The following is a 57,671-nucleotide window of genomic DNA, read 5'->3' on the forward strand; positions in this document are numbered from 1 at the left end:
CCGTAGACCTGACTAGTCAGGTCTACGGGCCCCTCCAGTGCACGGTTTCCGTATCGTGTGATTGCCAATGCTATGCCCTTTCGGATCACTACTTATAGATTGATACCTACGAACCACAGCGAAGAACATACCTAGCCCCTTGGGGCATGTCTCCGAGCAAGTTGATCTGAGGCAACTTTAATGGCTACACATACACGGTGGAGCAGGTTCTACAACCATAGAACAAGGTCTATAGGCAGACGGGGGTTCTATACAGATTTGCTATCTTTTTTATCTATACAAAAATTATTAAAAGTGGCCTACAAGCCTTTAAACAAGGTTTTATAGGATGTTTATTTAAAATTTATTTATTTTTTGGCACGAGTGCATAGCGCCTGTTCTTGTTGGCCCCGCTAGGTTGAAGTATTCCATCTTTCACCATAGCGTAGACTTCACGCCTTATTTCTTCTACTGATAGTTCATCCAAACGCCTTTGCATTTCTGATATAAGGCTACCAGGGTATGCCTTTAGATCCTCTTCGAGCAGTGCCCTAAGTCTGTGGGGCTCGAGAGTTTTCAAGCTAGGTTTGATGTTTAGCTTGGCAGCAGCGTAGACCTTAGGGTTAATAATGTACTCAGTGCCTTTCTTCACACCGCGCATCAGCACTATGTCCCAATCAACTAGACGGCCAACCCAACTACGGGCGCGGTCTTCCTCGCGTAACTGTAGGGCTAAAGCGAGAGCCGTTGCTGAGATATTACGGTGCTGAGCAATGATACCTAATGATATTATCTCTTTCTGAGTAAAGTTATAAAAAGAAGCTAAATAATCTAAAAGCAGCAGCGTATTTGTATCTAACACCTTAGATTGTACCGTTACACGCAAAGTGTTAAACGAACTTTCTATCTCAGGTAGTGGCTTAGCATCTCTACTCAGCTTTTCATATATAAGATCGTAGCCAGACCCTTCACCTTCCATAAGACCAACAGCCTGAAAAGTGAGCATCAAGTGAGGGTTCCGTCGGACTCGCTCATGGAGAATAGTATCCTTGGTAACTCCCATTGGAAGCCCCCCAGGACTCGCTAACTCCATTCTATCAGGATAGACACTTATAGTAATATCATTTGCTGATGTATATAGTCTATGAGCAAGTGCGTTGGCAAGCAATTCACGTATGACTTCAGCAGGATAGTGACGAACCTGCTTACGATAGAGCCCCATAGGCAACTCGTGATAATAGTGCAGTTCTGTTGCCTTAGCAGTAATATCCTCGAGTAAGCGCAAAGGGTTTAGTTGATAATCTAGCCACGTTTCCTTCCTAACCTTCTGCTCGCGCTCGTCATAGACAATGTATTGCACGGCTAACGGATAACGCAAACGTGCGCGCTGAGCTGGTGTTCCAAGCCAGAGTATACCTAAGTTAGTAGCTATGCCATCAGGCTGAATTAAGTTAAAGTATTCTAACAGCTCATTAGCCGTTTTCGTCTTAACAAATTGACTAACACGATCTGACTGACGTGCCCGGACAATGAAGAAGTTGATTTCTTCAGTTGAAAGTTGCTCTAATGTTATACGCTGAGAAGACTGCAGTTCCCATTGAAATGCTCCTTTCTCTGCTGCCATTCGCATTAGGTCTTCACTCCGAATCGGCTGACACTCCTCCCCTAAGCGCATATATATACGCCCATCTGAGGTAGTGGCAATCGAATTCACTGAAGGATGAACTTTGAAATGGAGATACTGTCCCCCATTAGGGCTCGATTCAATTACTGGATCAGCTAAACCTACATTGATTGATCTACTACTCAATGCCCGCAGCAACAAGTTTGCTTCCTCTTGACTTATCACCTGCCCCGCAGGAGCAGACACTTCACCATCTTCAATACCAATAATCAAGGTGCCTCCTTGCGCGTTTGCTAAGCATACACAGGTCTTAGAAAGGTCAGATATGTCAGCCTTGGGACCTATTGCCTTCCGCAAGCTCTTGTATTCTACAACGTGGCTTTCTGTCATGATTGACTAATGTAGCAAAAAGGGCATGAGATAAATTCCAAAATCATATAATAGAATAGATGGCTCAAATACATCAATTCTATTGGCAGAAGTATTGGCAACAAACAAAAAAAGCCCTTCCCGATACCGGGAAGGGCTTTTCAGTGGAGCTGCAGGGAGTCGAACCCTGGTCCAGACAAGGAAACCGTCGAGCTTTCTACGTGTGTATCTACGCTTAGATTTTCGTGAGACTCCGGGCGCGCATCAGGCCCGTAGAGTCTCCTTAGATGCGATTGTTTTTCGCTAGAAAGTCACACCTCCTTCCTAACTATCTTCTACTTACGACGCCCCGAACTCACCCGTGTAAAAGAAAACGGATGCGGGACGATGGCATTACCTAATACCTAGACTAGGCAGCCATGGCGTAGCTATACTCGCCAGTTATTGTTCGGACGAATTGTTAACAAGTGGTTCGCCCAACACTCGACACGCTTACTCGCGACCTGCACATGCTGTCAATTCCGGTCAGCCCCAAATGGTAAAGAACGTTTCCCGCCACACTGTGCGGGGTGCGAATGTACGCATTCAAGGGTAATAACGTTCGGTTATCTGCGTTTTGTTCCCTTCCAAAGACCGTCTTTTCGGGGTATCTTTGCCGACAGGAGTATGGAAAATTTCGTCGTTTCGGCCCGTAAATACCGCCCTGCCACGTTTCTGAGCGTGGTGGGCCAGCAGCACGTGACTACCACGCTGCAGAATGCCATTACCAGCAAGCACCTGGCCCAGGCCTTCCTGTTTTGCGGCCCGCGGGGCGTAGGCAAAACTACCTGCGCCCGGATTCTGGCCAAAACCATCAACTGCGAGTTTGTGGAGGAGCACGTGCGCCAGGGCCGCCCCGTCTCGGAGTTGCTGCGCACTCAGCCCGACATCGTGCCCGCCGCTTTGCGGAAGGCTGCCGACCCCGACAATACGCCGTTCGAGCTCGAAGCCTGCGGGCAGTGTGCCTCCTGCCGGGCCTTCCAGGAAAACGCCTCCTTTAACGTGCACGAGCTGGATGCAGCTTCCAACAACTCGGTGGAAGACATTCGCAGCCTGGTGGAGCAGGTGCGCTACGCCCCGCAGCAGGGCCGCTTCAAGGTGTACATCATCGACGAGGTGCACATGCTCTCGAATGCGGCTTTCAACGCCTTTCTCAAGACGCTGGAGGAACCGCCGAGCTACGCCATCTTCATTCTGGCTACTACCGAGCGGCACAAGATTATTCCCACGATCCTGTCGCGCTGCCAGATTTTCGACTTCAACCGGATTCGGGTCGATGATATCCGCGGGCATTTGCGCCACGTGGCCACCCAGGAGAAAATCCAGGCTGAGGACGACGCCCTGCACCTGCTGGCCCAGAAAGCCGACGGCGGCCTGCGCGACGCCCTGAGCATGTTCGACCAGATGGTGACCTTTTCGGGCCACAATCTGACGTACAAGGATGTGGTGCAGAACCTGCACATCCTGGACTATGAGTACTACTTCCGCCTGATTGATGCCCTGCTGCGGGAGGATCTGTCCCAGACCCTGCTGCTACTGGACGAGGTGATGCAGAACGGCTTTGACCTGCACAACTTCGTGGTGGGCGCCGCCGAGCATCTGCGAGGTTTGCTGGTGTGCAAAGACCCCATAACGGTGCAGCTATTGGAGGTATCGGAAGGCATCCGGGCGCGCTACGTGGAGCAGGCCAAAGCCGCTCCCCTGGCCTTTTTGCTCTCGGCCCTGAACCTGGTCAGCCAATGTGACCGGGAATTCAAGCAGGCCAAAAACCAGCGCCTGCACGTGGAGCTGATGCTGATGAAGCTGGCTTACCTAAACGGGGCGGTGCAATTTGCCCGCGACCTGGGTTCTTCGTCCAACGGCGAGGCTAAAAAAAAAACTAGTGTAGCTCCCGGCACGGCGGGCTCGAATGGCTCGGCAGCTTCGGCTCCGGCCGCAAATGGCGCGGTACCTGCGGCTCCGCCCGCCCACGGCGCGCCCCAGCCCGTGGCCGCGGCCATTACCCAAACCACTCCCCCGCCGCCGGTTTCGGCCACGGTAGCGCCACCCGCACCCATCATGTCGGCCCCGGCCGACCCGGAGCCCATTGTGCCGGTGGAAAGCGGCATCGAAGAGTTGCACGAAACACCCAGCATCGAGGACGAAGCCGCCGATGCGGTAGAGCCCACGCGCCAGTTCCGTGACACGAGCCCGCACGTAGAAATCGGGGCGCCCAGCTTCGAGGGCCACGAGCCGGAAAGTCCGCGCCGCATCGCGCCCATGCTCAAGCCCCTGAACCCGGCCGCCAAGCTCATTCCGAGCATGAAGGACCTTAAGGCCCAGGTGGCCCAGCAGGTTTCGGCCAGCCAAGCCGGGCCGGTAGTGGAAGTGGAGGAGCACACCGGGCCGGTAACGGGCCTGCCGGCAATTGATGAGGAAAAGCTGCTGCGCGTCTGGAACGAAATAAAGGAGGAGAAGCGGCAGGATAAGATGAGCGAGTACATTCTGCTCAACCGCCCGATTCTGGCCGACGAGCAGCACGTGATTCACCTCACGGTGGATAATCCTATCCAGATTGACCAGTTCAACGATTTCCGGGCCGAGCTGCTGACCGAGCTGCGCCGTCGCACCGGCTACCCGCGCCTGAACGTGCAGGTGGTGCTGGCCGAAAAAGCCCCCACCGGCCGCATGCTCTACACCTCGGCCGACAAGTTCGAGTACCTCTCCGAGAAGTTCCCCGCCTTGCTCGCCATGAAGCAGCGCCTGGGCTTGGATACCGACTAATACAGTAAGGGCCGCCCGCAGTAGCGCGAACTGTGTAGTTCGCGTGCCCCACGCCGTTTCAACGGTTGTCGTTCGGGCACGCGAACTACACAGTTCGCGCTACTAGTCTCTTACCCCTTCCCGATCCAGCCCGTCGGCTTCGGCACCGCCGCGTCGGCCGGGCTCCGCACATGTCTAGTCCCTGACTTGCTATCCGCTACCCCAAACCAAGTGTCCTTTCATACTAATTATTCCGGACTTTACGCTCAACTTAAAATCAGCTCATAATCAATCCAATAGCGCATTGTGTTTTTAATTGCAATACTAGCCGCCTATCTTTGAAATCTTGTTCTTACGCTCCGCTTTCTGCCCTGGGAATTTCGTGAAAAAACCCTTTCTGCTTCTATTTCCGGCCATTGCGGCGCTTGGCCTCACTACCCAGTGCCAGACGAGCAAGCCAGCCGCTTCCACTGCGGCGGTTACCAGCGCGGCCCCGGCCACCACAGCTCAGCAGAAAGAATACAAGTACGAAACCGTAGAGGGCGACCCGCTCAAGGCCCGCATCTACACCCTGGACAACGGCCTGACCGTTTACCTATCGGACTACGACGACGCCCCGCGCATCCAGACCTACCTGGCTGTGCGCGCCGGCTCCAAGAACGACCCCAGCACCGCCACCGGCCTGGCCCACTACCTGGAGCACATGGTGTTCAAGGGCACCTCGAAGCTGGGTACTCAGAACTGGGCCGCCGAAAAAGTGGAGCTGGACAAGATTGAGGCGCTCTACGAAGTATACCGCTCCAAAACCGATGCGGCCGAGCGCAAAAAGCTCTACCACCAGATTGACTCGATTTCGAGCGTGGCGGCCAAGTACGCCGTAGCCAACGAGTACGATAAGGTGATGGGCGCCATCGGCTCGAAAGGCTCCAACGCCTATACGTCGGTCGAGCAGACGGTGTACCAGGAGGATATTCCCTCGAACCAGCTAGAGAAGTGGGCCGCCATTCAGAGTGAGCGGCTGGGCGAGTTGGTGCCCCGCCTGTTCCACACCGAGCTGGAAGCCGTGTACGAGGAGAAAAACCGGGGCCTCGACAACGACTTCAGCAAGGAATACGAGGCGCTGAATGCCAGCCTGTACCGCCAGCACCAGTACGGCACCCAGACTACCATCGGGACCATTCAGCACCTGCAAAACCCCTCAATTACCGAAATCAAGCGGTATTTCGACCAGTACTACGTGCCCAACAACGTGGCCCTGTGCCTCTCCGGCGACCTGGACTACGACCAGACCATCCGCATCATCGACCAATACTTCGGCAAGCTGCAAAGCAAGCCGGTGCAGGCCTTTGTTGCCGCCCAGGAAGAGCCTATTGCAGCTTCCATAGTAAAAGAAGTGGTGGGCCCCGATGCCGAAAACGTGATGCTCGGCTTCCGCTTCCCCGGCGCGGCCACTCCCGATGCGCTGGTGCTGCGCATGATCGACAAAATCCTGACCAACGGGCAGGCTGGTTTGATTGATTTGAACCTGAACCAGCAGCAGCGAGTGCTGCAGGCCGCCTCGTTCACGGATATCAACAACGACTACTCTTCCCACATTCTCTACGCCACCCCGCGCCAGGGCCAGACGCTGCCCCAGGTGCGCGACCTGCTGCTGGGCCAGCTCGACAAGGTGAAGAAGGGCGACTTCCCCGACTGGCTGATTCCGGCCATCATCAACAACGAGAAGCTGCAGCGCACCAAAAGCTACGAAAGCAACGAGGCCCGCGCTGGTGCCTTTGTGGCCGCCTTTGTGTCGCGCCAGAGCTGGAAGGACGTGCTGCAGCAGTACGAGAGCTTCGGCAAAATCACGAAAGCCGAGGTGCTGCGCGTGGCCAACCAGTATTACGGCCAGAACTACGCGCTGATTTACAAGAAGACCGGCAAGGACGCCAGCACGCCCAAAGTGGTGAAGCCCGCCATAACGCCGGTGCCCGTGAACCGGGAAGTGGCCTCCAGCTTCTATAAGGAAGTGGTGAGCAAGCCCACGCCCGAGCTGCAGCCGGTGTTCGTCGACTACAAAAAGGATATTCAGGAGCTTAAGCTCGCCTCGGGCGTGCCGGTGTACTACACCCAGAACACCGAAAACGAGCTGTTCAACCTGTACTACATCCTGGACCTGGGCACCAACAACGACCCCAAGCTGGGCCTAGCCGCCGACTACCTCCAGTACCTGGGCACCGACAAGCTCAGCGCGGCTCAGCTCCAGCAGGAGTTCTACAAGCTGGGCTGCTCCTTCGGCGTATCCAGCGGGCAGGACCGCGTCTACGTCAGCCTCAGCGGCCTCGACAGCAACTTCGAGCCGGCCCTGCAGCTGTTTGAAAGCCTGCTGGCCAACCCCAAGCCCGACCCAAAAGCTCTCAAGGATATGGTGGATGGCGTGCTCAAGGCCCGCAAGGATGCCAAGCTGAATAAGCAGGTTATCCTGACCCAGGCTATGCTGAACTTTGCCAAGTACGGCTCGAAAAACCCCTTCACCAGCCAGCTGAGCGAGAAAGAGCTTAAAGCCCTAAAGCCCGCTGACCTTACCGCCCTGACCAGGAAGCTGACCAGCTACCAGCACCGCGTGCTGTATTATGGCCCACGGGAAGCTGCTGGTTTGACGGCAGCGCTGACCACCAACCACCGCACGCCCGCCAAGCTCACGCCCGTACCGGCCAACAAGGACTTTGCCGAGCAACCGCTCAAAGACCGCAAGGTGTACTGGGTCGACTACAACATGGTGCAGGCTGAAATCCTGTTTCTGACCAAGGGCGACGTTTACGACAAGTCTATTGTGCCCACCGTGAGCCTCTACAACGAGTATTTCGGCGGTGGCATGGGCAGCATCGTATTTCAGGAGCTGCGCGAATCCAAAGCCCTGGCCTACTCCGCCTCCTCCCGCTACGCCAACGCCGACAAGCTGGGCCGCTCCAACTACAACCTGAGCTACATCGGCACCCAGAGCGACAAACTCGGTGAGGCCATGGCCGGCATGGAAACCCTACTCAACGACCTGCCCGTGGCCGAAGCCAACCTGCAAATCGCCAAGCAAAGCATCCGCAACAGCATTGCTACCGAGCGCATCACCAAGTCCGACATCCTCTTCAGCTATGAGCGCGCCAAGCGCCTGGGCCTGGACTACGACCTGCGCCGCGACGTGTACGAGCAAACCCAGAACATGAGCTTCGACGACCTGAAGAAGTTTCAGCAAGCCAAGGTCAAGGGCCAAAGCCAGACCATCCTGGTAATCGGCTCTAAGGACCGCCTCAACTTCAAGGAGCTGGCCAAGTACGGCCAGGTCCAGCAACTCACGCTGAAAGAGATTTTCGGCTATTAAAGCATTCGTTATGCCTTTTCGTTTGTCATGCTGAGCTTGCCGAAGCATCTCTACCGCCACAGTAAAATCTGTTTACTACTACGGTAGAGATGCTTCGGCAAGCTCAGCATGACGGGCAAAGAAGCTAAAGCAGGCGGATTTATTACCACTAACACAACTTAAACACCCCAAATAACTGTCAATTCGCAACTGACAACTTTTAACAATGGCAGAGAACAAAATCACCATCAAAGGCGGCAAGCTGAGCGTACCCGACCAACCCGTAATTCCTTTCATTGAGGGCGATGGTACCGGTCCGGACATCTGGGCCGCTTCCGTGCGCGTATTCGACGCGGCGGTAGAAAAGGCCTACGGCGGCTCGCGCAAGCTGATGTGGAAAGAGGTGCTGGCGGGTGAGAAGTCGTTCAAGCAAACCGGCAACTGGCTGCCCAACGAAACCCTCGACGCTTTCCGCGAATACCTGGTGGGCATCAAAGGCCCCCTGACCACGCCCGTGGGCGGCGGTATCCGGAGCCTGAACGTGGCCCTGCGCCAGGAGCTGGACCTCTACGCCTGCCTGCGCCCCGTGCGCTGGTTTGAAGGCGTGCCTTCCCCCGTGAAGCGCCCCGAGCTGACCGACATGGTTATCTTCCGCGAAAACACCGAAGACATCTACGCCGGCATCGAGTACATGAACGGCACGCCCCAGGCGCAGAAAATGCTGGAATTCCTGCAGGACGAGATGGGCGTGAAGAAAATTCGCTTCCCCGAGTCGTCCTCGTTCGGCATCAAGCCCGTGTCGAAGGAAGGCACCGAGCGTCTCGTGCGCGCCGCCATCGAGTACGCTCTGCTGCACAAGAAGCCTTCGGTGACCATCGTGCACAAAGGCAACATCATGAAGTTCACCGAGGGTGCCTTCAAAACCTGGGGCTACGAGCTGGCCGAGCGTGAGTTTGGTGACCGGGTATTCACCTGGGCCCAGTACGACAAAATCGTGGCCAAGCAGGGCCAGGACGTAGCCGACGCCCAGCAGAAAGCAGCCCTGGAAAGCGGCAAGCTGCTCATCAAGGACAGCATCGCCGATGCCTTCCTGCAGCAGATCCTGCTCCGTCCCTCCGAGTACTCGGTAATTGCGACCCTGAACCTGAACGGCGACTATATCTCCGACGCCCTGGCGGCCATCGTGGGTGGTATCGGCATTGCGCCCGGTGCCAATATCAACTACATGACCGGCCACGCCATCTTCGAAGCTACCCACGGCACCGCGCCCAAGTACGCTGGCCTCGATAAGGTGAACCCCGGCTCGGTGATTCTCTCCGGCGCCATGATGCTTGAGCACCTGGGCTGGCAGGAAGCCGCCGACCTGATCTACAAAGGCCTCGAAGCTTCCATCGCCGCCAAGCGCGTAACCTACGACTTCGAACGCCTCATGGAAGGCGCGACCCTGCTGAAATGCTCGGAGTTCGGCGACGAGATTATCGCCCGGATGTAGTAGCTTGGCACTAGCCTAATAAGTAATAACCCCGCGTTGGCTTCGGTCGGCGCGGGGTTATTACTTATTTACTAATTGACAACTTAATTTTTAAGCTTGCATTTTTGTTTTTAATACATGTATTTGCTTTGCATAGATGTTACAACGTTAAATTCAACCTGCTTTTTACATTAAATGAAATACTCTGACGTAGAAATTTCTTCTGTTAGTGACCTAATCACTCAGCTTAAGGATCATATTTCCGATTTTGAGGGGCCAATTTGGTTTAGAGGTCAATCTATATCTGAATGGTCTCTCCAGCCAAGGCTTATGCGAATCAGTTCTAGACCCCCTGAAACACACTATTTCAATCGGTTCAAACAGGATGCTTCACTAATCCTCCAAAGTAGGCCTGGCAGTGAATTTGAATGGTTATTCTTGATGCAACACTATGGCGTACCTACAAGATTGCTTGATTGGTCAGAAAGCGCTTTGGTTGCTCTTTATTTTGCTATAAATAAAGAGCCTGAGCATGAAGGGGCGCTATGGGTACTACAACCAACTGTTTTGAATCAAAAAAATAGGTATAAGCCTGAATTCGAGTTCGAGATACCTTCTTTTGAGGACGAGATACTAATCAATTATCTTCCTTCAACAATAGCGAGAGAAAGCAAATCAAGTTTATTGCCAATGGCCGCTATTGCACCAAGAAATAGCGCCAGAATGCAAGCCCAGCAAGGTGTATTCACAATATCCCACAGAGAGAATATTTTAATTGAAAATGCTGGGGATACTGTTGATCATATTTGGAAGTATAGAATACCTAGCACTCGTAAAGGCGACTTGTTAAAAGAGTTAAAACTCCTAGGAACAAACAAATTTCAACTTTTTCCAGAACTTGACAGTCTTTCAGAAATATTTTCATAGCCATGGCGACAATCAAGACATACCAGCTTCCCAATAGTTCTGTTCTACGGATTTATTCTGATAAGAACATAATAAAAGAGGACCCCGAGTATCAAAGAAAAGGAGATATATGGACTTTAGAAAAGAAGCAACTGCTTATAGACTCAATCCTAAATGAATACGATATACCTAAACTATATTTTCATTTCTTAAATAAAATCCAGCGCGAAGAAACCAATAACAAATATGAATACGCAATTATAGATGGGCGACAGAGACTTCAAGCAATTTACGAGTTTATAGACGGCAAGTTTGCTTTAGCTGATGACTTTGAATACTTAGCTGATGAAAAAATAAAAGCCTCAAACTTAAATTACACTGATTTAGCTGTCCTATACCCAAGATTGAAGATTCGATTTGATTCATTTACGTTACCTATAATAGCAGTTGAAACGGAGGATATTGACTTGATTGAAGACATGTTTTCAAGGCTAAATGAAGCAGTACCATTGAATGCATCGGAAAAAAGAAATGCACTTGGCGGGACAATGTCTAAGCTGATAAGGGATTTAGCAAAGAACGATTTCTTCACAAAAAAAGTAAAGTTTAAAAACAACAGACTACAACACAATGAAGTAGCAACAAAATTGCTTTTCATTGAAAACAGCTTACAATTACAGTCAAAGATTATAGATACCAAGAAGCCATACCTCGATAAAATGGTAATAGATTACAGAGACAACACAAATCATGACCCTTATCCTATATATACAAGTTGTGAATCTGTAATAAACAACATGAACAGTTGTTTCACAGATTCTGACATTCTACTTAGAACACAATCACCAATTACTATTTACTATTTATTATTCAGAGACGCTTTTAATAACAGCAAAACAAACCTACTTACTCGAAATAAAATCAAAAGCTTTTACGATGAATTAGAGAGAAACAGAAAGAGAGCTGAACTAGATATAACAACGGCTAATTATGAATATCTTGAATTTGACCGAATGTCACAACAAGGCACTAATGACGCATCGTCTATTAGAGAAAGAACAAGAATAATGTCTGAATATATTGGTCTATAAAATTTTGTTTCCACATTACTAAGTTTGTAAAACCATTCAGCACAACTTATGAAGTATTCTTAAAAACAAAAAAGGGCACCCCTCTCGGGGTGCCCTTTTTTGTTCTCACGTCCTCCCCTCCTACAGCTTCTCCTCCCGCTCGGTCCGCACGCGCTTCAGCAGCTGTCGAACCGTGTAGTTCGTCCGCGCCTTGACTTTATCGGTGCGGGCGTAGAGGCTTTTGCCGTCGGCCATTACCTCCTGCATCAGCGCGTAGAGGTGATTCAGGGTGTTGATGTTGTCGGCGGTGGCGCTTTGCTGGCTGGTTTGGTGCAGGTCCTGGAGCGTCGTGTCCTGGGTCAGGTCGGTGTAGAGCGTGCGCAGGGCCTGGGTGTCGGCAATGGGGTGGCCCTTGGCTTGCAGGGCCGCCTGGTTGGCGTCCAGGTTCTGGAGTAGGGTGTTGAGTTTGGCTTCCAGGCGCTCCATGTCGCCGGACGTGCGGGCCTGTCGCACCTCCTTGATGCCAAACGAGGCGGCCGGCACCGTGAGCGGCGCGGCCCGGCGCACCCGTGCTTCGAGGTGGTCGAGCAGGCCCGGCAGCTGCGCCTAGGTACTCTTGATGCGCTTCGTAATCAGCTCCCCCTGGGCGCGGGTAGTAGCCGAGCTGACGAGCTTCTCGGCCGCGGCCAGGCGGGCAGCGTAGTCGGGCAGGAAATTCGCGCCATACTCCTCGGGCAGCAGGGCCTTGAAGTCGGCCAGGTCGCGCGCCACGTGGCCTTGCAGCAGGCGGGCCAGGGGCAGCAGTTCTTCCTGGCGAAAACTAAAATCAACGGTAGGTTTACGCATACAACAATAAAGAAATTAAGGGTTTAACATAGCCGTAAGCTACTAGCATTTCTTGCCCGGCCGCTACCTACGGCTCAGTTTATTTTAGCCTGTCCCACGCCGTTTCGAGGCCGCCCGAAAGGACTTCAGGGCTGTCCGAAACTGCTTCGGGATTGTCCGAAATAGCTTCGGGATAGTCGCAAGCCCTGTCACTACCGTCCGAAACCCTTTCAAGAGCGCCCGAAACCAATTTGGGGCGTCCGAAATGCTTTCAGGGCCGTCCGAAACCGGTTCGGGAGCGTCCGAAATGGTTTCGGGACCGACTGATACACTGTTCCTTCGCTGGCATTTCCAGTCACCGACTCGCGCCAGGCTTCAACCAGGCTCTTCGCCCCCGGTGTTCTTCCGTAACGCTACCGCAATAGAACAAACGGAAGCCAGCCTGAAACTATTCTAATGAATTTGCCATAAAATTATCAAAGTCATACTTATATAGTAGGTTTATTGAAATCAACTCCTCTTATTTACCAAACCACTCATCAATCTCCCATTCCTTACCCGTATGAAATTGACCCGTCTCCCCATTCTGGCGCTCTGCGCGACCGTAGGAATGACTGCCTTTTCCAGCTGCTCCAAAGAACAGGATACCGCCGTGCCCACCGGCTCGGCTGCCAATCAGGATGCCAAAGTAGAAGAAGCCTACCCCAACCAGCTGGGCACGCTCCAGAAGGGCAAATTCGGCAGTGAGTCCATCGTTTATCAGCAAATCAACGGCGAGAACATTCTCGAAGGTGACATCATCCTCACCGCCGACCAGGTGAACCCCATCGGCCCGCAGACGGAAAGCGCCGGCCGCAACACCGGCAAGTGGCCCAGCGCCGTGGTGTACTACACCATCGACGCGGCCCTGCCCAGCCAGACCCGCGTTACGTCGGCCATTACCCACTGGCAGACCTACACCCCCATCCGCTTTGTGAAGCGCACCACCCAGGCCAACTACGTGACCTTCCGCGTGGGCTCGGGCTGCTCCTCCAACATCGGCATGATCGGGGGTCGGCAGTACATCAACCTGGCCGCGGGCTGCAGCACGGGTAACACGATTCACGAAATCGGCCACGCCCTGGGCCTGTTCCACGAGCAGACCCGCAACGACCGGGACACGTTCGTGAACATCCTGACCCAGAACATTCAGGCTGGCTACGAGAACAACTTCACCAAATACGGCACCTCGGGCTACAGCGGCACCGACTTCGGCGCCCTCGACTTCGGCTCCATCATGATGTACGGCTCGTTCTCCTTCTCGTCGAACGGCCAGCCGACCATCACCAAGAAAGATGGTTCCACCTTCGACATCCAGCGCAACGGCCTCTCCGCCGGCGACCGGGCTGGTATCGACACGATGTACTAAGCCAAGCATCTTCTCAAACAAAAACAGGGCACCCGGAATCGGGTGCCCTGTTTTTGTTTAGTGCTGCTCGGTCCTGCGCCGCCAGCTTATTCCTGCTTGCCCTGCAGGCGCTGCAGCTCTTTGTAGGTGTTCTGGGAGTGCTGATACTGACGCTCTACGGCTTGGCGCAGCGTACCCGTCAGCGTATTGTCGCTTAGGGCATCTTCGTAGGCTTTCAGGGCCCACTCCTCGCCGTACACGTTGGAACCCAGAATGGCTTTTTCGTCGGCGCCGGTAAGGGCGGCTTTGGCGTCCATCCAGGCACGGTAGAACTTGCCTTTGATGGTGGTGCTTTCCTGACGGCCGCCACCCTGCTGGCGCAGGTAGCCATTCAGCTCGTTGGCAAACTGCTGGCTCTGGCTCACCAACTGCTTGTAGTAGCCGCTCAGCTGCGGATCCTGGCTTTCGTCTACGGCCTTCTGGTAGCCCTCAATCCGGTCGTTTACGAAGTAGAGCAGCTCGTTGAGCGTGTCGGCCTGGGCGGTGTTGGTGCTTGTCTTGCCCGCTTTGCCCGATTTGCTGCCGCGCAGCAATGCGCTGACGCCCACTGCCAGCAAGGCGCCGCCCACCACTTTTTGGGTCGTGGTCATGCGGCCGAGCAAGTCGCCCACGCTGCCTTTGTTGAGCCACTTGCCGGCCTGTCTCAGCAGGGAGCCGTCGGCGTTGGAAGAGCCCAGGGAAGCGGAAGTATAGGAAGAGGAGCCGCCACTGCGGGTTGGTTGTTGGGAGGTGCTCATGGGTACGGAATAGTTTAGTGAATGCCCCAAAGCTTACGGCGCGCTTTATCAATGAGTTAGGTTGAGCTTCCCAATTAGCCGCCGGCAGTCCGGGCCCGGCCCCCGCGCACCGGGCCTGGCAGGCCCACAATTATGCCCCCTGCACACGCACACCGCCGTCGGCGCCGTACCTTGCGGGTCCATTTTATTGCTTCGGTATGCTTTCATCTTTGTTGCGAACGTCATTGGGCCGCCTGCGCGCCGTTGGTTTTCTGGAAGGAGTATCTTTTCTGGTGCTGTTGGGTATTGCCATGCCGCTGAAGTATTTGGCCGGGCAGCCCGAGGCGGTGCGCATGGTGGGCATGGCGCACGGGGTGCTGTTTGTGCTGTACGTACTGCTGGTGCTGCAGGTCAGCATTGCCCAGAGCTGGTCGTGGCGCAAGGCCCTGCTGGCCCTGGCAGTATCAGTGGTACCGTTCGGCACGTTCTGGGCCGATAAAAAGCTGTTTCAGGAGTAGGAGCGGCGGAAGCACTTGGGCTTCGTTTGTCCTGGTTTCCTTATTCTTGCGGCTATGATGACTGCCCCGCCCGTTTCCTTGTCGTTGCCGCTGGCCTCCGTGCGCGTGGGCCAGCCCGAAACCCTCAGCAGCACCGCGGCCGGGCCCACGTCCCGAGCCTGGACTTCCGCCATTCGCAAAGCCGAAATTACCGGCCCCGTGTGGCTGGATGGCCTGAACCTGACCGGCGACGCCCAGGCCGACCTGAAAAACCACGGCGGCCCCGACCAGGCCTTGTGCGTGTACCCGGGAGTTCACTACCCCGCCTGGACCGAGCAGCTGGGCCAACCCATGCTACCCGGCAGCTTCGGCGAAAACCTAACCCTGGCCGGCCCCTGTACCGAGCAGGACGTGTGCCTGGGCGACATTTTTCAGCTGGGGGAAGCCGTAGTACAGATTTCCCAGCCCCGCTCGCCCTGCTACAAGCTGGGCCTGCGCTGGCACACGCCCCTGCTGCCCAAGTGGCTCCAGGATTCGGGCCGCACCGGCTGGTACATGCGCGTGCTGCAGCCCGGCACGGTAGCACCTACCGACACGCTGGAACTGCTGGAGCGCCCCTACCCGCAGTGGCCTCTTCCGCGCGTAAACAGCGCGAAGTACGAGCTGCGCGAAGACTTGAGCCTGGCCCGGCAACTGGCCGACTGCCCGGCGCTGGGCGAGCAATGGCGCCGCAAGATGCTAGGCCGCCTGTCGGGCGTGCTGCCCCTATACGACGACGCCAACCGGCTGCAAGGCCCCGCTCAGAGCTAAAAGGGATTAGCACGCATCAAAAGCGGCATTCCCTTCCTCAGGAATTCCCCAACTACCCTTGTATATTTGGTTAGCGTTGTCGTCGTGAAATTACCGATACCGCAGCCAGAGCTTTGATTCGCCCCTTTCCCGTTTTTCTGCCCCTACTGCTGCTGCCCTTGCTGGCATTGCTAGCCGCCTGCGCACCGCAAAAACAGGTACAGGCTTACCGCATCGGGTTTTCGCAGTGCAGCACCACCGGGCCCTGGCGGCAGGCTATGCTCGACGGCATGAAGCGGGAATTGAGCTTCCACCCCGACGTAGAGCTGCGCGTGGTTAATGCCCACGACAACAGCCAGCAGCAGCAGCAGCAGATTCGGGAGCTGGTCCGCGGCGGCATCGATTTGCTCATCGTGTCGCCCTACGAGGCGGGGCCCGTGACGCCGGCCGTGGAGGAAGCTCACCGCCGTGGGGTGCCCGTGGTGCTGCTCGACCGGCGCACGGCCTCGCAGCAGTACACGGCCTACGTGGGCGGCGACAACCTGGAAGTAGGCCAAACTGCGGCCCGCTACGCCGCCCGCCTGCTCAACCACAAGGGCAGCATCATCGAAGTGCTGGGCACTCCCGGCTCCTCAGCCACCACCGACCGGCACCAGGGCTTTGCCCAGGCGCTGGGCTCCCACCCCGGCCTGCGGGTGGTCAGCCAGGTTACCGGCGACTGGACAGAAAAGACGCTACCCGCGCTGGCTACGGCTCTGAAAGCCCATCCGGACGTGAGCCTCATTTTTGCCCACAACGATGGTATGGGCCGTGGGGCCTACGAAGTGTGCCGGCAACTGGGCCTGGCCAAGAAAATCAACATCATTGGGGTAGATGGCCTGGCGGGCCGCAATGAGGGCCTCGACCTGGTGCAGCGCGGGGTGCTGACGGCCTCAGTGCTCTACTCGCCGGGCGGGGAAGACGCCATCCGGACGGCCCTGGCCATTCTGAACAAGCAGCCTTACAAGCGCGAAAATACCCTGGGCACCATCGTCATCGACTCGACCAACGTGCGGACGATGCAGCAGCAGACCGATAAGATGGTGACCCAGCAAGAGGACATTGAGCGGCAGCAGAGCCTCTTGCAGCGCCTGCAGGCCACTTATGCCAGTCAGCAGACCATTCTCTACGGCTTGCTGGCCACTTTGCTGGGCGCCACGGTGCTGGGCATGATAGCCTGGAATTCGGCCCGCAAAAACCGGCTTATCAACGAGCAGCTGGCCTTGCAGAACGCAGAAAATGACAAGATAAACCGCCAGCTGGTCAGCCAGAACGAGGAAATCAGTCAGCAGCGCAACCAGCTTGAGGCCCTGGCCGAGCAGGCCCGCACCGATACCGAGGCCAAGCTGCGCTTCTTCACCAACTTCAGCCACGAGCTGCGCACCCCGCTCACCCTGATTCTGGGTCCGGTGGAAGAGCTGCTCACCAGCAGCCCCGACCTGAGTTCGGCCCAGCGCCAGGATTTAGCCCTGGTGCGCCGCAACACCCAGCGCCTGCTCCAGCTGGTGAATCAGCTGCTGGACTTCCGCAAAATCGAGGTGGGCAAGATGTCGGTGCGGGCTACGGAGGGCAACCTGGTGGCTTTCGTGCGCGAAATCGTGGATGCCTTCGAGAAGCCGGCCCGTCTGCGGGGCGTGCAGCTGCGGTTTCTGGCCGCCGAGCCGGAATTGAAAGCTTGGTTCGATGGCAACATTCTGGACAAGGTCTTTCTCAACCTGCTCAGCAACGCCCTGAAATTCACCCCCGACCAGGGCCAGATTACCGTGAGCCTGCAGCCCGGTGAGGAGGGCAAAACCGTGCGCATCAGCGTGGCCGACACCGGCCGCGGCATCTCAGACCAGGACCGGGCCCACATCTTCGAGTGGTTTTACCAGGGCGACCAGGGTGCGGTAGCCAAGGGCTCGGGCATGGGGCTGGCCCTAGCCCAGGGGCTGGTACGGCTGCATCAGGGCCAGATGACGTTCAGCAGTCAGGCTGGCCAGGGCAGCACGTTTGTGGTGGTACTCCCGCGCGAATTGCCCGCCGAGCTGCGCTCCATCGAGCCGGCTGCCCCCACCCTGCTCACCCTGGACGAGCCCGAAGCCATTCCCACGGACTTTGGCCTCGAGGCTGATTCGGTGACGACGGAAGCGGGCAGCGAGACGCTGGTACTCGTTATTGAGGACAACTCTGAAGTGAATGACTTTCTGGCCCGCAAGCTGCGCACCGACTTCCGGGTGCAGACGGCCACCGACGGCCACACCGGCTTTCGGATGGCTACCGACCTGATTCCGGACCTAATCGTGTGCGACGTGATGATGCCGGGCCTCAGCGGGTTGGAAGTTGTGACCCAGCTGCGCGCCGACTGGCGCACCAGCCACATTCCGGTGGTGCTGCTTACGGCCCGCAACGCGCCCGAGCAACAGGTAGAAGGTGTGCAGGCCGGCGCCGACCTCTACCTGACCAAGCCCTTCAATCCGACTTTTTTGCTGGAGAGTGTGCGGACCCTGCTGACCAACCGGGCACGGCAGCGCGAGCATTTTCGCCGCGAGCTGAGCGTGGACTTGGCTACGGTGGCGCCCAGCAACCCCGACCAGAAATTCCTGCACGACCTCACGGCCATTGTGGAAGCCAACCTGACCAAAACCGATCTGGCGGTAGAGGATATTGCCCGCAGTCTGGGCATTTCGCGCATGCAGCTCTACCGCAAAGTCAAGGCCGTGCTGGGCACCGGCGTCACCGACTTTATCCAGAGCCTGCGACTGACCAAAGCCCGGGAGCTGCTGCTCGACGGTACGCTGACGATTGCGGAAGTTGCCTACGAGCTGGGCTTCTCCTCGCCCTCCTACTTCTCCACCAGCTTCAAGGCCCGCTACCAGATTTCGCCCTCCGAATTCCGAACCCTGCACATCGCGCCCCAGCACTGAGCTATTCTCAAAAGTGCTGCAAGAAAAGTTAAACCGAGCCTGTAACAGGCTCGGTTTTTTCATTTCTAATCATTTGACAAACAAGCCACTACGGGGAATTTCATCCTTGAACGGATTTTGAAACAAATCAGCAAGTCCAAGCCGGAGCAGTAGCTGAATTTTGTGCCAAGCCGGTGGTTCTGCCGTGTGCTCTAACTGCAAACGTTTGCAGCACAAATCTGGCCCCGCAGGTCATCTGCTGACCTGCTCACGCTCTCCCCTACCCATTTACCCAGGATGCTTCCGACCCGCCCGGCTACTCCGCCAAGGCATCGTACGGAACTTCCGCTCTGCTCCCTCTCCCATCATTTAACCCACTGTACTATGCCGTTTCTACTCCAATTCCCCCACGGCTCCCGGCCTGTCAGATGGCTGCTGACCCCGGCCCTGGGAAGCCTGCTGCTTACGAGCGTGGCCATGGCCCATCCGACGGCGGGCCCCGTAACGGAACACGTGCGGGCCGCGCTGCCCACTCGGGTACTGGCCGCCCACGAAATGTACTCGGCCTTTCTGGCCACCGGCCCGGTGAGTGGCCGGGTGGTAGACTCGAAAGGGGAAGGCATGCCCGGCGTGACCGTGGTAGTAGCCGGTACCACGCTCGGCAGCGCTACCAATACCAATGGTGAATACCTAATTCAGGATGTACCGGCCGGCGCCCAGACGCTGGTTATTTCCTCGGTGGGCTACGTAACGGCGCGCCTGCCGATTACGGTCGTCGACGGCCAGCCTTTGCAGCTAGGCAGCACCACGCTGGGCGAAGACATGCAAGCCCTGAGCGAAGTGGTGGTGGTAGGCTACGGCACCCAGAGCCGCCAGAACCTGACGACGGCTATTTCGTCGGTGAATGCCAAGGCCATTGAGCGCCAAACGGTGGCCGGCTTCGACCAGGCCCTGCAGGGCCAGACGCCGGGCGTGCAGGTGACCTCGCCCAGTGGCGCGCCGGGCTCGGGCATCAACGTGCGCATCCGGGGCAACTCCTCAGTGCAGCTCTCCAACAGCCCGCTCTACGTTATCGACGGGGTGCCCGTGCTGCCCACCTACGAGCGGGAGCTGGATGGCCTGAGCAACCAGTCGCCCAACCCGCTGAACGCCATTAACCCCAACGACATTGAGAGCATCGAAGTACTGAAAGACGGCGCCTCGGCGGCTATTTACGGGGTGCGGGCTTCCAACGGCGTGGTGGTCGTGACGACCAAGCGCGGCAAGGCCGGCAAGGCCCAGGTAGGCCTGAGTATGTACTACGGCCAGCAGCAGCTGCGCAAAAAGCTGGACTTGCTCAACGCCCGCCAGTTTGCCGAATACTACAACGAAGCCCGCATCAACTCGGGTGGCACGGCGGCCTACGCCGACCTGAACAACCTGCCCGCCAACACCGACTGGCAGGACGAGGTGTACGGCCCGGCCTCCATGCAGAACTACCAGCTGAACGTGAGCGGCGGCACCGATAAAACCCGCTACTACGTGTCGGGCGGCTATTTCAAGCAGGAAGGTATTGCGCTGAACTCCGGCTTCGACCGGTTCAGCTTCCGCGTGAACCTGGACCAGGAAGTGGCCAAGCGCTTCCGCATCGGCTCCAACCTGAACCTGAGCCGCACCAACAACAACGGCTCGGTGCGCTCGGAGCGCGGCGCCGGCAACGGCGGCACCGTGGTGGGCACCCTGACGCAGATTCCGACCCTGCCGGTGCGCAACCCCGACGGCACCTACGCCACCAACCCCTTCAACAGCAGCTTCGACAACCCGGTGGGGAACCTGCTGGAAACCCGCAACAAGGCCCTTATCTACCAGGTCATCGGCAACGTGTACGGCGAGGCCGACATCCTGAGCAACCTGCAGCTGCGCTCCTCGCTCGGCATTGATTTCCGCTCGCAGGTGGAGAATGAGTACGTGACGCGCGAATTCCCCGGCAACCGCCAGACCACCACGCCCGACCCGGCCACGCTGGGCCAAGCCCGCACCGGCACCGACCAGCAGGTAATCTGGCTGAATGAGAACACGCTGACCTACAACCTTACCCTGGGCGAAAAGAACCGCCTGACGCTGCTGGCCGGCCAGTCGGTGCAGGCCTCGAACCGTTTCACGTCCAGTGCCCGCGGCACGGGCTTCCCGTCCAACGCCGTACCCTACCTCTACGCGGCCACGGCCAACCGCTCGGTGAGCAGCTACGAGGAAGAGTGGGGCCTCTTCAGCGTGTTCGGCCGCGCCATCTACGACTTCGACGGGCGCTACCTGGCTACTGCCAGCCTGCGCGCCGACGGCTCGTCGCGCTTCGCCAAAAACAACCGCTTCGGCTACTTCCCGGCCGTGAGCCTGGGCTGGAACGTGAGCAAGGAAAGCTTCTTCCCGCAGTCCAGCATAGTATCTAACCTGAAGCTGCGCACTTCCTACGGGGAAAACGGCAACCAGGAAATCGGCAACTACGCCCGCTTCACCACCTACGGCTCGGGGGCGGGCTACCAGGGTGGCGGCGGCAGCATTGCGGGCGGCATTTCGCCCGAGCGCATCGGCAATGCCGACGTGAGCTGGGAGCGGACCAAGCAAACCAACTTCGGCGTAGATCTGAGCCTGCTGCGCGACAAGCTGACTTTCACGGCTGACTTCTACCGCAAGCGCAGCACCGATTTGCTGTTTGAAGTGCCCCTGCCCCTGAGCAGCGGCGCCCAGCCCCAGGGCGGCAACCAAACGGCCGTCATCATCCAGAACCTGGGCGAGGTGGAGAACAAGGGCATCGAGCTGGGCCTGAACACGACCAACGTGCAGGCCGAAAACGGCGGCTTCGCCTGGACGACCCAGCTGAATTTCACCCTGAACCGCAACCAGGTTATCGACATCGGCACCGTGCGCAACGAGCAGGGCGTGGAGTCGGAGCGCCGGATTATCGGTGACTATTCCATTGTGCAGGCTGGTTCGCCGCTGGGTACGTTCTACGGCCTGCAGACCGACGGCATCTTCCAGACCGACGACGAGGCCAAAAAGCAGAACCCTGCGGCCCGGGCCGGCGACATCCGCTTCCGGGACCTGAACGGCGACGGCAAAATCAGTGACGTGGACCGCACGGTGATTGGCAACAGCAACCCCAAATCCATTGCGGGCGTCACCAACACGTTCAGCTTCAAAGGTCTGGAGTTGAGCGTTTTCTTCCAGGGCTCGTTCGGCAACGATATCTACAACGAGAACCGCCGCAGCACCGAGGGCATGTACCAGGCCCTGAACCAGACCACTCGCGTGCTGAACCGCTGGACGCCCACCAACCGGGATACCGACGTGCCGCGCGCCGTGCTCAGCGACCCGGCCGGCAACAACCAGGTATCGAACCGCTTCATTGAGGATGGCACCTACGTGCGCCTCAAAAACCTGACCCTGGCCTACGCCCTGCCCACGGGCCTGATTCAGAAAGCCGGCATCAGCGGCATCCGCCTCTACGTGACGGGCCAGAACCTGCTGACCTGGACCGATTACACCGGCTACGACCCCGAGGTCAGCGCCGACCCCTTCTCCAGCACGGGCTTTGGCCGCGACCTGGGCGTGTACCCCCAGTCGCGCACCTACACGGTAGGTCTGAATGCCACTTTCTAACCGACTCCCACCCATGAAAAAGATAGTATACCCCATTCTGGCCGCCGTGCTGCTCACCACGGGCTGCGACAGTGTCCTGGAAAAACAGCCCCTGCCCAGCGTTACGCCCGTCAACTTCTTCCAGAACCGCGACGACGCCGAAGCCGCCATTACGGCCGCCTACGACGCGCTGCAGCAGGAAGGCACCTACGGCCTGGATTTGATTGCCATCGGCGAAATGCCCTCCGACAACGCCACCAGCAGTAACGACGACGTGATACCCCTGGATAAGTTTATCTGGCGGCCCACTACCAAGCAGGTGCGCACCATCTATACGGCCTCTTTCATTGGCATCAACCGGGCCGATGCGGTTATAAAATATGTGCCGGGCATTGAGATGCCGGCGGCGCGCAAAAACGAGATTCTGGGCGAGGCCCGCTTCCTGCGCGCCCTGCACTTCTTCAACCTGGTGCGCCTCTACGGAGGCGTGCCCCTGCGCCTGGAACCCACCGAAACGGCCGAGCCCGGCGCCCTGAACCTGGGCCGCGCCAGCACGGAGCAGGTGTACCAGCAAATCGTGGACGACCTGACCCAGGCCGCCGAGCTGGCCCCGGCCGGCAGCGCCAACGACCGGAGCCGCGCCACCCGGGGCTCGGCCAACGCCCTGCTGGCCCGCGTGCAGCTCACCCAGCGCAACTGGGGTGCCGCCGCCGCCGCCGCCGAGAAAGTCATCAGCAGCAACCTCTACGTGCTGGCCGGCACGCCCAAGGAGCTGTACCCGGCCAATAATAACCGTGAATCGGTGTTTGAGGTGCAGTTTGCCGGCGCCGACGACGGGGGCAACATTTTCCCCGACGTGGCCCTGCCCGCGCCGCCCGCCACCTTCTCTTTCCCCAAGTTCAACATCCCGACCCCGGAGCTGCTGGGCGGCGCCCCTAACGGAGCCGATACTGCGACTTACCTCGCCACCGACCCGCAGCAGCGGCGCACCGACCGGCGCTGGGCCTTCGTGGGCGTGAAGCCTGGGGGGCGCGACCATGTCAGCTTCATTAATGGCGGCAAGAACGCGTCCAACGACAACGACAAGGGGGCTTTTGTCTACAAGTGGTCGGGCAACCCGAACGGCTTCAATTCGGCCGACAACACCTACGTGCTGCGCTTTGCCGACGTGCTGCTGATGCAGGCCGAAGCCCTGAACGAGCAAAACCAGTCGGCCGCTGCCCTGGTGCCCCTGAACCGGGTGCGGACGCGGGCCGGCCTCACGGAGCTGACTTCGACCTCGCCCGAAGCCGCCAGTCAGACTACGCTGCGCAATGAAATTGACCGGCAGCGCCGCCTGGAGCTGGCCTTCGAGGGCGAGCGGTGGTTTGATTTGCTGCGCTACGCCCGCCACGAAGCGGCCACGCCGTCGGTGAACCACCCTAAGGATGCTTTCGACGAGATTCTGGCCCAGCTGGGCCGGCGCGATGCCAACTACCTGCTGCTGCCCATTCCGCAGCAGGAAACCAATAATAATCCGAACGTGACCCAGAACCCTGGGTATTAATTGCTGGGGGCGCTGTAACGCCCCTGGCTTTGTTTTGCGCGGCCGAGGACAGGCCTGACCGCGCGAAGCCGGGGCCGGTTTCGGTATGGGAGAGAAACGAAACCGGCCCGCAGGCTTCTCCCTTTTTGCCCAATACTGAGGCGCTTTCCGCGCTGATTTACCACCCGCTTTTCTGCTCTCCACCCTCGCTTATGCTTCGAATTCCTGCTTCTGCTTCCTTCCTACTGTTGCTACTGGCCCTGAGCCTGGGTACCGGCTGCCAGCGCCTGCCCCAGGCCGGCACTGCGGCCACGCCGAGCACCGGCGCGGCCTTTTGGCTGACCACGACCGATAAATCAGCCCTGTTTCAGGCTCAGGCCGCGCCTGCCTGGAGCACTGACCAGGCCGCGGCCGGAGCCGTTATTGAAGTAGACGACAAGCAGACATTTCAATCTATCGACGGCTTTGGCTACTGCCTCACCGGGGGCAGCGCCGAATTGCTGCACCGCATGGGCGCCCCCGAGCGCCAGGCTCTGCTGCGGGAGCTGTTTGGTACCGACGGCAACAATATCGGCGTGAGCTACCTCCGCCTGAGCATCGGGGCCTCCGACCTCGATGCCCAGGTGTTTAGTTACAGCGACCTGCCCGCCGGCCAGACCGACCCCACGCTGGTCAAGTTCAGCCTGGCCCCCGACAAGCCCCACCTGATTCCGGTGCTCAAGGAGATTCTGGCCATCAACCCCAGCCTCAAGCTGATGGGCTCCCCCTGGTCGCCGCCGACGTGGATGAAAACCAACGGCAACTCCAAGGGCGGCTCGCTCAAGCCCGAGTTTTACGACGCCTACGCCCGCTATTTCGTGAAATACGTGCAGGGCATGCAGGCCGAGGGCATCCGCATCGACGCCATTACGGTGCAGAACGAGCCCCTGCACCCCGGCAACAATCCCAGCCTGCTGATGCTGGCCGAGCAACAGGCCGAGTTCGTGAAAAAGCACCTCGGCCCGGCCTTCGAGAAAGCGAAGATTAACACGAAAATCATCGTGTATGACCACAACTGCGACAAGCCCGAGTACCCGCTTACGATTCTCAACGACCCCGAAGCCAAGAAGTACATCGACGGCTCGGCCTTCCACATGTACGCCGGCCAGATTGATGCCCTGAGCAAGGTGCACGACGCCCACCCCGACAAGAACCTTTACTTCACGGAGCAGTGGGTGGGCTCGAAAAGCCAGTTTGCCGAAAACCTACCCTGGCACGTGCGCACGCTCATCATCGGGGCCACGCGCAACTGGGCCCGCACGGTGCTGGAGTGGAACCTGGCCGCCGACCCGCAGCAAAACCCGCACACACCCGGCGGCTGCACCGAGTGCCGTGGCGCCCTCACGCTGGATGGCAATAAGGTGACCCGCGAAGACGCCTACTACATCATTGCCCACGCCAGCAAGTTTGCCCGCCCCGGCTCGGTGCGCATTGGCTCCACGCTGCCCGAAAAGCTGCCCAACGTGGCCTTCAAAGCCCCCAACGGCAACAAGGTGCTGGTGGTGCAGAACGACAACTCCACGGCCCAGACTTTCCAGGTGCGCCACCAGGGCCGGGCCTTTGCTACCACGCTGCCGGCCGGCGCCGTGGGCACCTACGTCTGGTAATCCGCCCTTTTTCCCGCCCCTCTTCTTCCGCATGAAAACGACGAACCGAATTCTGACTACCCTGGCCACGGCCCTGCTGCTGCCCGGCCTGCTGAGCGGCTGCACCTCGAAGCCGGGTGACGCGCCGGCCCCGGGCAGTGGGGGTGGCGGCGTCGTGACGCCGCCCACTACCGGTCCCTCGCAGGTAGCACTGTGGCTAACGACAACCGACCAGAGCGCCCTGTTTCACAAGAGCACCCTGGCCCTGAATTTTCAGGCCGCCACTGGCAACAACCCCACGATTGTGGTGGACACCACCCAGACCTACCAGTCCATCGACGGGTTTGGCTACACGCTCACGGGGGGCAGCGCCACGCTGATCAACCAGCTGAACGCGGCCACCCGCACGGCCCTGCTCAAGGAGCTGTTTGCCACCGACGAAACCAACATCGGGGTCAGCTACCTACGCATCAGCATCGGCGCTTCCGACCTGGATGCCAAGGAGTTTACCTACGATGATGTACCCGGCGGCCAGACCGACCCCACGCTGGCCCAGTTCAGTATTGCCCCCGACAAAAAGGATTTGATTCCGGTGCTCCGGGACATTCTGACGCTGAACCCTACTCTCAAGATTCTGGGCTCCCCGTGGTCGGCGCCGGCCTGGATGAAGACTAACAGCAGCCTGAAAGGCGGGTCGCTGAAGCCCGAATACTACGCCGTGTATGCCGAGTACTTCGTCAAATACCTCCGGGCCATGCAGGCCGAGGGCATTACGCTCGACGCTATAACGATTCAGAACGAGCCGCTGAACCCGGACAACAACCCCAGCCTCTACATGACGGCCGCCGAGCAGGGCACCTTCATCAAGAACAACCTGGGCCCTGCGCTGCGGGCGGCCGGGCTCAACACCAAAATCATCCTATACGACCACAACCTTGACCGCACCGATTATCCGCTGGCTATTCTGGCCGATGCGGCGGTGCGGCCCTTCGTGGATGGCTCGGCCTTTCACCTCTACGCGGGCAACATCAGCGCCCTGAACACGGTGCACAATGCCTACCCCAACAAGGATGTGTACTTCACCGAGCAGTGGGTGGGCGGCCCCGGCAACTTTGCCGGTGACTTCAGCTGGCACATCAATAACCTCATCATCGGGGCTACGCGCAACTGGAGCAAGAACGTGCTGGAGTGGAACCTGGCCGCCGACCAGAACTACGGCCCCCACACCCAGGGCGGCTGTTCCAACTGCCTGGGAGCCCTGACCATCAGCGGCAGCAGCGTGTCGCGCAACACGGCCTACTACACCATCGCCCACGCCAGCAAGTTCGTGCGGCCCGGCTCGGTGCGCATTGCCACCAACCTGCCTGCCAACCTGCCCAACGTGGCCTTCAAAGCCCCTAACGGCCGCAAGGTGCTCATCGTGCAGAACAGCGGCGCTACCCAGACTTTCGACATTCAGTACCGCGGCAAGGTGGTCAGCTCGACGCTGGCCGCCGGCGCCGTGGGCACCTACGTGTGGTAGCTCCGCACGCTGCCTTTTCTTCACCTCATTCTCGCTGCCTACCGCCTAAGTACCCGTTTCCCGCCCCGCCTACCCGCTTTTCGCACCTGTTCGCCGCTCTGTTTCCCATTTTTTTCCACAACCAAAATTCCCACAGAACATGAACAAGACTACGCTTTTGGCCGGCCCCGTGCGCCGGCTGCGCAACCTGCTGGTGCTGGCCGCCGGCCTGAGCCTGGCCGAACCTGCTACCGCCCAGAGCTTCCTGCGCGCCGACGGGCAGCGCATCGTGAATGCCAGCAACCAGGAGGTAATTCTGAACGGGATGAACCTGGGCAACTGGGGCGTGCAGGAGGGCTACATGATGAAGTACAACTGGGACGGCATCGGGGGCAAGAAAACCCAGGGCATGGTGAAACGCTCACTCTACAACGCCGGCATGAGCGAGGCGGCCATCGAAACCTTCTACCAAAACTACCGCAATAACTTCATTACCAAGCCCGACCTCGACTACATTGCCTCGAAGGGCTTTAACTGCGTGCGCCTGCCGCTGCATTACGAGCTGTTTCTGACGCCGGCTCAGCGGGCCGTGCGCACCAAGGTGATGCTCGGCACCGTTTCGTACGATTCCTACGTGAGCCAGCTCACCAGCTGGTACAACGCCAATCAGCTCTTTACCGACCCCAACAACATGGAGGCGCTGCGCATGATTGACAACACCCTGGCCTGGGCCCAGGCCAACAACATGTACGTGGTGCTGGACATGCACGCCGTGCCCGGCTCCCAAGGCACCGACGCTAACATTGCCGACCAGATTGTGGCCAACGACCTCTGGAACCGCCAGATCAACCAGGACGTGCTCGACCGGCTCTGGCGCTTCGTGTCGAACCGCTACAAGAACGACGCGCGGGTGGCCATGTACGACCTGATCAACGAGCCCAACAACTACCCCAGCAACCAGAAGATTCACGACGTGTACCAGCGCCTGATTACCTCTATCCGGGGCCAGGGCGACAACCACCTGATTCTGCTCGAAGGCAACGGCTGGGGCAACGACTACAACTACATGGAGCCGTTTACCTTCCCCAACCGTTCCAATCTGGTGTACAACTCGCACCGCTACAGCGGCGATACTTACCTGATGGACAACGGGGTGAACTCGACCGGGGGCAACGCCAACAACATCCGCTTCATCGGCGACCTGCGCAACTTCCGCTCGACCCACAACGTGCCCGTCTGGATTGGGGAAACCGGCGAAAATACCGACACCTGGATGCGCGACGCGGCCCGCAACCTGAACTCCGTCGGCATTGGCTGGTGCCACTGGACCTACAAGCGCTTCGAGGACCGCAGCAACCCGGCCTTCATGCATATCAACCCGCCCTACGTGGTGGATGGGCCGGCCGGCCTGAACCAGGCGCTGATCAACATTCAGTGGGCCAACTGCGTGCCCAATACCACCGTGGCGGCCGTGTCGCCGAACCAGAACGGCATCGTCAACTACCCCGGCGGCGGCAACTACAACGGCACCGGCAGCACGCCCAGCGGCCCGGCCATCGGGCGCATCTACCAGATCAGCTCCAAGAACGGGGGCAAAACGATGGAAATCTCGGCTAACTCTACCGCCAACGGGGGCCGGGTGCAGCAGTGGGGCTGGGCCAACACGGCCAGCCAGAAATGGAAGCTCGTGGACGCCGGCAGCGGCTACGTGCGCATCGTGAACCTGAACAGCAACAAGAGCCTGGACGTGGCCGGCCCCAGCACTGCCGACGGTGCCCTGACCCACCAGTGGGACTGGCTGAGCCAGGACAGCCAGTACTGGCAGATCATCAGCAACGGCGACGGGACCTACCGCATCCTCAACAAGTACAGCGGCAAAGCTCTCGACGTCTCCAACAACTCCACCGCCGACGGCGCGGCCATTCACCAGTGGACCTACGGCGGCGGCAACAACCAGCGCTGGTACTTCTCGGACCAGGGCGCGGCCCGCACCACGCTGGCCACGGCCGGCTCGGCCACCGATGCCCGCCTGCAGCTCTACCCCACTACCGTTGATGCCAGCCTGGCCTTCGAGTACACCGCCGACCAGGCCGCCACAGTAGCCCTACGGCTGGTGGATATGCTGGGCAAAACCGTGCTGCAACGGCCTGAAACGGCAGTGCGCACGGGTCTGAATTCTTTCCGTCTCAGTGTGGCCACGCTGCCGGCCGGCGTGTACGTGCTGCGCCTGGATACGCCCGAAGGGCAGCTCCAGCGCCGCCTCGTTATCAGCCACTAGCCCCGATTTCCCACTACGGCCGGCGCTTCGGTGCCGGCCGTAATAGCGGGCCTGCCCGCGCATATTCTATCATCATGCTCAACAAGCTTCTCCCTTCCTTATTGCTGTCGGCGCTGAGCGTAGGCGGCGCGCTAGCCCAGAAAGCGGCCAGCCCGGCCCGCAACTTCAAAGCCTATTCGGTGGTTGGTAAAAAAGCCCAGGTGTATACCACGGCCGCCGGTACCGACAAGCGCCTGGCCGCCGGCGAAACCCTGGCGTTTCAGCCCAAGCCCCAGCCCCTCGAATCCGAGGTGTGCGTGTTCGTGGACCCCACCAAGACGTTTCAGTCGGTGCTCGGCATTGGCGGCGCCCTGACGGATGCCGCCGCCGAAACCTACGCCAAGCTCACGAAGGACCAGCAGCAGGAGTTCATGCAGGCCTACTACAGTCCCACCAAGGGCATTGGCTACACCCTGGCCCGCACTACCATCCACAGCTCCGACTTCAGCAGCGCGCCCTACACCTACGTGGCCGACAAGGACGAGCAGCTGAAGACCTTCAGCGTGAAGCACGACGAGCAGTACCGCATTCCCTTTATCAAGCAGGCCCAGCAGGCGGCCGGCGGCAAGCTCACGATGTACGTGGCCCCCTGGAGCCCGCCCGCCTGGATGAAGGACAACAACAGCATGCTCAAGGGCGGCAAGCTGCTGCCCCAGTACCGCCAGACCTGGGCCGACTACTTCGTCAGGTTCATCAAGGAGTATGAGCGCCAGGGCATCCCGATCTGGGGCCTGAGCAGCCAGAACGAGCCGATGGCCAAGCAAACCTGGGAATCCTGCCTGTTTACGGCCACCGAGGAGCGCGACTTCATCAAGGAATACCTGGGGCCCACGCTGAAGAAAAACGGCCTGGGCGACCGGAAACTCATTGCCTGGGACCACAACCGCGACCAGATCTACCAGCGCGCCAGCACCATCCTCGACGATCCGCAGGCCGCCCAGTACGTGTGGGGAGTGGGCTACCACTGGTACGAAACCTGGACCGGCAGCGCCATGATGTTCGACAATGTGCGGCGCGTGCACGAAACCTACCCCAATACCAACCTGCTGCTCACCGAGGCCTGCATCGAGAAGTTTGACTTCAATAAAGTGAACGACTGGAGCCTGGGCGAGAAGTACGGCCACTCGATGATCAACGACTTCAACAACGGCAACGTGGGCTGGACCGACTGGAACATCCTGCTCGACGAAAACGGCGGCCCCAACCACGTCAAGAACTACTGCTACGCCCCCATCATCGGCGATACGCGCACCGGCAAGCTGGTGTATACCAACATCTACTACTACATCGGCCACTTCTCCAAGTTCATCCGGCCCGGGGCCCGGCGCATCGTCAGCTCCTCCAACCGCGACCATCTGGAAACCACGGCCTTCCTCAACACCGACGGCAAAGTAGCGGTGGTCGTGATGAACGACGGCGACCAGAAGCAGGATTTCCAGCTCTGGATGCAGGGCCAGGCGGCCACCGTCAGCAGCCAGCCCCACTCCATCATGACGCTGGTGATCAACTAGCCGCAACTGGGCGGCATTGTCACGGCTACCCGATTCCGGCAAAGCAGCCTGGAAGCAGCAATAACCGCGACCAAAGTGCTATCCACCGTAGCCGGATTTTCGCGTCCAACCTGATGCTTACGCCATTTTTTCGGTTATATCAGGTATGCATACACCTCCACAACAACTGGTTGCCCGCTGGTCGTGCGGGTTCCGCCTGCTACTGGCCGCGGCCCTGCTGACGCCGCTGGCCGGGGCAGCGCAGCAGCAGCTCCCTCCCACCGACTGGGCCAAACTGCAACGCTACGCCGACGCTAATCAGCGCCTGCCCGCCCCACCGGCCTCCCCGGCCCGGGTCGTACTCATCGGCAATTCCATTACCGAAGGCTGGGTGAAAGCCGATTCGGCCTTTTTTGCGGGCAAGCCCTACGGCTACATCGGCCGGGGCATCAGCGGGCAGACGTCGGGGCAAATCCTGCTGCGTTTCCGTCAGGACGTCATCCAGCTGCGCCCCGCCGTGGTTGTGATGCTGGTGGGCACCAACGACGTGGCCGAAAACCAGGGCCCCTACGTGCCGCAGCGCACCCTGGACAATATTATGAGCATGGTGGAGCTGGCCCGTGCCCACCGCATTCGGGTGGTGCTGGCCTCGGTGCTGCCCGCCGCCGACTTCTGGTGGCGCAAGGGCCTGAATCCGGGACCCAAAATCGTGGCCCTGAATCAGCAGATCAAAGCTTACGCCGCCCAGCAGGGCCTCGTCTACCTCGACTTCCACTCGGCCATGGCCGACGCGCAGCAGGGCCTGCCGAAAGCTTACGCCGATGACGGCGTGCATCCCAATCTGGCCGGCTACCGCGTGATGGAGCCGCTGCTCAACCAGGCCGTGGCCCGGGCTCTGAAGCGGAAATAGCCCGGCCGGAAATTTCTCACTTTTCTCTCCCTCGTTTCCTATGGCTCTTGTTGCCCCTTCTGCCATCGGCGCCCAGCCGGATACCGGCCACGCCACGCCGCGCTACACCTCGGCCCTGTCGTCCCTGACGGTGCTGTTCTTCATGATGGGTTTCATTACCTGCCTGAACGATATCCTGATTCCGTACCTGAAAGCCATTTTTCAGCTCAGCTACACCCAGGCCAACCTCATCAACTTCTGCTTTTTCGGGGCCTACTTCGTGATGGGAATTCCGGCCGGCCGGCTGGTGCAGCGCATCGGCTACAAGGGCGGCATGCTGGCGGGCTTCGTGGTGGCGGCCGTGGGCTGCTTCCTGTTCTACCCCGCCGCCGACAGCCGCAGCTACGGCTTGTTTCTGGCCGCTTTGTTTGTGCTGGCTACCGGCGTGGTGCTGCTCCAGGTCGCCGGCAACCCCTACGTGGCCATCCTGGGGCCGGCCCGCTCGGCTCCGGCGCGTCTCACGCTCACCCAGGCCTTCAACTCGCTGGGCACCACGGTAGCGCCCCTGCTCGGCGCGGCCGTCATCCTCTCGCACCTCCCCGACCTGGAAACCGCCTCCGCCGCGGCCATCGACGTGCGCGCCGTACAAACGCCCTACCTGGCCATTGGTGGCGTGCTGCTGGTTATCAGCCTGCTGCTGGGCTTACTGAAGCTTCCCAAAATCGTGCACGCCGATGCTGACGCCCAGGCTCCGGCTGGGCAGCAGGCCTGGCACTACCGCCATTTGGTGCTGGGCATGGTGGGCATTTTTGCCTACGTGGGTGGCGAAGTCGCCATTGGCTCCCACATCGTAAGCTACCTGCACTTGCCCGAGGTAATGAACCTGACGCCCAAGCTGGCCGGTAAAATGGTGGCCTACTACTGGGGCGGGGCCATGGTGGGCCGCTTCATCGGGGCCTATCTGCTGAGCCGCTTCAACCCCGGTCGTCTGCTGGCCACCGGGGCCGTGGGCGCCATCGTGCTCATCCTGATTTCCATCAATACTGCGGGGGAAACTGCCATGTGGAGCCTGCTGGCCGTGGGCCTGATGAACTCCATCATGTTTGCCACCATTTTCACGCTGGCCGTGGCCGGGCTGGGTCGGCACACCGAGCAAGCCTCGGGCCTGCTGAACGTAGCCATCGTGGGCGGAGCTGTGGTACCGCTGCTTTTTGCTTTGGTCGCCGATGTCAGCACGCTGCAGCTGGCCTTTATTCTGCCGGTGCTGTGCTACGCATACATCGTCTGGTACGGCCTGAAAGGGCACGTGCCGCAGGCCGGCACGCACTAGCTTATTCCGGGAATCTATTCAACGAAAAAGGCCGCCATATCCCGTATAGCGGCCTTTTTCGTTGTATCAGCTCTGCTCAACGCCCAAACAAAGCGGCCAGAATCGGTTCGTCCTGGCAGTATATATCGGCGTAGAACCGGAGCCGGCCATTGTCGGCCTGGCAGGTGTAGTAGCGAATCTGGATGGGCAGGCCCTGGGCCAGATCGAAGCGGCACTTGTCGCGCTGGGCGATGCTGCGCTTTATGACCGGCAGGGCCGCCTGCTGCTTTTCGCGCTGCAAGAGGTAAGCAGCCAGGGCCAGCGGCTTTTCGACCCGCACGCAGCCGTGGCTGAGGGCACGCTGCGGCTTCTGAAACAGGGAGCGGGCCGGCGTGTCGTGCAGAAACACGCTGTGCTGGTTCGGGAAGTAGAATACGATGTTGCCCAGCGCATTGTGGCGCCCTGCCGTCTGCTTGATGGTGTAGGGAAAGTTGGTGGCGTTGTACTTGCTCCAGCGCACGTGCCAGGGGTTTATGAGGCGGTTGCGGTAGTCGTAGAGCCGGTAGTGGTTGTCGTAGAGGAAGCTGGGGTCGTCCTGCAGCTGGGGCAGCATTTCGTTCACGGCAATGCTGTAGGGCACCCGCCAGTCGGGCGCCGTTACGAACACGATAAGGCGGCTGTTGAGGGTGGGAGTTGGCGTTTCGGGCTTACCTACTACCACCCGGTGCGTCTGCACTACCTTCCCCCCGCGCATTAGCTGCAGCCGAAACGCCGGAATATTGACCAGGGCATATTCGGCCGCCGTATCCAGGGCCGCCGCTTCCCAGCGCAGCCGCTCCAGGTTCACCGCGACGCGCCGAAAGTCTGCTTCGTTACCGCGCGGAGTAGCGGCCGAATCGGGCTGGGCCTGCAGGGTGCGGCTCCAGGCCTGCTGCACCTGCTGGTAGGCCTGGCCAGCCGGCTGAAACCGCAGAAACGAGGGCGCAAACGTGGCCGCGGCCAGGGCTTCTTCCAGGGCCGTAGTGGCCTGCTGGGCAGCCAAGCCTTGCAACGGCGCGGCCACCAGCGTCGTGGCATCGAGCTGCCCGAAGCGCAGGTGGGCCGCGTAGCGCAGCAGGGCATCGGTGAGGCGCAGCTCAAAGCTAGCCAGCTGCCGGCTATGCTGGTCAGCCGAATCTTTTACGCGCAATGAATCAGGCAGGGCCCAGAGGTCGGCGCTGCCGTAGGCAGCGGGCGAAAGGCCAAACTGCCGGGCCTGGCTCAGTAGCTGCAGGGCCTGCCGGGCCGGGGCGTTCCAGCCCGAGTCGGCGCGCGTCCAGGCGGGCACGAAGCTGCGCCCGGCGTAGAAGGATTGTACCACCGAGCCGGCCCGCAGCCCCAGGTGGGCGTAGGTCGCATCGGCCCCCAGGGCGGCCGTGTCGAGCAGGGCGCGCAGGTATAGCACGGCCGTCGAGCCGCGGCGGACGGCAGCACCTGGCTTCTTGCCGCCTCCGGCCACCGCCAGCGGTGACCAGGAAAGCGCGCAGCTGACAAGAAGGAGCCATAAAAAGGCAGGCCGCACACTGCTTCTTATCTGTTGCATCACAAAGCAGTAAGAAGGGTGAGAAAAAGCCGGGCGAGTAACGCTTAGAGCATAGAAGCGCGGTAAAGACAACGTAACTACCAACCGGAGCCCAGCTGGCAGACCAAGCATAAGGTAGCAATTAATTATCTGATAACCAACCCTTATTCCGCCCATTTACCCCAGTGCAGCAGGATGGCGCGTCTGCAGTATTTCCCGGCCGGCTGCTGCTATTCGTCCAGCTGGCTCACCACAATGCGGGCCGTCACCAGCAGTTGGCCCAGGTGGCGCATGGTGTGCTCGGCGGCATGCACCAGCAGCCCGAGCACCGTGGAGGGCACCTGCGCCCGGCCTACACCCCGCGCTTCCCGCAGCGTAGCTTCATCAGTGTGGCGCAGCTGGGCCAGGGCCCGCTCCACCTGGGCAGCAAAAGCCTGCACCAGCTCGGCGGCCGTGCACCCGGGGTGGGGGCTGTGCCCTTCCACGGCCAGGGCTGCCAGCTGTTCCGGCGTGAGGGCTTCGGCACGAGCGTAGGTCAGCAGCCGGTCGAGCACGCCGGTAAGGTGCTGGAGGTGAAACCCGACGGAGGCCACCCCGGCCGGGCGCTGCCACAGTAGAGCGGCCGGAAAATCGGCCAGCTGGGCCTGAATTTCTTCCCGGGCCTGCAGCAGGGCGTGGGCTACGGGTTGCAAGAGGGGCGGCACACCGGGCAGGGGCCCGCGCAGCCATACTTCCAGAGCGTTGGGTGGGTTCATGTTCAGACTAACTAACAATTGTACTTGTTGTTAAAGCCCCAAAATATTTGCTTCTTGCTTAGGCTATTTTAAAGCATAATTTATATTCTTCACTAACTAGTCCTACATTTATCCTAGGCTGGTACTTATTACTTCAGTTATGTTAAAAGTCTCGCAGCGTGGGCTTGCCATGCCCTTGTCGCCCTACCGGCGGCTCACTCCCTTCGCCGATGCGGCCAAACAACGGGGCGTGAAAGTCTTTCACCTCAACATCGGCCAGCCCGATATTGAAACGCCGCCCACCATGCTGGCCGCGGTACAAAAGGCCGATATCCGGGTGCTGGAGTACAGCCCCACGGCCGGCTACCCCAGCTACCGCCGCAAGCTGGCCGACTACTACCACAACGTGGGCATCTCGGTGACGCCCGACGACATTCTGGTGACAGCCGGTGGCAGCGAGGCCATCTTCTTTGCCCTGATGAGCTGCCTGAACCCTGGCGACGAGCTCATTATTCCCGAGCCGTTCTACGGGGCCTACACGGCTTTTTCCGTGGCCACCGGCGTGCACATCGTGCCCGTTACGTCTTACCTGGCCGAGGGCTTTGCCCTGCCGCCCATCGAAGAGTTTGAGCGCCGCATCACGCCCCGCACCAAGGCCCTGCTGCTGTGCACGCCCAACAACCCGACCGGCTACGTGTACAGCCGCGACGAGCTGGAGCAGCTCAAGGAGCTGTGCGTGCGCCACAACCTGTACCTGCTTTCCGACGAAGCCTACCGCGAATTCTGCTACGACAGCGACTACGTGAGTGCCATGCATCTGGAAGGGGCCGACAACAATATTGTGGTGCTCGACACGATTTCGAAGCGCTACAGTGCCTGCGGGGCCCGCATCGGGGCTTTTGTGACCAAGAACAAGGACTTGCAGCAGGCCGCTTTCAAGTTTGCCCAGATGCGCGTGAGTCCGCCCGGCCTGGCCCAGGTGCTGGCTGAGGCGGCCTCGGAGCTGCCCGTGAACTACTTCGACGTGACCAAGGCCGAATACCAGGCGCGTCGCGACCTGATGGTAAGCCGCCTGCGGGCTATTGCCGGGGTGGAATGCCCCGTGCCCGGCGGCGCGTTCTACGTCATGGCCCGGCTGCCGGTCGACAACTGCGAGACGTTCTGCCAGTGGCTGCTCGACTCGTTTACCTACGAAAACCAGACGGTAATGCTTTCACCGGCCAGCGGCTTCTACGCCACGCCGGGCCTGGGTAAGCAGGAAGTGCGCATGGCCTACGTGCTCAACTGCGACGACCTCGACGTGGCCCTCACCTGCCTGGAGCAGGCGCTGGCCGTGTATCCGGGGCGGGAAGTGCCGGTAGCGGAAGTGGCGTTTGCCTAGTCCGGCGGCCGGCTACGTGCCGGCGCAGGCTGTATAAAAAGAGAGGGTTGCGCCGGTTATCTTGCGCAGCCCTCTCTTCCTTTGCTACCCCTTACTCAGTCATGCCCGTTCCTACTTCCCCAGTTCTCGAGCAGCCCGCTGGCAGCAAAAACTCCCTGGCTTTGCGCCTCTGGCACTGGGGCAGCGCGGCCGTCATTTCGAGCCTGCTGACGACTATTCTGTTTCTGCGGGTTATCGTCGACACGCGGGGGCTGGGGCCCTCGTTTCAGGAAGTGATGCTGAAGCAGGGCGTCACAATGAGTACAGAGCAGGTGCGCGGGCTGAGCCGTGTTGTGAGCCACCGCATCTGGGACTGGCACGTCTACCTGGGCATCACGCTTTCATTTTTGCTGCTGTTTCGCCTCGGGCTGGAGTTTTTCCAGACGGGTGGGCAGCGCTTTTCCGTCCGGCTGGCCGTGGCGCGGCGCTACTTCCGCCAGCAGGGCGCCGACCTGCGTGATGCGCGCCACTCTTTGCTGGTAAAGTATTCCTACGTGGCCTTTTACCTCATGCTGGTGGTGATGGTGGGCACCGGGCTGGTGCTGACTTTCGCCGATGACGTGGCGTTTCTGCACGAGCTGGAACACACGATGAAGGAAATACACAACGTGACAATGTACTTGGTCATGGCCTTCATCGTGTTCCACATCGGGGGAGTAGTCTGGTCGGAGCTGAGCAAGGGCAAAGGCATTGTTTCTGACATGATTAACGGCGGCAAATAGGCTTTCCCTAGTCACCACTCCACGGCATATCATGGAAATAAACCGCTTCTGCCCCGAGCAGAAGCGGTTTTCTCGTTTTATAGTGCCAACTTCAAAGTCCGGTGTGGCTGATCCTGAGTAGCAGGGGCGTGCCGGCCTTATTCCGTTGTTATTGCTCCCCTTCCCATGCGCAAGCTTCTCTCCCGGCTCCTGACCGTTTCTGCCCTCACTACCGGCCTGGCCGCCAGCCGGCCCGCCGCGGCGCAGTCGGCAGCTACCCCGAACGCCTTTATGACCGACAGCCTGGACCGCTACATTCAGCGCGGCCTGCGCCAGTGGCAGATTCCGGGCCTGGCTATTGTGGTCGTGAAAAATGGCCAGGTAGTGGTCAATAAGGGCTACGGCGTGCGGGCCGTGGGCAAGCCTGAGCCCGTGGACGCCAACACGCTGTTCATGATTGCCTCGAACACGAAGCTGTTCACGGGCACGGCCATTGCCAAGCTGGAGGCCGACAAGAAACTCTCGCTCGATGACCGGGCCGACAAATACCTGCCCGGCTTCCGCCTCTACGACTCCATCAGCTCCCAGCTCGTGACCGTGCGCGACCTGATGGGCCACCACTTCGGCACTAAGACCTTCCAGGGTGACTTTACCTTCTGGGATTCCAGCCTGAGCCGGGAAGAAGTGGTGCAGCGTATGCGCCTGCTGAAGCCCAGCGGCCAGTTTCGCAAAGACTACGGCTACTGCAACGCCGGCTTCGTGGCCGCGGGCCAAGTGGTGAAGGCCGCTACCGGCGGCACCACCTGGGACGACTACGTGCAGCAGAATTTTCTGCAGCCCCTGGGCATGAGCAACACCTACACCGGCACCACCGGCTACGCCCAGCGGCCCAATATTGCCCTGCCCTACTCCAACACGTTTGGCCCCCTGGCCCAGATGCCCTTCGACAACATCGACAACATCGGGCCCTGCGGCAGCATGGTGTCCAACGTGAATGACCTGGCCAAGTGGCTGCGCTTTCAGCTCGATAGTGGCCGCTACGAGGGCAAGCAGCTGCTGAGCTGGGCGGCCATGCGCAAAACCCGGGACCCCAACACGCTGCTGAACACCCGCAAATCGACGATGCTGCCCACCCACTACATGACCTACGGCCTGGGCGTTTTCTCAGCTGACTATGCCGGCAGCCAGGTGTTCTGGCACACGGGTGGCGCTACCGGCCACGTGAGCAACGTGTGCTTCGTGCCCGAGGAGCAGCTCGGCATTGCCATCCTGACCAACAACGACAACCAGAGCTTTTTTGAGGCTCTGCGCTACCAGATCCTGGACAGCTACCTGGGCGTGCCCTACAAGAACCGCAGCGCCGCCTTCCTGAAAGGGGCCCGCGCCGGCGACCAGGAAACTTACGCCGCCGTAGCCCAGCTCCAGAAGCGCGTCAGCCAGAAGAAGAAGGCACCGCTGAGCCTGGCGGCCTACACCGGACAGTTTACGCACCCGCTGTTCGGCCCCATCAGCATCAGCCAGAAAGGCAAGCAGCTGCTGGTCAACTTCCCGAACCACCCCAACCTGACGGCCACGCTGGACTACATGGACGGGCAGGAATTCCGGGCCACCTACTCCAACCCGACGTATGGTATTTTTCCGGCTGTATTCAAGGTGGAAGGCAAGCAGGTAGCCGGGGTCGAAATGCGTATCAACCCCTTCATCGAATACGATTCTTACCAGTTCAGCCGTTTGTAACCCGGTTTGTGGCGTGGTTTCTGCCACCGGACTCCGCAGACCTGGCTATAATTTTTCCTTTGTATGCGGCTGCGCTTCTTTCTCTTGGCTCTCGGTTTGGGTACTGGCTTAGCCACGGCCCAGGCCCCCGTTTCCGGCCCCGCTCCGGCGCGTACGGCATTGGCGCTGACCCTCAATGGCCAGCCCGTGGCCGTCGACACGGCTTTTTCGCGGCTGGAAGTCAGTACGGGCGTCAATAAGGTGCTGTCCATTAATCTGGTGCGGACCGACAGCCCCGACGACCAGGGCCTGACCATTCTTATCGACCAGTTTCCGCTGGCCCCGGGGCAGTACCGGTTCAAGGAGATTCTGAGCGGGCACGTGCGCGACGCCTCCTACCGCTACGGCACCACCACGGCCTATTCCAACGCCTGCGGCCTCAACGACGGCGTGGTGCAGGTACTGGCCATCGACCCGCAGCGCCGTACTATTCGGGGCACCTTTCGGGCCGTGCTCTGTGAGTCGGAGCCGCGGCCCGGGGCCAAGCGCCGCCGTTTCGCCATGAGCGGCTCGTTTCAGGGCGTGTACTCAGCGCAATAGAAGGATTCGTTACAGCTTCCTAGCTTCCTGTCCAGACAAAAGCCCGTTTGCACAGCTGTGCAAACGGGCTTTTGTCTGGATGCCATTTTGCCGGTCTGTTGCAGCCGCCGCCATACTCACTAGGTGGCCACCGCACTTGCTTATCTTGGCCCGCGTACGGCGCCACAACCGGACCGCGCTACTTTACTCTCGCCGATGCTTACTATCCAACAACCCGCTGCTAAACAGTATCTGGGCTGGCTCCTGGCCTTTGTCGTCGTCAAGATAGCCGTGCAGTATCTGGTGGTGCATCCGGTGTATGAGCTGCACCGCGACGAATTCCTGCACCTCGACCAAGGCAACCACCTGGCGGCGGGCTACGTGTCGGTGCCGCCGCTCTCGGCCTGGGTGGCCCGCCTGATTCAGCTGCTGGGCAACACCGAGTTCTGGGTGCACTTCTTTCCGGCCTTGTTCGGAGCCCTGACGCTGGCTGTGGTCTGGGCCGCGGTGCACGAGCTGGGCGGCGGGCTGTATGCCAAAGCTCTGGCCGCCTCAGCTGTCCTGCTTTCGGCCCTAATGCGCCTGAACCTGCTGTTTCAGCCCAACTCCTTTGACGTGCTGGCCTGGACGGCGGCGTACTACTGCCTGATCCGGATGGTGCGCGACAACCACTGGCAGTGGCCGGCGGCGCTGGGTTTGGCCGTGGGCCTGGGCATGCTCAACAAGTACAACCTCGTGTTCTGGGCGGCGGGCGTGGTGCCGGCCTTGCTGCTTACCTCCCAGCGGCAGCTATTGGCCCGGCCGCGCACCTACCTGGCAGTAGCAGTGGCCCTGCTGGTGTTTCTGCCCAACCTGCTCTGGCAGTATCAGCACGACTGGCCGGTGCTCTGGCACATGCGGGAGCTGCGCGAAAGCCAGCTGGTGCACGTCGAGCGAGCCGATTTCTTCAAGGAGCAGCTGCTGTTTTTCTTCAATAGCCTGGCAGTAATAATAGCCGCTGGGGTAGGCTTGGTGCGGTTTGCGCCGCTGCGCCCCTACCGGTTTGTGGGGCTGGCGGTGCTCTTTACACTGCTCTTATTTGCCGCCATGCGGGCCAAGGCTTACTATGCCATCGGCCTCTACCCTATTCTGCTGGCTTTCGGCAGCTTCTATCTGGAACAGGTACTGCAGCGCGACTGGCGGCGCTACCTGCGGCCGGCCCTGCCTGGGGTTATCGGGCTGCTATTTCTGCCGCTGCTGCGCGTGGCCTTTCCGCTCGAAACACCCGAGAAGATTCGCCGCAACCCGGCCCCGTATGAAAAGCTGGGCCTGCTGCGCTGGGAGGATGGCAAAAACCACGAGCTGCCCCAGGATTTTGCCGACATGATCAGCTGGCGCGAAATGGCGGGGCTGGCCCTGCAGGGCTACCGGCAGCTCACCCCCGACGAGCAGCGTCACCTGATTATCATTACCGACAACTACGGTGAGGCCGGGGCCCTGAACTTCTACAACCACGGCCGCATGCCCGCCGCCGTGTCCTACAATGCCGACTACGTGTACTGGTTTCCCAGGCTCGACAGTCTGCGGGTGGTAATGCTGGTAACCGAGGACGCGCTGGAGGCCGACGACGCCATTCACTTTGCGTCCAGCCAACTGGTCGGGCGGGTGCAGAACCCGCTGGCCCGCGAAAAAGGCACTTTCGTCTACCTATTGCGCCAGCCCGACGCGGCTATTCTGGCCGAAGTGCGGCAGCAGGTACGGCATGAGCAGTATCGGATGCGCGGACTTCGGTAGAGCCCGTTGCCAGCATTTCCACCACCTGCTCGCGCAGCCGCCTGAGCGACTCGTGCGAGAAGCGGCGCTGCAACATGCGTCCAAACAGCTTGAAGCCCAGCCAGTAGAACGGGTTGCGGATGCGGCCCACCTGCGAAAAGGCGTGGATGTGGAAGATGACCCGGCCCGTCGTCAGGTTTTTATGGATGGTAAACTCAATCTGGCCCCGCTCGAAATGGCCTTCCAGGGTGCGGTAGTTGTAGCCCCACACCTGCTCCTGGGTGCCGTCGGGCAGGGTGCGCACTTCGTCGGTAACCCCGCCGATGCGCACCCCAAACCAGAAGGTGAAGAACAGAAACCGCCCGCGCAGCACCATGGTGCGGTTTTCCAGGGGCGCGTCGGGCACGAAGATGCCGGTAATCAGGTCGGAGGGCGGAAAGGTATAGTTGCGCAGAATCTGCTGACCGGCCTTCCAGGAGCCGTGCTCAGCCGGCGGACCGGGTGCCTCGCCGGGCAGCTCGGTTTCGTAGTCGTCGATGCGCCAGCCGTTATCGGCGGTGTACTCAGCCGTGCGCTCCAGGTCGAAGTTGACCTGGGCTTTGCCGAAGGATTCGAGGCGGGCACGCTGCACTTCCCACAGCGGTGGGGCAGAACTGGTGGGCTTAGGCATGGGCGCGGGCTTCGGCAGAGTGTTCGTCGTGCTCGGTGGTTTCAACCTGTACCGGGCCGCGGGCGTGGCCGCCGCTGGCCTGGGCTACTTTCTCACAAAACAGCTCCCAGGTTTGCTGCTGCACCCGTTTGCCCATGCCCAGCGTGTCGTAGGTGAAGGCCACGAGCCCGTCGCGGGAGCGGGCCCAGGAGTGAATCTCGAAGCGTAGCGCATCGTTATCCTTACCGGCCGGACCGATGGAAAACCGGATGCGGCCGGCTTCAGGATGGTTTTCCAGGGTTATCAGCTCGAAGCAGTCGGGGGTAACTTCCGTGACGCGCACCGAGCCGTTCCAGGGCCCCAGAATCTTGATGGAAAACTCGTCGTCCTTGCGCAAGCGGTGGTCCTGGCCTTTCACTTTCTCAAACTGGGCCAGCAAATCGGGCGAGTAGTGCTCCACGTTGCACTGAATGGCCTCCATCAGCTGCTCAGCCGACAGCTCGGGCTGGTCGATATCGATGTAATAGCGCCTCTCAAACAGGGGGCCGGAGCCGGTGCTGGCGGGTTGCTCGGGTTTTTTCATGACGGGTTCGGTGGGCCGGGCGGGTGCAACCGGCTACCTAAGCCCTAACGCGGGCACTCCGGCGCGGGTTGGCTTTTTGGGGCCGGCTAGGGCAGCCCGCGCAAATCCCGCTACTTTTGCCCTACTCCACCAGCCTCGCCCCGCCGCATGCGCACTTCCCGGCTTACCCAGTTTCTGCTCACGCCCCGCTTCGTGGTGGCCCTCTACGCCGTCCTGACGGTGCTCATCAGCTTCCAGCACTTTTTCAAAGGCACGATCAACAACTATTTGATCTTCGTCAAGCCGTTTTTCAACTTGCTGGCGGGCAAAAACCTTTACCTCGAGTACCCCGAGTACTACTACGACACCTACAAGTACAGCCCGGTTTTCGCCCTGTTTATGGGCTTGTTTGCCTGGATGCCCAACTGGCTGGGGCTGCTGCTCTGGAACGTGCTCAACAACGCGGTGCTCTACTTCGCCGGCCGCCGCCTCTTTCCCGATGTGCGCCGGCAGCTGCTGTTTCTGCTGCTGATTTTTATCGACGTAATGACGGCCCTGCACAACAGCCAGGCCAACTGTCTGCTGGTAGGCCTCATGCTCTGGACTTACCTGCACCTGGAAAACCGCAAGCCCGTCTGGGCCGGTCTGTGCATTGCCCTGGCCTTTCTGATCAAGATTTACGGTATCGGCATCGGCCTGATTTTTCTGTTCTACCCCGGCTTTTTCCGCAACAGCTTCTGGGCCGCCCTCTGGATTGTGGTGCTGGGCTTCACGCCGCTGCTGGTCGTTAGCTGGGCCGATTTCCAGATGATTTACGTGGCCTGGTACGACATCGTGCGGGCCTCGGCCACCGGCGTGCAGCTTTCCCTGATGGGCGTGCTCGACACCTGGTTTGGCCTGCACGTCTCGAAAGGCGCCGTGCAGCTGGCCGGCCTGGTGGCGCTGCTCCTGCCCCTGGGCTACTGGCACCGCTGGGGCGAGGCCCACTACCGCCGCCTCTACGTGGCCTCCATTCTGATTTTCGTGGTCATTTTTAACCAGATGGCCGAGTCGCCCACATTCGTTATTGCGGTGGTCGGCTTCGTGTTCTGGTTTCTGCACTACCGCCGCAGCACGCCCCTGGTCTGGCCCCTGTTTATCCTAGTGGCCCTGTTCACCTCCCTATCGGCCACCGATATCTACCCCCACTTCATCCGCAGCGGCGTGTTCGACACCTATAAGATCAAAGCCGTACCGATGATTCTGGCCTGGTTTGTTATCCAGGGCCAGCTGCTGTTCTATCCCCGCTGGAGCGAGCGGCTTGGGGCAGCGGCCGAAGTTAGTGCGCAGGAAAGCTTGGTGGCTGAGGAAGCTTCGGCAACTGCCTAAAGCCCCCTGCAAGTAGCGCGAACTGTGTAGTTCACGCTACTTGCGCCATTCGAGGTAACTGCTAGCGGCGCGGGCCGCGCGAACTACACGGTTCGCGCTACTATGCGCAATGGCACGCGCTAACCCGCACCGCCGCTTTCGAGTACAACAGGGCAACCTTTTCCTTACCTCACCGCCCGTGTACCGCCCCTACCACCCGCCCGCCGACCCGCAGCTTGTGCGCGAGCTGACCCAGACCCAACAGGAGCTGCGTACCCACGTGCGCCTGCTGCCCCTGCTGCGCGAGCCCGAATTTATTGCCGGCTGCGACTCATCGTTTCCCACCCCCGAAACCATTCTGTCGGTGTTCGTGGTACTGCGTTTCCCGTCCCTGGAACTGGTCGAGAAAGTGTGGCACACCGGCCCCGTGGAGGTGCCCTACGTGCCGGGCTTCCTTTCTTTCCGGGAGGCGCCCAACGTGCTGCGCGCCTACGAAAAGCTACAGCAAAAACCCGACATCATTATGGTGGATGGGCACGGCATAGCCCACCCGCGCCGCATGGGTATTGCTGCCCATATCGGGGTAATGCTGGATATGCCCAGCTTCGGGGTGGCCAAGCAAAAGCTGACCGGCAGCTTCACCGAGCCCGCCATTACCAAAGGCAGCATTACGCCCCTCACCGACAAAAGCGGCGAGCTGCTGGGCGAGGTTATCCGCTCCAAAGACAAGGTGCTGCCGCTATTCGTGAGCCCCGGCCACCGCTGCGACCAGACCACCGCCACCCGCCTCACCCTGGCCTGCCTGCGCGGCTACAAGCTGCCCGAGCCCACCCGCCTGGCCGACCACTGGGCCGAAGAATTCAAGAAGGAGTTGCGTTAGGGCCACATTTCATTCCCTGCTCTGCGCGTAAGCCACAACTTACCCAATAGCCGCGTTTTCAAACGCCCCGCGCAGGGCCCGCAACGAGCGGCCGGCTTCCGCGGGCAGCTTCAGCAGCCGGGCTACGGCCTCGTACACGGACCGTGGCGAAGTGGCCTCGGCCATAATACCCCGCTCCAGAGGCTGCTGCTGCGACTTGGAGAGCTTCGTGCCATCGGGGCCGGGCAGCAGCGGGTGGTGCACCAGCCGGGTTTGCAGAAACGGCCGGGTGGCGGCTGTGTACCCGGCCAGCCACCGCTGGGCGGCCGTGCTGGGCAGCAGGTCCACGCCCCGCACGATGAGCGTGATGCCCAGCCGCACATCGTCCACGATGGAGCCGATCTGGTAGGCGGGCACGCCGTCCTTTTTGCGCACCACAAAGTCGCCCAGCTCCCGGGCCAGCTCGATGGCCAGTGGGCCCTGCCACAGGTCGGTGAAGGCCACCAGCGCACGGGAGCACACATGGGCCCGCCAGGCGGCATCGGGCGCGGCGAAGTTTAGGTGCTTGCTCTGGCAGGTGCCGGTATACAGGCCCTCGGGCGAGGCGGCCAGAATCTGGGTGCGCGAGCAGGTGCAGGCATACAGCAGGCCCGGCTGCTGACGCAGCTCGTCCAGAAACTGCTGGTACTCGCCCAGGTGGTGCTGCTGGGAGAAGTTGCGCTCGAAATCCTCGGGGCCGCTGGGGCCGTGGTCATAGTCGATGCCCAGCCACTCGATGGTGCGGAAGATATTCTCCAGGTACGCCGGCCGCAGCCGGGCCCGGTCCAGATCGTCAATGCGCAGGTGCAGCGTGCCGAAGCTCCGGCGCACAATCAGCCAGGTCAGCAGGAAGTTCACGGCATTGCCCAGGTGCAGGTAGCCGCTGGGCGTAGGAGCCAGGCGCGACACAACGGGGGAAGAATACGGCATAAATGGAGTGGCAGCTACGCAAATAGCGCCTGAGCAAGAGCGTAAAATGAATACGGAATAGAAATCGGTCTACTAGTTTACGCTGTCGGTTCTTCCCAAGATTAAACGCACGAGGACGGCATCTGTTTAAGCGGCTTACGGTCTTTGTTATGAAACACCTTTTCTCACTTTGCCTGCTGACGGCCCTGCTGGTTTGGTTTCCGGCTTCGGCGCAGCAGCTCTACTACCCTCCCCTCAGCGGCACTACCTGGGCCACGGTGCCGCCCCAGTCGCTGGGCTGGTGCGCGCCGGCACAGGATTCGCTGCTGGCTTTCCTGGGGCGCAAGAATACAAAGTCGTTTCTGATTCTCAAGGATGGCCGCTTGGCGCTGGAGCACTATTTCGGCACCTATACCCAGGATTCGGTGTGGTACTGGGCCTCGGCGGGCAAGTCGCTGACGGCGGTGCTGGTGGGCTTGGCCCAGCAAGAGGGCTTGCTGAGTACCGACGATACCACTTCCCGCTTTCTGGGCCGGGGCTGGACGGCTGCTCCCGCCGCCAAGGAGCGCCTTATCCGGCTGCGCCACCAGCTCACGATGACCACTGGCCTCGACGACACGCCGCCCGCGCCCTGCGACAACGAAAGCGCTGCCTCCGCCTGCCTGCGCTACCGCACCGATGCCGGCACCCGCTGGGCCTACCATACTGGTCCCTACCGCCTGCTGCAGGATGCAATTGCTGCCGCCAGCGGCCTGACGGCCACGCAATTCACGAACCAACGCCTGGGCAGCCGCATCGGCATGGCAGGCGTGTGGGCCAACTACGTGTACTACAGCCGGGCCCGCGACATGGCCCGCTTTGGGTTGCTGATGCTGGGCCGGGGCAGCTGGAACGGCACGGCTATTCTGCGCGACACCGCCTATTTCCGCCGCATGACCATCCCCTCCCAGAGCTTCAACCGCGCCTACGGCTACTTGTGGTGGCTCAATGGGCAGACCTCGTATATGCTACCGCAGGCCCAGCTCACCTTTTCCGGCCCGCTGGTGCCCACCGCCCCACCGGATATGATAGCCGCATTGGGCAAAAACGACCAGAAAATCTACGTGGTACCTAGTCTGGGCCTGGTGGTCGTGCGCCAGGGCAAGTCGGCGGAGGCTTCCAAGCTGGCCGTATCGTCGTTCGACACCGAGCTGTGGCGCTACATCCGGCAGCTGTATTGCCAGCCGCTGGCTACTCCCAGCGCCTCCAAAGAGGCTCTGGAGCTTTATCCCAACCCGGCTAGCAACTATCTGAGCATTCGGCCGGCTACCACTGGCCACGGCCGGATGCTGCGCTGCACCGACCTGCTGGGCCGCTCAATGGCCCGGCAGCCGCTACCAGCCGCCGGCCTCACCCTTTCCGTGGCGGCGTGGCCGGCGGGCAGTTACTTGGTGCAGGTGCTCGATGCCCAGGGAGCCGTGCACAGCACGCAGCGCTTTCTCAAGCAGGAATAAGCACGTCAGGCTACGCCCGCAGCGTTACTTTTTACCGGCCGCCGCTGGTTTCCTTCCGGCGGCTTTGCTGGTTTTACTCTGCAGTATCACGGCCTGGTTCTGCACGCCCCAGGTTTGAATCGCCCCAATGACCGGCGCCAACGACTGTCCGCACTCCGTTAGAGTATATTCCACGGTGGGCGGCACCGTGGCGTAGGCCGTGCGGCTCACGATGCCGTGGGCTTCCAGCAGCTTCAGCTCCTTGATGAGCATACGGGCCGTGATGCCCTCCACGGCCCGCTCCAGCACCTTGAAGCGCATCGTGCCGTGCAGCAGCAGGCTGTGGATAATGGCAAACTTCCACTTGCCTTCCAGTACGTCCAGGGTTTGCCGGAACGGGCAATCCGAAATTATTTTCTCCTGCGAAAGCGCCATAACCTGTTGATTGTCTGCATTGGTTACAGCCTGTATATTGATATACACGCGAGTAACTACTAGCAAATGTATAGTGAAAAGGTGAACTTTCAGCCCTAATATATGTATGTACATTAGTCAGCCACTGGCTAATATTCCAACTTCCGACTTCACTTCCCTTTTTGCCATGCAAACCGTTCTTCACACCGCCGACTCCCGCGGCCACGCCAGCCACGGCTGGCTCAACTCCTACCATACCTTCAGCTTCGCCGGCTACTCCAACCCCAGCCGCGTGCATTTTGGCGTACTGCGCGTGCTCAACGACGACACCGTTGCGGGCGGCATGGGCTTTGGCGCCCACCCCCACGACAATATGGAAATCATTTCCATTCCGCTCTCCGGCGACCTGGAGCACAAGGACAACATGGGCAACCACGGCATTATCCGGCGCGGCGACGTGCAGGTAATGAGCGCCGGCACGGGCGTGGCCCACAGCGAAAAAAACCACAATAAGGACCAGGAAGTAAAGTTTCTGCAGATCTGGGTGTTTCCCAACAAGAAGGGCGTGCCGCCTCGCTATGCCCAGCAAAGCTTCCGCCCCGAAGACCGCCACAACCAGCTGCAGCAGGTTCTGTCGCCCTCGCCCGACGATGCCGGCGTCTGGATTCACCAGGATGCCTGGTTTAGCCTGGGCGACTTCGACCCGGGTTTCAGCACCGAATACGCGGTGAAAAAGGCCGGCAACGGCGTGTATGCCTTCGTGCTGGAAGGCGACGTGACCATCAACGGCCAGCCCCTACACCGCCGCGACGGGTTCGGCATCTGGGACACCGACACGCTCAGCATTCAGGCCGACAGCCAGGCCCAGCTGCTGCTCATGGATGTGCCCATGTCGCTGTAAAGCGCCCGGTTTCCGTATCTATTTTCTATTAGGCTTGTTATGGCCCTGAAGCCGCCAGCTCATACGGCGGCTTCAGCTCTGTTTTTTCCCTTCTTCATGAAAACTGCCGCCACTACTTACCCCGTCCACGAGCTGATTCGGAACCGCTGGAGCCCCCGCGCCTTCTCGCCCCAGCCCGTGGCACCCGAAACGATGGACCAGCTGTTTGAAGCCGCTTCCTGGGCCGCCAGCGCCATGAACGAGCAGCCCTGGCGCTACATCTACGCCCACCGCGCCGACACCGAAGCCTTCCAGAAACTGGTGGACTGCCTGATGCCTGGCAACCAGCCCTGGGCCAAAAACGCGGCCGTATTGGTACTGGCCCTAGCCAAAACCCAGTACGACAACGGTACGCCCAACGGCGCCGCCCTCCACGACCTGGGCTTGGCCAACGGCAACCTGATTCTGGAAGCCACGGCCCTGGGCCTGCACGGCCATTTCATGGGCGGCTTCCACCGCGACAAAGCCCAGGAGGTGTTTCAGCTGCCCGAGAACCTGCAGCCCGTAGTCATTATTGCGCTGGGGTACCAAGGCGAAGCCGAGCTGCTGGAAGAGCCCTTCCTGAGCCGCGAAAAAGCCCCGCGCCAACGCAAGGGCGTGAGTGAAATTGCCTTCGAAGGCCAGCTGCCGGAGTAATGGTAAATGTTGAGTGTTGAAAAGTTCGGGTTACTCATCCACTGACAAGCAACCCGAACTTTTCAACACCCAATCATTTATACGCCGTGCTGCCGACTCGCGTATCGATTCAGACGGATGCTTATGGCATTACGCTGATCCGGGTGGCCTGCCGGGTAGCCGGGCCAGTTAACACCACCATATACACCCCGGCACCCAGGTCTGCCAGGCTGAGGGTTGTGGCCGTGGTAGCCAAGGCCAAGGTGCGGCGTTGCCGGCCCAGTGCATCAAACACCGTGGCCTGTCGGTAGGCGCCAGCGGCGGGTAGCTGAACGGGCCCGGTAGTCGGGTTAGGATACAGCTCAACCAGCTTGACAGTGGGGATTTTGGCGGCTAATGGCAGACCTGCGTATCTGGAAAGCTGGTGGGGAGCACAGATTGGAGCAAGCTTATCTTGTTTGTTCGTCCAAACCCGGGTTGGGCTACTGGCCGCCACAATGGAGTGGGAGTCCGTGCTTTCTACGGTAGTCCAGGTAGAGCCATCATCGGTGGAAACGGCGGTGCCTGCCGTCGAGCCACTGATGCAGCTACTGAATCCGGCTCCTACGCTGATATAGCCGGCGGATGTACCTGGTAAGGCCACCAGGTAGGTAGTACGGGCCGGGCCGGAAAATACGACCGGTTCCCAGGTCTGGCCGCCGTCGGTGGTGCGGGCGAATTGAGTGCCACCGTAGGCAAGGCCATGCTGGGCGTCGCGAAAGGCGACGCCTCTCAAATTGGCCCCCAGGCCGGTGGCAGCAGTGGCCCAGGTCTGGCCCTGGTCAGCGGTGTAGAGCACATCGCCCGCGGTAGTCGGTATCCAGAGGTGGCTGCCGAGCGTGGTGGTGCGCTGCAGAGTCTGGCCAACCGTGGCCAGTGTCGGCGCTACCGGAACCCAGTTTTGGCCGCCATCGGTGGTGCGCAGAAATCCACTGGCATTGGCCACGCGGGCTACAGCGGTAGTGGCCGAGAAGCCCCGGACGAACTGCAGGTTCATTCCCGCCGGATTGGGTACGGCAGTAAATCCTGCAACCCCGGTCGTGGTTTTTAACAAATCCACGGACGTTCTTGTCTGAGTACTGCTGGGATTGTTGTAGCTGGCAATAACCGCCCAGGCATTTGCTTCATCCAGCGGCGCATAGTCCAGCAGCTCGGTACCCGTTGAGCCTGGCTGATGTCTTGCCAAGCTGTTACTGCTCCAGATTAACCCCTCATTGGTAGAAGTGTACACGACAGAATAGCTCGTGCCACTGGTAGTAGTTCTGCCCTCGACTAAAAGCCGGATGTTGCTGGCCCCATAAAGTGCCATCATGGTCACATTCTGGGTATTGAACGTCTGGGTATCCCACGGCGGGGTAACGGCAGCCCACGGGGCTTGCGCCACTGCGGCCGGTACAGCCGCGCCCAACAGGGTCAGTAACGACAAAGAGTATAAGACAATTTTCATAGGAAAGGGATTGATGGTTACACACCTGAATTAAGGCGAATGCAACTGGACTTCCAAACGGCTTGTCCCATTAGCTGCTGGCTGGCTAAACACCAAAACTGGCCGCCGCAAGAGGCCCTTGAGTTTCAGCACTCGTAAGCTGAGTAACGCGCCCCAGCAGCACAAAGGCGTCACCTAAATTGCCTCAATAGTTATTAGTTGTTAGAAAGTAGGACTAGCTCTTGCACTGAAAACCTGACCTAACAACGGGCAACGAACAACTAAGCCGTATAACCAGTCCTAACAACTGGCAACCAACAAGTAAAAACCATAAAACATGAACTACCGCATCACCCGAGCCCACGAGCGGGGCCTGAAGGATATTGGCTGGCTGCAAAGCAATTTCTCGCTGAGCTTCAGTTCCTATTACAACCCCGAGCGGACGGGCTTCGGCCTGCTGCGCGTGTTCAACGACGACTTCGTGAAGCCCGGCAACGGTTTTGGATTGCACGCTCACGCCAACATGGAAATCATTTCGGTGATGCTGGCCGGCCGCATGAACCACATCGACTCGATGGGCTACCGCGAGGAAGTCGCCACCGATTCGGTGCAGATTATGAGTGCTGGCAGCGGCCTGCGCCACGAGGAGCACAACATCGGCGACGACGAGGTGAACTTCCTGCAGATCTGGATTGAGCCCAAGCTGCAGAACGTGACGCCGCGCTACCAGAAACGTAGCTTCCCGGCCGAAAAGCGCAAAAACCAGCTCACCACCATCGTCTCGAACGAGGAAGGCACGGCCCACGTCTGGATTAATCAGAACGCGCGGCTGTCGTTGGGTTACTTCGAAGCCGGACAGACAGTAGAATACCGCCTGAACCCACTGAATAAGTGCGTGTTCATCTTCGTAACGGAGGGCAGCCTGACGGTGAACGGGCAGCAGCTCGGCCGGCGCGACAGTATCGGACTGTGGGAGGAAGCCCTGGTTACCGTGGAGTGCACTACGGAAAGCCGGTTTATTATCATCGAAGCGCCCATCAACCACTAGCGTTCTGCCCACGCTCAGTGGCCATTAGTTACTGGTCGGCGGGAATTGCGCGGCGGCGAAGTCTAACCGCGTACTACATTTAAGCCTCTTTGCCACCGCGTTGCCGGGGTAGCGAAGAGGCTTTGGCTTTTTCAAAGGCAGCCCGGCCGTACCACCACTTTCGGATAAACCGCGCAAAAAAGTTAATACCCGACGCACCACTTTTTAGAGTCGTTGGAAGGTAGACGCTGGCGAGCTGGGCCGCAACGCTCTATGCGGGCGCCGGCAGCTCATAGCAGTTCCTTACCGGAAAAAGCACGAATACAATATATTATATATCAGTTAATTAACTCATCCAGAGCCCTGCACCGGGCTATCCGCAAGCCGCTCGAAACTACAGCCGGCATTCGGAACTCAACAAGCTCAACACTATGGAAGCTCGCCCGGGGAATAGCTTCGCGGCCAACAGATTAGGATAGAACTCAGAACAGATATAAGGAGCAACAACAACCTTATCTGGCGGCCTCAGGTATATAGCCACACCACCATAGAGAGCATTTGTGCTTTCCAACCTCTGTTCTATCATATGAGACTACACCTAAACTCCCCCAAAGCCTTGGTGCTGGGGCTAACGCTACTGGCTGCCGCTCCGCACGACGGATTCAGCCAGAACGCCGAAAAAAAAACCGGCCTTAGCCTCTACGGTTCCACGCTGCAGTACCACGGCGACCATGGTTCCGAATGGTTCAAAAATGACAAGATTGAGTTCGGCGCGGGCTTCAAGCTCGGCCGCTACATCAATCCGGGCATCGACCTGGGCCTGGACCTGAGCTATGGTGAAATGGCTTACTCGGCCACTCCTCCTAAAAACCGCGCGCAGGCCTTCAGCGGCTTCCGGGCCAATGTGGTCAACATTGGCATTCCCGTTACGCTGAAGCTCAACAACGGCTGGGCCCTGAAGGAAGACGCCTTCTTCGCCCCTTACCTGAGCCTGGCCCCCGGCCTTTTCTTCGCCAGCACCGACCGGTTTAAAGTAAACGGTGGTGCCCCCGACAACCGCGACCTGTACGCCTTCGATATTCACGGTGCCGCTGGTATCCGCCTGAACTTCTCGTCGAGCGTATCGGCCTTCGTGCAAACCGGTCAGCACTACATCCTGACCGACCAGATTGATGGCATTACGCTGAAAGGCAACATCAACGACCGGTACCTGCAGCACACTGCGGGCCTGACCTTCAACTTCGGCAAAACCATTGATACCGATGGTGACGGCGTAAGCGACAAAAAAGACAAATGCCCCGGCACCCCCACGGGTGTAGCCGTGGATGCCAATGGCTGCCCACTGGATGGCGACGGCGACGGTGTGCCGGATTACCAGGATAAGTGCCCCACCGAAAAAGGCCTGGCCGCGCTGGAAGGCTGCCCCGACCGTGACGGTGATGGTGTGCGCGACGGCGACGACGCCTGCCCCGACGTGCCCGGCAAGGCGGAGCTGAAAGGCTGCCCAGATGCTGACAACGACGGCGTAACTGACCTGAGCGACAAGTGCCCCAACACGCCAGCTGGCGTAGCAGTAGATGCAACCGGCTGCCCCTTGGATAAAGACGGCGACGGTGTGCCGGACTATCTGGACCGCTGCCCCAACCGCCCCGGCCCAGCCTCGAACAAAGGCTGCCCAGAAATGAAGGTGGAAGAGAAAAAGCGTCTGCAGGAAGCCACTAAGTACATCCAGTTCGAATTCGACAAGGCTACGCTGAAGCCGATTTCGTTCCCGACCCTGAATGGCCTGGTGCAGATCCTGAACGACTACCCCGACTACTCGCTGGGTATCTCGGCCCACGCCGATAACAAAGGGGATGATGCCTACAACCTGCGTCTGTCGGATGCCCGCGCCGCCTCGGCCCGCACCTACATGCTCAGCAAAGGCATTGCCGCCGACCGTATCGTGTCGCATGGCTACGGCGAAACCAAGCCGATTGCCGACAATGCCAAGGAGTCCGGCCGCGCCATCAACCGCCGCGTAGAGTTCGACGTGTACCTGCCCGGTGACCCGAACCCTGCCGAAACGAAGTATGGCCCGGCTCCCGAAATTCCCGCCGCACCCGTGAAGGCTGCGCCCGTGAAAAAGGCTCCGGTGAAAAAAGCGCCGGTACGCAAAGCTGCTCCGCGCCGCTAGTAAGCCCTGCGGTACCTGCCTGCGGGCAGCGTAAATACCTCCTGAAAATGGCCAGCTCCCGTAGCTGGCCATTTTTTTTGTCCTTGCCGCAGCCTGCCACACGGTAAGTGAGACAGATTAGAATTGCACTTTTCGCTATTCGAGACTTCTGCCCACTAATTTTTTGAATTGGTAAAATCCAGCTTCCGAAAATGCTTAATTTTGTTTTTGCGCCAGAACCGGCTCGGCTAGCAGCTTGTCTTGTCGTATCTTACACAGCTTTTTCCGTTTGCTCTCTGAGGCCCACTTTTAGTTCTCTATGAAAGTATTATACTTTTTCAGTACGCTCCTGTTTTGTAGTCTGACCAGCTCGGCGCAAGACCTGATGTACCAGACACCGCCTAAATCCATTGTAGCTCTGGCCGATGCGCCCAGCACCCCGCGGGTGAGCGTGTCGTCGAATGGCCAGTGGATGTTGCTGCTCGACAATCAGGACATGCCCAGCATTGCGGATCTGTCGCAGCCGGAGTTGCGGATTGGGGGCTTGCGCATCAACCCCAGGACGAACGGACCGAGCCGGGTAAACTACATCACCAAGCTTCGGCTCAAGCACCTGCCCGACGGCAAAGAGCTGCTGGTGCAGGGCCTGCCCGCCAAAGCCCGCATCAGCGAAGTAACATGGTCGCCGGACAACACGAAGGTGGCCTTCACCCACACCTCCGACCGACACGTGGAGCTGTGGCTGCTGGACGTGGCTTCGGCCTCGGCCCGCCTGATGCCCAACCTGTTTCTGAACAGCGTCTTCGGCAAATCCTACGAGTGGGTGTCGGATAGCCAGACGCTGCTGGCCCGCGCCATCGTGGGGGGCCGCGGCGAAACGCCCATTCTGAGCCCGGTGCCCATGGGCCCCACGGTGCAGGAAAACATCGGCCGCAAAGCCCCGGCCCGCACCTATCAGGACCTGCTGAAAAACCCGACCGACGAGAAGCTGTTCGAGTTTTATGCCACGGCTCAGGTCGTGAAAGTAACCGTGACGGGCCGTATGCAGCCCCTGGGCCAGCCCGGGGTGGTGCAGCAGGCGACGCCCTCGCCCAACGGCCGCTACGCCCTGATCAAGACGCGCCACCGGCCCTTTTCCTACACGCTGCCCTACACCGACTTCCCACTCCAGGTCGACATCATGAGCATGGAAGGCCTGCTGGTGAAAACCGTGGCCGATCTGCCCCTGGCTGACAACGTGCCCAGCAGCTTCGACGCGGTGGCTACCGGCCAGCGCAGCCACGGCTGGCGCGCCGACGTGCCCTCGACCCTCTATTGGGTAGAAGCCCAGGACGGCGGCGACCCCAAAACCCAGGCCACCGTGCGCGACAAAATCTTCACGCTGGCCGCACCCTTCGAGAACGAGCCCCAGGAGTTTGCTTCGCTGCCTTTGCGCTTCCGCGACGTTGTCTGGGGTAATGCCAACCTGGCGCTGGTGGAAGGCTACCGCTGGGCCGACCGCAAGGAGATGACCTGGACGCTGAATCCAACGGCCAAAACGCCGCCCGCGGTGCTGTTCGACCGCTCGTCGCAGGATACCTACACGGCGCCGGGCGCGCCCTACACCGTGCGCAACATCACGGGCAACGAGGTACTGGCCACCGATGCCAAGGGCGAAACCCTGTACTTCATCGGTACTGGCGCGTCGGCAGAGGGCGACCGGCCCTTCGTGGATGAGCTGGACGTAGCATCCAAGAAAAGCACCCGCTGGTGGCGCTCCGAGGCTCCTTTCTACGAGGTACCCGTCACCATTCTGGACCTGAACAAGCGCCAGCTTCTTACCCGGCGCGAGTCGCAGCAGGAGGCGCCCAACTACTACCTGCGCGAGGTAAAAAGCGCCAAGCTGACCCCACTGACCAAGTTTACCAACCCCTACGCGGCCGTGGGCAACCTAACCAAGCAGGTGCTCAAGTATAAGCGCGCCGATGGCGTGGACCTGACGGCCAACCTGTACCTGCCCTACGGCTACAAAAAGGAAGACGGCCCGCTGCCCACGCTGATGGAAGCCTACCCCGTCGAGTTCAAGAACAAGGCCAATGCCGGCCAGGTGAAAGGCTCACCCTACGCCTTCACGCGCCTAAGCTGGGGTTCCCCCATTTACTGGGTGACGCAGGGCTACGCCGTGCTGCAGGCCACCAGCATTCCAATTGTGGGCGAAGGCACGAAAGAACCCAACGATACCTACGTGGAGCAGCTTACGGCCAGCGCCAAAGCGGCCATCGACGAGGGAGCCCGACTGGGTGTCGTCGACCGGAAGCGGGTGGCGGTAATGGGCCACTCCTATGGGGCCTTCATGACGGCCAACCTGCTGGCCCACACCGACCTATTTAAGGCCGGTATTGCCCGCAGCGGCGCCTACAACCGCACCCTGACGCCCTTTGGCTTCCAGGCCGAGGAGCGCACTTACTGGGAAGCGCCGGAGGTGTACAATAACATGTCGCCCTTCACTTACGCCGACAAAATCAAGACGCCGCTGCTGCTGATTCACGGGGAGGCCGACAACAATTCGGGCACTTTCCCGCTGCAGAGTGAGCGTTTCTATAACGCCCTGAAGGGCCACGGCGCCACGGTGCGCTACGTGGTGCTGCCCTTTGAGGCCCACGGCTACGCCGCCCGCGAATCGGTGATGCACACGCTCTGGGAAATGAACAGCTGGCTGGACAAGTACGTGAAGCAGCCCGCCGCTGCTGCTCCTGCCGCTCCCGCCACTCCCGACCAAAGCGCGGTAGGCGCCAAGACCGAGGGTAACTGATTAACGATGCTCAACCCAATTAAAGAGGCCCCAACCTGTGCAGGTTGGGGCCTCTTTAATTGTATAGTAGCTCAGCAAAGCCTTCCCGAGACGACCCTAAACCGAGCTCATACTCCGACAATGGCGCGCAACTGCTGGGCGTTGCGGATGGCGGAGGTGTCAATGTCGTTGTTGAAGTAGATATAGGCCTGCTTTACCCCAGACTCCTGCTTTATTCGCTCAGCCAGCTGCACCAGCTCCGGCTCCGAGTACGGTGACTTATACAGCTCGGGCACGCCGTGCAGGCGGTAATAGAGCACCGGAGCATTGGCAATAACATCGGTGGGAAGAGCCGGGTGGCTCTGGCCGCAGAAGCTGATGTTGCGGCGGGCTAGCTCCTGAAACACGGGGCCTTCCCACCAGCTCGGGTGCCGAAACTCCAGCACGTTGGCAAAAGCCGGGTCGAGGCTCTCGACGATGCGCTGCAGCCGCTCCTGGGAGTAGGCCAGGCGCGGGGGCAGCTGAAAGAGCACCGGGCCGAGCTTTTCGCGCAGCCCCTCCTGCATGGTGCCGTAGAAATCGGCCAGTAGCTGGGCGCAGTCGTGAAACTGCTTGTAGTGCGTAATCAGGCGCGGCGCCTTCACCGAGAAGACGAACCCGGCGGGGCTGATGCTGTACCAGTTTTCGACGAAGGAAAGCTGGGGAAACCGGTAGAAGGTCACGTTCAGCTCCAGAGTATTGAAGTGCTGGCTGTAGAATTCAAACCAGCGGCGCTGGGGCAGCTTTTCGGGGTAAAAGGAGCCGCGCCAGTGCCGGTAGTGAAACCCTGAGCAGCCAATAAACCAGGAATTCATGGGCAAATGGTGGCAAGATGGTGCCCCGGCTATACGCAGTTTATTTCCTGGCAGTCAACCATAACCTTGTCTAGCCGAGCTTCGTTTTAGACTCATAGTTCTATTTCATCACCTCTAAATTCAAACGT

42 protein-coding genes and 1 other RNA gene are annotated in these 57,671 nt (G+C 59.8%); 30 read left to right on the top strand and 13 right to left on the bottom strand.

What is annotated here, in order from left to right:
• Positions 1-343: 343 nt before the first annotated feature.
• Both LGH70_RS16605 and ssrA read right to left on the bottom strand, forming a co-directional pair.
• The gene (locus LGH70_RS16605; protein WP_226187826.1) at positions 344-1,993 is read right to left on the bottom strand and encodes an ATP-binding protein; all 1,650 of its coding nucleotides are present in this window, start codon (positions 1,991-1,993) and stop codon (positions 344-346) included.
• 141 nt (positions 1,994-2,134) lie between these two features.
• Positions 2,135-2,505, bottom strand: a transfer-messenger RNA (tmRNA) gene (ssrA, locus tag LGH70_RS16610).
• Positions 2,506-2,638: 133 nt separating this feature from the next.
• Here ssrA and dnaX point away from each other — a divergent pair.
• The 5 genes from dnaX (at position 2,639) to LGH70_RS16635 (ending at position 11,555) form a co-directional block, all read left to right on the top strand.
• A complete protein-coding gene (gene dnaX / locus LGH70_RS16615; protein WP_226187829.1) occupies positions 2,639-4,774 on the top strand; it encodes a DNA polymerase III subunit gamma/tau in 2,136 nt (711 codons plus the stop codon).
• Positions 4,775-5,135: 361 nt separating this feature from the next.
• The gene (locus tag LGH70_RS16620) at positions 5,136-8,108 is read left to right on the top strand and encodes a M16 family metallopeptidase (RefSeq protein ID WP_226187832.1); all 2,973 of its coding nucleotides are present in this window, start codon (positions 5,136-5,138) and stop codon (positions 8,106-8,108) included.
• Between the two features lie 205 nt (positions 8,109-8,313).
• Positions 8,314-9,579, top strand: a complete 1,266-nt coding sequence (gene icd, locus LGH70_RS16625; protein ID WP_226187835.1) for an NADP-dependent isocitrate dehydrogenase — start codon at positions 8,314-8,316, stop codon at positions 9,577-9,579.
• A 174-nt stretch (positions 9,580-9,753) separates the two neighbouring features.
• Positions 9,754-10,485 carry an FRG domain-containing protein gene (locus LGH70_RS16630; RefSeq protein WP_226187838.1) on the top strand — a complete coding sequence of 244 codons (732 nt, stop codon included), beginning with the start codon at positions 9,754-9,756 and terminating at the stop codon, positions 10,483-10,485.
• Positions 10,486-10,487: 2 nt separating this feature from the next.
• Positions 10,488-11,555 carry a DUF262 domain-containing protein gene (locus tag LGH70_RS16635; RefSeq protein WP_226187841.1) on the top strand — a complete coding sequence of 356 codons (1,068 nt, stop codon included), beginning with the start codon at positions 10,488-10,490 and terminating at the stop codon, positions 11,553-11,555.
• Positions 11,556-11,675: 120 nt separating this feature from the next.
• On the opposite strand, the gene LGH70_RS16640 is transcribed toward LGH70_RS16635, so the two are convergent.
• Both LGH70_RS16640 and LGH70_RS16645 read right to left on the bottom strand, forming a co-directional pair.
• Entirely contained in the window at positions 11,676-12,101 is a 426-nt protein-coding gene (locus LGH70_RS16640; protein ID WP_226187844.1) for a hypothetical protein, read from the bottom strand.
• A 39-nt stretch (positions 12,102-12,140) separates the two neighbouring features.
• Positions 12,141-12,380, bottom strand: a complete 240-nt coding sequence (locus LGH70_RS16645) for a hypothetical protein (RefSeq protein ID WP_226187847.1) — start codon at positions 12,378-12,380, stop codon at positions 12,141-12,143.
• 541 nt (positions 12,381-12,921) lie between these two features.
• Between LGH70_RS16645 and LGH70_RS16650 the strand changes: the two genes are divergently transcribed.
• Entirely contained in the window at positions 12,922-13,767 is an 846-nt protein-coding gene (locus LGH70_RS16650) for a M12 family metallopeptidase (RefSeq protein WP_226187849.1), read from the top strand.
• Between the two features lie 86 nt (positions 13,768-13,853).
• On the opposite strand, the gene LGH70_RS16655 is transcribed toward LGH70_RS16650, so the two are convergent.
• The gene (locus LGH70_RS16655; protein ID WP_226187852.1) at positions 13,854-14,543 is read right to left on the bottom strand and encodes a ferritin-like domain-containing protein; all 690 of its coding nucleotides are present in this window, start codon (positions 14,541-14,543) and stop codon (positions 13,854-13,856) included.
• A 197-nt stretch (positions 14,544-14,740) separates the two neighbouring features.
• On the opposite strand from LGH70_RS16655, the gene LGH70_RS16660 reads away from it, so the two are divergent.
• From LGH70_RS16660 to LGH70_RS16710, 11 genes are all read left to right on the top strand, one after another.
• Entirely contained in the window at positions 14,741-15,040 is a 300-nt protein-coding gene (locus LGH70_RS16660; protein WP_226187855.1) for a DUF3817 domain-containing protein, read from the top strand.
• A gap of 54 nt (positions 15,041-15,094) precedes the next feature.
• Positions 15,095-15,829 carry an MOSC domain-containing protein gene (locus LGH70_RS16665; RefSeq protein ID WP_226187858.1) on the top strand — a complete coding sequence of 245 codons (735 nt, stop codon included), beginning with the start codon at positions 15,095-15,097 and terminating at the stop codon, positions 15,827-15,829.
• 113 nt (positions 15,830-15,942) lie between these two features.
• Complete coding sequence (locus tag LGH70_RS16670; RefSeq protein ID WP_226187861.1) at positions 15,943-18,753, top strand: substrate-binding domain-containing protein; 2,811 nt, start codon at positions 15,943-15,945, stop codon at positions 18,751-18,753.
• 363 nt (positions 18,754-19,116) lie between these two features.
• Positions 19,117-22,368: a SusC/RagA family TonB-linked outer membrane protein gene (locus LGH70_RS16675; protein ID WP_226187864.1), complete on the top strand. Its 3,252-nt coding sequence runs from the start codon at positions 19,117-19,119 to the stop codon at positions 22,366-22,368.
• Positions 22,369-22,381: 13 nt separating this feature from the next.
• Positions 22,382-23,893 carry a RagB/SusD family nutrient uptake outer membrane protein gene (locus LGH70_RS16680; protein ID WP_226187866.1) on the top strand — a complete coding sequence of 504 codons (1,512 nt, stop codon included), beginning with the start codon at positions 22,382-22,384 and terminating at the stop codon, positions 23,891-23,893.
• Positions 23,894-24,084: 191 nt separating this feature from the next.
• Positions 24,085-25,518 (top strand): glycoside hydrolase family 30 protein, encoded by a 1,434-nt coding sequence (locus LGH70_RS16685; protein ID WP_226187869.1) that lies wholly within the window; start codon positions 24,085-24,087, stop codon positions 25,516-25,518.
• A 31-nt stretch (positions 25,519-25,549) separates the two neighbouring features.
• Positions 25,550-27,019 carry a glycoside hydrolase family 30 protein gene (locus LGH70_RS16690; protein WP_226187872.1) on the top strand — a complete coding sequence of 490 codons (1,470 nt, stop codon included), beginning with the start codon at positions 25,550-25,552 and terminating at the stop codon, positions 27,017-27,019.
• A gap of 139 nt (positions 27,020-27,158) precedes the next feature.
• Entirely contained in the window at positions 27,159-29,276 is a 2,118-nt protein-coding gene (locus tag LGH70_RS16695; protein ID WP_226187874.1) for an RICIN domain-containing protein, read from the top strand.
• Positions 29,277-29,350: 74 nt separating this feature from the next.
• The gene (locus tag LGH70_RS16700; protein WP_226187876.1) at positions 29,351-30,826 is read left to right on the top strand and encodes a glycoside hydrolase family 30 protein; all 1,476 of its coding nucleotides are present in this window, start codon (positions 29,351-29,353) and stop codon (positions 30,824-30,826) included.
• 145 nt (positions 30,827-30,971) lie between these two features.
• On the top strand, positions 30,972-31,715 hold the full coding sequence (locus tag LGH70_RS16705) for an SGNH/GDSL hydrolase family protein (RefSeq protein WP_226187878.1): 744 nt from the start codon (positions 30,972-30,974) through the stop codon (positions 31,713-31,715).
• Positions 31,716-31,755: 40 nt separating this feature from the next.
• Entirely contained in the window at positions 31,756-33,024 is a 1,269-nt protein-coding gene (locus LGH70_RS16710; RefSeq protein ID WP_226187880.1) for a sugar MFS transporter, read from the top strand.
• Between the two features lie 76 nt (positions 33,025-33,100).
• Here the strand turns inward: LGH70_RS16710 and LGH70_RS16715 are convergent, their stop codons facing one another.
• The gene (locus LGH70_RS16715) at positions 33,101-34,501 is read right to left on the bottom strand and encodes a L,D-transpeptidase family protein (RefSeq protein ID WP_226187882.1); all 1,401 of its coding nucleotides are present in this window, start codon (positions 34,499-34,501) and stop codon (positions 33,101-33,103) included.
• A 293-nt stretch (positions 34,502-34,794) separates the two neighbouring features.
• Positions 34,795-35,319, bottom strand: coding sequence for a DinB family protein (locus tag LGH70_RS16720; protein WP_226187884.1), 525 nt, complete (start codon positions 35,317-35,319; stop codon positions 34,795-34,797).
• A gap of 139 nt (positions 35,320-35,458) precedes the next feature.
• On the opposite strand from LGH70_RS16720, the gene LGH70_RS16725 reads away from it, so the two are divergent.
• The 5 genes from LGH70_RS16725 (at position 35,459) to LGH70_RS16745 (ending at position 41,487) form a co-directional block, all read left to right on the top strand.
• On the top strand, positions 35,459-36,679 hold the full coding sequence (locus tag LGH70_RS16725; protein ID WP_226187886.1) for a pyridoxal phosphate-dependent aminotransferase: 1,221 nt from the start codon (positions 35,459-35,461) through the stop codon (positions 36,677-36,679).
• A gap of 101 nt (positions 36,680-36,780) precedes the next feature.
• On the top strand, positions 36,781-37,440 hold the full coding sequence (locus tag LGH70_RS16730) for a cytochrome b/b6 domain-containing protein (protein WP_226187888.1): 660 nt from the start codon (positions 36,781-36,783) through the stop codon (positions 37,438-37,440).
• Positions 37,441-37,605: 165 nt separating this feature from the next.
• Complete coding sequence (locus tag LGH70_RS16735) at positions 37,606-39,156, top strand: serine hydrolase (RefSeq protein ID WP_226187890.1); 1,551 nt, start codon at positions 37,606-37,608, stop codon at positions 39,154-39,156.
• A 96-nt stretch (positions 39,157-39,252) separates the two neighbouring features.
• A complete protein-coding gene (locus LGH70_RS16740; protein ID WP_226187892.1) occupies positions 39,253-39,735 on the top strand; it encodes a hypothetical protein in 483 nt (160 codons plus the stop codon).
• 195 nt (positions 39,736-39,930) lie between these two features.
• Complete coding sequence (locus LGH70_RS16745; protein ID WP_226187895.1) at positions 39,931-41,487, top strand: glycosyltransferase family 39 protein; 1,557 nt, start codon at positions 39,931-39,933, stop codon at positions 41,485-41,487.
• Here LGH70_RS16745 and LGH70_RS16750 read toward each other — a convergent pair.
• Positions 41,423-42,136 (bottom strand): DUF1990 domain-containing protein, encoded by a 714-nt coding sequence (locus LGH70_RS16750; RefSeq protein WP_226187897.1) that lies wholly within the window; start codon positions 42,134-42,136, stop codon positions 41,423-41,425. The genes LGH70_RS16745 and LGH70_RS16750 overlap by 65 nt on opposite strands.
• Positions 42,129-42,698: a DUF1990 family protein gene (locus LGH70_RS16755; RefSeq protein WP_226187899.1), complete on the bottom strand. Its 570-nt coding sequence runs from the start codon at positions 42,696-42,698 to the stop codon at positions 42,129-42,131. Before LGH70_RS16755 ends, LGH70_RS16750 begins: the two co-directional genes overlap by 8 nt.
• Before the next feature lie 147 nt (positions 42,699-42,845).
• Here LGH70_RS16755 and LGH70_RS16760 point away from each other — a divergent pair, with 147 nt between their 5' ends.
• Together LGH70_RS16760 and nfi are read left to right on the top strand one after the other, a co-directional pair.
• Positions 42,846-44,045, top strand: coding sequence for a glycosyltransferase family 87 protein (locus LGH70_RS16760; RefSeq protein ID WP_226187902.1), 1,200 nt, complete (start codon positions 42,846-42,848; stop codon positions 44,043-44,045).
• A gap of 109 nt (positions 44,046-44,154) precedes the next feature.
• Positions 44,155-44,904, top strand: coding sequence for a deoxyribonuclease V (gene nfi, locus LGH70_RS16765; protein WP_226187904.1), 750 nt, complete (start codon positions 44,155-44,157; stop codon positions 44,902-44,904).
• Positions 44,905-44,943: 39 nt separating this feature from the next.
• Here nfi and LGH70_RS16770 read toward each other — a convergent pair whose 3' ends face one another.
• A complete protein-coding gene (locus LGH70_RS16770) occupies positions 44,944-45,852 on the bottom strand; it encodes a glutamate--tRNA ligase family protein (RefSeq protein ID WP_226187907.1) in 909 nt (302 codons plus the stop codon).
• 149 nt (positions 45,853-46,001) lie between these two features.
• On the opposite strand from LGH70_RS16770, the gene LGH70_RS16775 reads away from it, so the two are divergent.
• Positions 46,002-47,324, top strand: coding sequence for a serine hydrolase domain-containing protein (locus tag LGH70_RS16775; protein ID WP_226187909.1), 1,323 nt, complete (start codon positions 46,002-46,004; stop codon positions 47,322-47,324).
• Between the two features lie 24 nt (positions 47,325-47,348).
• On the opposite strand, the gene LGH70_RS16780 is transcribed toward LGH70_RS16775, so the two are convergent.
• On the bottom strand, positions 47,349-47,738 hold the full coding sequence (locus LGH70_RS16780) for a winged helix-turn-helix transcriptional regulator (protein WP_226187911.1): 390 nt from the start codon (positions 47,736-47,738) through the stop codon (positions 47,349-47,351).
• A gap of 166 nt (positions 47,739-47,904) precedes the next feature.
• Here LGH70_RS16780 and LGH70_RS16785 point away from each other — a divergent pair, with 166 nt between their 5' ends.
• The gene (locus LGH70_RS16785; protein WP_226187915.1) at positions 47,905-48,618 is read left to right on the top strand and encodes a pirin family protein; all 714 of its coding nucleotides are present in this window, start codon (positions 47,905-47,907) and stop codon (positions 48,616-48,618) included.
• 96 nt (positions 48,619-48,714) lie between these two features.
• The gene (locus tag LGH70_RS16790; RefSeq protein WP_226187918.1) at positions 48,715-49,293 is read left to right on the top strand and encodes a nitroreductase family protein; all 579 of its coding nucleotides are present in this window, start codon (positions 48,715-48,717) and stop codon (positions 49,291-49,293) included.
• A gap of 121 nt (positions 49,294-49,414) precedes the next feature.
• Here the strand turns inward: LGH70_RS16790 and LGH70_RS16795 are convergent, their stop codons facing one another.
• On the bottom strand, positions 49,415-50,758 hold the full coding sequence (locus LGH70_RS16795) for a T9SS type A sorting domain-containing protein (protein ID WP_226187920.1): 1,344 nt from the start codon (positions 50,756-50,758) through the stop codon (positions 49,415-49,417).
• 316 nt (positions 50,759-51,074) lie between these two features.
• Between LGH70_RS16795 and LGH70_RS16800 the strand changes: the two genes are divergently transcribed.
• The 3 genes from LGH70_RS16800 (at position 51,075) to LGH70_RS16820 (ending at position 56,710) form a co-directional block, all read left to right on the top strand.
• Positions 51,075-51,785 carry a pirin family protein gene (locus LGH70_RS16800; RefSeq protein WP_226187922.1) on the top strand — a complete coding sequence of 237 codons (711 nt, stop codon included), beginning with the start codon at positions 51,075-51,077 and terminating at the stop codon, positions 51,783-51,785.
• Positions 51,786-52,350: 565 nt separating this feature from the next.
• Positions 52,351-53,940, top strand: a complete 1,590-nt coding sequence (locus LGH70_RS23730) for an OmpA family protein (RefSeq protein ID WP_284438446.1) — start codon at positions 52,351-52,353, stop codon at positions 53,938-53,940.
• Positions 53,941-54,238: 298 nt separating this feature from the next.
• A complete protein-coding gene (locus tag LGH70_RS16820) occupies positions 54,239-56,710 on the top strand; it encodes an alpha/beta hydrolase family protein (RefSeq protein WP_226187924.1) in 2,472 nt (823 codons plus the stop codon).
• 107 nt (positions 56,711-56,817) lie between these two features.
• On the opposite strand, the gene LGH70_RS16825 is transcribed toward LGH70_RS16820, so the two are convergent.
• On the bottom strand, positions 56,818-57,543 hold the full coding sequence (locus LGH70_RS16825; protein ID WP_226187926.1) for a DUF72 domain-containing protein: 726 nt from the start codon (positions 57,541-57,543) through the stop codon (positions 56,818-56,820).
• Positions 57,544-57,671 lie beyond the last annotated feature (128 nt).

The organism is Hymenobacter nitidus (assembly GCF_020447315.1).
Lineage (GTDB): Bacteria > Bacteroidota > Bacteroidia > Cytophagales > Hymenobacteraceae > Hymenobacter > Hymenobacter nitidus.

Excerpts from the sequence above, each read along its gene's own strand:
- LGH70_RS16720 (WP_226187884.1), bottom strand. The coding sequence starts at position 35,319 with ATGAACCCACCCAACGCTCTGGAAGTATGGCTGCGCGGGCCCCTGCCC.
- LGH70_RS16785 (WP_226187915.1), top strand. The coding sequence starts at position 47,905 with ATGCAAACCGTTCTTCACACCGCCGACTCCCGCGGCCACGCCAGCCAC.
- LGH70_RS16635 (WP_226187841.1), top strand. The coding sequence starts at position 10,488 with ATGGCGACAATCAAGACATACCAGCTTCCCAATAGTTCTGTTCTACGG.
- LGH70_RS16755 (WP_226187899.1), bottom strand. The coding sequence starts at position 42,698 with ATGAAAAAACCCGAGCAACCCGCCAGCACCGGCTCCGGCCCCCTGTTT.
- LGH70_RS16655 (WP_226187852.1), bottom strand. The coding sequence starts at position 14,543 with ATGAGCACCTCCCAACAACCAACCCGCAGTGGCGGCTCCTCTTCCTAT.
- LGH70_RS16745 (WP_226187895.1), top strand. The coding sequence starts at position 39,931 with ATGCTTACTATCCAACAACCCGCTGCTAAACAGTATCTGGGCTGGCTC.
- LGH70_RS16760 (WP_226187902.1), top strand. The coding sequence starts at position 42,846 with ATGCGCACTTCCCGGCTTACCCAGTTTCTGCTCACGCCCCGCTTCGTG.
- LGH70_RS16665 (WP_226187858.1), top strand. The coding sequence starts at position 15,095 with ATGATGACTGCCCCGCCCGTTTCCTTGTCGTTGCCGCTGGCCTCCGTG.
- LGH70_RS23730 (WP_284438446.1), top strand. The coding sequence starts at position 52,351 with ATGAGACTACACCTAAACTCCCCCAAAGCCTTGGTGCTGGGGCTAACG.
- dnaX (WP_226187829.1), top strand. The coding sequence starts at position 2,639 with ATGGAAAATTTCGTCGTTTCGGCCCGTAAATACCGCCCTGCCACGTTT.
- LGH70_RS16675 (WP_226187864.1), top strand. The coding sequence starts at position 19,117 with ATGCCGTTTCTACTCCAATTCCCCCACGGCTCCCGGCCTGTCAGATGG.
- LGH70_RS16660 (WP_226187855.1), top strand. The coding sequence starts at position 14,741 with ATGCTTTCATCTTTGTTGCGAACGTCATTGGGCCGCCTGCGCGCCGTT.
- LGH70_RS16710 (WP_226187880.1), top strand. The coding sequence starts at position 31,756 with ATGGCTCTTGTTGCCCCTTCTGCCATCGGCGCCCAGCCGGATACCGGC.
- LGH70_RS16730 (WP_226187888.1), top strand. The coding sequence starts at position 36,781 with ATGCCCGTTCCTACTTCCCCAGTTCTCGAGCAGCCCGCTGGCAGCAAA.
- LGH70_RS16750 (WP_226187897.1), bottom strand. The coding sequence starts at position 42,136 with ATGCCTAAGCCCACCAGTTCTGCCCCACCGCTGTGGGAAGTGCAGCGT.
- LGH70_RS16630 (WP_226187838.1), top strand. The coding sequence starts at position 9,754 with ATGAAATACTCTGACGTAGAAATTTCTTCTGTTAGTGACCTAATCACT.
- LGH70_RS16780 (WP_226187911.1), bottom strand. The coding sequence starts at position 47,738 with ATGGCGCTTTCGCAGGAGAAAATAATTTCGGATTGCCCGTTCCGGCAA.
- LGH70_RS16705 (WP_226187878.1), top strand. The coding sequence starts at position 30,972 with ATGCATACACCTCCACAACAACTGGTTGCCCGCTGGTCGTGCGGGTTC.
- LGH70_RS16795 (WP_226187920.1), bottom strand. The coding sequence starts at position 50,758 with ATGAAAATTGTCTTATACTCTTTGTCGTTACTGACCCTGTTGGGCGCG.
- icd (WP_226187835.1), top strand. The coding sequence starts at position 8,314 with ATGGCAGAGAACAAAATCACCATCAAAGGCGGCAAGCTGAGCGTACCC.
- LGH70_RS16685 (WP_226187869.1), top strand. The coding sequence starts at position 24,085 with ATGCTTCGAATTCCTGCTTCTGCTTCCTTCCTACTGTTGCTACTGGCC.
- LGH70_RS16790 (WP_226187918.1), top strand. The coding sequence starts at position 48,715 with ATGAAAACTGCCGCCACTACTTACCCCGTCCACGAGCTGATTCGGAAC.
- LGH70_RS16680 (WP_226187866.1), top strand. The coding sequence starts at position 22,382 with ATGAAAAAGATAGTATACCCCATTCTGGCCGCCGTGCTGCTCACCACG.
- LGH70_RS16700 (WP_226187876.1), top strand. The coding sequence starts at position 29,351 with ATGCTCAACAAGCTTCTCCCTTCCTTATTGCTGTCGGCGCTGAGCGTA.
- LGH70_RS16725 (WP_226187886.1), top strand. The coding sequence starts at position 35,459 with ATGTTAAAAGTCTCGCAGCGTGGGCTTGCCATGCCCTTGTCGCCCTAC.
- nfi (WP_226187904.1), top strand. The coding sequence starts at position 44,155 with ATGGCACGCGCTAACCCGCACCGCCGCTTTCGAGTACAACAGGGCAAC.
- LGH70_RS16775 (WP_226187909.1), top strand. The coding sequence starts at position 46,002 with ATGAAACACCTTTTCTCACTTTGCCTGCTGACGGCCCTGCTGGTTTGG.
- LGH70_RS16690 (WP_226187872.1), top strand. The coding sequence starts at position 25,550 with ATGAAAACGACGAACCGAATTCTGACTACCCTGGCCACGGCCCTGCTG.
- LGH70_RS16645 (WP_226187847.1), bottom strand. The coding sequence starts at position 12,380 with ATGCGTAAACCTACCGTTGATTTTAGTTTTCGCCAGGAAGAACTGCTG.
- LGH70_RS16650 (WP_226187849.1), top strand. The coding sequence starts at position 12,922 with ATGAAATTGACCCGTCTCCCCATTCTGGCGCTCTGCGCGACCGTAGGA.
- LGH70_RS16695 (WP_226187874.1), top strand. The coding sequence starts at position 27,159 with ATGAACAAGACTACGCTTTTGGCCGGCCCCGTGCGCCGGCTGCGCAAC.
- LGH70_RS16800 (WP_226187922.1), top strand. The coding sequence starts at position 51,075 with ATGAACTACCGCATCACCCGAGCCCACGAGCGGGGCCTGAAGGATATT.
- LGH70_RS16735 (WP_226187890.1), top strand. The coding sequence starts at position 37,606 with ATGCGCAAGCTTCTCTCCCGGCTCCTGACCGTTTCTGCCCTCACTACC.
- LGH70_RS16820 (WP_226187924.1), top strand. The coding sequence starts at position 54,239 with ATGAAAGTATTATACTTTTTCAGTACGCTCCTGTTTTGTAGTCTGACC.
- LGH70_RS16605 (WP_226187826.1), bottom strand. The coding sequence starts at position 1,993 with ATGACAGAAAGCCACGTTGTAGAATACAAGAGCTTGCGGAAGGCAATA.
- LGH70_RS16825 (WP_226187926.1), bottom strand. The coding sequence starts at position 57,543 with ATGAATTCCTGGTTTATTGGCTGCTCAGGGTTTCACTACCGGCACTGG.
- LGH70_RS16770 (WP_226187907.1), bottom strand. The coding sequence starts at position 45,852 with ATGCCGTATTCTTCCCCCGTTGTGTCGCGCCTGGCTCCTACGCCCAGC.